Source organism: Micromonospora sp. WMMA2032 (assembly GCF_002688545.1).
GTDB lineage: Bacteria > Actinomycetota > Actinomycetes > Mycobacteriales > Micromonosporaceae > Micromonospora > Micromonospora sediminicola.
In genome coordinates, this window is the sequence record NZ_CP024052.1 from 5771069 (window position 1) to 5826064 (window position 54996).

The window sequence follows — 54996 nt, forward strand, 5'->3', positions numbered from 1 at the left end:
GTGGCGCTGGCGAGCGCGCTGAGCAGGGTGATCCGGGGGATCACCCCGGTCAGCCGGCCCCGGTCGTCCAGGACGGCCACCGGGTGCTGGCTCTCCGCGCAGTCGGCGAACAGGTCGGCCACGGCGGTGTCCTCGGTGACGGTGCGGACGCGCTCGCCCGAGACGTACCCGTCGAGGTTGGTCCGGTTCTCCCGCAGCGCGCGCAGCACCTCGTCCTCGGTGACCGTGCCGAGGAACCGCTTCCCCGGCCCGGTCACGTAGACCACCGAGGTCTGGCTCTCCCGCAGTGCCCGGGCGGCGACCCGGGGGCCGGCGTTGACGTCGAGGACGTGGTGCGGCTTCTCCATCACGGAGGCGGCGGTCAGGATCCGGGTCCGGTCCACGTCGGCCACGAACTGCGCCACGTAGTCGTTCGCCGGATCGGTGAGGATCTCCTCGGCGGTGCCGATCTGGACGATGCGGCCGTCGCGCATCATCGCGATCCGGTCACCGAGGCGCATCGCCTCGTTGAGGTCGTGGGTGATGAAGACGATCGTCTTGCCCAGCTCGGCCTGCAACTCCAGGAGCTGGTCCTGGATCTCGCGCCGGATGAGCGGGTCGAGCGCCGAGAACGCCTCGTCCATGAGCAGGATGTCGGTGTCGGCGGCCAGCGCCCGGGCCAGGCCGACTCGCTGGCGCATGCCGCCGGAGAGGTCGTGCGGGAGCTTGTCCGCCCACTCGGTCAGCCCGACCATGCGCAACGCGTCCATCGCGCGTTCCCGCCGCTGCGCCTTGGGCAGGCCGGCGACCTCCAGCGCGTAGCCGGCGTTCTCCAGCACGGTGCGGTGCGGCATGAGCGCGAAGTGCTGGAAGACCATGCTGACCTTGTCCCGGCGCAGCTTGCGCAGCGCGGCCGGCTTGAGCGAGGTCACCTCGACCCCGTCGATCCGGACGCTGCCCGCGGTGGGGCGGAGCAACCCGTTCAGCATCCGGATGAGGGTCGACTTCCCGGAGCCGGAGAGGCCCATCACGACGAAGATCTCGCCGGGGCGTACCTCGAAGGTCGCGTCGATGACGGCGGCCGTGGCCGGCAGGCCGGCCAGCGCCTCGGTGCGCGGTGCGCCGCCCGCCAGGCGTTCCACCGCTTCGTCGGCTCGGTTCCCGAATATTTTGTAGAGCGACTTCACTGCGAGCGCGGACACGATCCCCTCTCCGACGCCGGCCACCGCGGATCGCGCCGGTGGAGGCTGTCTTCGCGTCTCGTCCGTCATATCAACATCGGTCACGTTGTCTGGGCCGTGAGGGCCGGCCGAGAAACCTACCGACGTCATCGCCGCAAATCCAGTCGGGACTGCGGGGAATGTGGAACTGCACACAAAAAACGGCGGTCGAATTCGGTCGTCCGGGCCTTCGGGTGAGCCCGCCCGCACGCTCGGGAGGTGCGTTTTCCCTGATCAGGATGCTTTCTGTCCGAGCTGGCCCGGCGGCGTGAACGTCGGTGAGCGGCACTCTCGAATATGAAGGCGCCGATAGCAAATCGTCGCGTGATTGTCATATTCGGATCCGGTCGAGCAACCGGCGGGTGGTGCGGGAAAGGGGACGCGCCGGACCGCGTGTCGAATTCCGTCGAAACGATTGACGGGAATGTGGCGAGGTGAGGACCACGTCGTGCCACTCCGGTCGACGGGCGCTGGACGGGTCAGGACATACTCGCCGGATGTCCGATCAGGTCCGGCCCCGGCGGGTGGCGGCGGTGGTGTCGCCGATGTTGACCGCGCTGCGCGAAGGCACCCGCGACCACCACGTCGTGGTGGAGCGCCGACTGGCCCTGCCCGACCGGATCCGTGGCCGGGCGGACCTCGGCGGCACGCTCGCCGCGCTGCTCGCCGCCTGGGCGCCGCTGGAACGGGACCTCGCCGCCGCCGACTGGACCGGGTTGCCGGTCGGTGCCCGGCTCGGTGAGGCCGCCGCGCTGCTCCGGGCGGACCTGGCCGCGCTCGGCGTTGGGGGCGGAGTCGCGGCCGACCGGACGTCCGGCGTCCGCCTGGACACCACGCCCCGGGCGGTCGGCGGCCGGTACGTGCTGCTCGGCAGTGCCCTGGGCGGCAGCGTGATCGCCCCCGTGGTGGAGCGCCGGCTCGGCCTGGCCGAGGGGGAGGGGACACGCTTCTTCCGGCGCAGCGGTCGTGCCCCGGGTGCCGACTGGCGGGACTTCCGTCAGGCGCTGGCCGGGCGCGACTGGTCGTCCGCGGAGCGGCACGACGCCGTCGAGGCCGCGCGGCAGACCTTCGAGTTCGTCGGTCGTACCGCGGCCGTCCGGCCCTCGGGCTGACGGCGGCCCGTTCGGCGGCGGTCGTGCCGGTGGTGCCCCGGCCGAACCGGCTCGTCAGGCCGGGCCCAGCTCCCGGGCGACGGTCCGCAGGGCCCGGGTCAGCTCCTTCGCCGAGGGCGCGGCGTCCGGGTCGACCAGCCACTGGGCCGCCACGCCGCCGAGCAGCGCCTGGTGGAACGCGCCGAGCTTGAGCGCGGTCGCCTCGTCCGTGTCCGGGTCGAGGCGGTGGAACACCTCGGCCAGCCCGAGTCGCGCCCGGCGGTTGGCGGCGGCGAACGCCGCGCGCAGGTCGGGGGAGCGGTCCATCCGGGCGATCAGCTCGAACTGCACCGCCCACAGGGGACGCAGCCGGGCGAACGACTCGATGATCCGTTCCCAGGCCAGCTCGAACCGCTGCTCGGGGTCGGCGTCCGGCCCGGCGTCCCGGGCCAGCGCGCGGTCCAGTTCCTCGCCCCACTCCGCCATCGCGCCGACGAGCGCCTCGTCGAGCAGGGCCCGCGTGGTGCGGAAGTGGTAGCCGATGGCGGCCAGGCTGGTGCCGGCCGCGGTGGCCACGTCCCGGGCGGTCGTGGCCGCGTAGCCCTTCTCGATCAGGCAGCGCTTCGCCCCGTCGAGCAGGTCCTCCCGATTACCCATGCCGGACAGCGTACCGAGGTGTTGCAATTCTGTCTTGCACAAACGTCTGACACGCTTGTACCGTCGGCGGCATGACCGATGTGCTGATCTCCGGCGGCGGTGTCGCCGGCTGCGCCCTCGCCTGGTGGTTGCGTCACCACGGCTTCCGACCCACAGTCGTGGAACGGGCCGCCGCGCCCCGCGACGGCGGCTACAAGGTGGACGTCCGGGGCGCCGCCCTGACCGTGCTGGACCGGATGGGCCTGACCGGTTCGGTCCGGGCGCACGACACCGGCATGCGCCTGGCCCGATTCCTCGACCGGCGCGGCCGGCAACTCGCCACCATGGACGCGGCCCTCTTCGGCGGCCGCACGGGAGGCGACGTGGAGATCATGCGCGGCGACCTGACCCGGATCCTGCGGGCGGCGACCGGAGACGTGGAACACTGCTTCGACGAGTCGATCACCGCGCTGCGCCCCACCGCCGACGGCGTGGACGTGACGTTCGCGCGGGGCGCGCGCCGCCGCTTCGACCTGGTGATCGGCGCCGACGGACTGCACTCGACGGTACGACGCCTCGCGTTCGGCCCGGAGTCGGCGTACCTGCGCCCTCTCGGGCACCACATCGCCATCTGCACCGTGCCCGCCGGGTTCGGCGAGGAGCGGGTCGAGCTGCTGCACCCGGCCCCCGGGCGGACCGTCGGCGTCTACCGGACCGCCGGCGCGCCCGACGCCCGGGCGCTCTTCCTCTTCCGCTCGCCGGCCGACGCCCCCGACCACGGCGACGCCGCCAGGCAGCGGGCGTTGCTGGGGCGGGCGTTCGCCGGCTCGGGATGGCGGGTGCCCGAGCTGCTCGCCGCGCTGCCGGACGCGCCGGACCTCTACCTCGACGCGATGAGCCAGGTCCGGATGGAACGCTGGTCGTCCGGCCGCGTCGGCCTGGTCGGCGACGCCGCCCACGCCGCCTCGCCGGCCTCCGGCCAGGGCACCAGCCTGGGACTGGTGGGCGCGTACGTGCTGGCCGCCGCGCTGGCCGAGGCGGGCGGGCAACCGGCGGCCGGATTCGCCGCGTACGAGCGTCGGATGCGGCCGTTCGCCGCGGCGAACCAGGCCCTGGCCGAGCGCAACCTGAAGGGGATGGTGCTCGGCTCGGCCACGCAGATCCGGTTCCAGACGTCGATGCTGCGCCTCCTGCCGCGCCTGCCGGGACGGGAGCGGATGGTCAGCCGGGTGGCCGAGCCGATCCGGCGGGCCTCGGACGCGATCACGCTGCCGGACCCGCCGGCCCGCGCGGTCTGAGGCTCAGGGGCGGTCCAGGCGTTCGGCGTACGCGTCGCGCAGCTCCGCCCAGCCGAAGTCCTTCGCCTCCGCGCCCCGGATCGGGCCGACCGGATCACCGTCGAGCAGATGACCGGCGACGTCGAGGCAGAGATGCCAGCCGGCGGCCACCATCGGGGCGAGGTCGGGCCGGTCGATCCGCTGCCGGACGGTGAGCGTGGTGCCGGCGCCGGCCGGGGCCAGCTCCCAGCGGAGCAGGGCGTCACCCCAGGTGTACTCCAGCAGGCGTGGCCGGTCGGCGCGCAGCACGCGGGCCGGGGCCGGGTGGGCCCGGTCGCCGTCGACGGTGCGCAGCGTGGTCTCGCCAGGGCTGCCGAGGTCGTGGTCGGACCGGAACGGCGCCCACTGCGCCAGCTGTTCCGGGTCGGTGAGGGCGGCCCACACCTTCTCCGGCGGGTGCCGGAGGTCCCGGACGAGCACCAGGTCCCACCGGTCGCCCCCGGGGACCAGCTCGACGTCGGCGAGCGGGCCGGGGCGGAACCTGTCGCGCTGCATGGTCACTCCTGACTGTCGAGGTGGCGCTCCAGGGCGTCGAGGTGCGTGTCCCACATCCGCCGGTAGGGCCCGAGCCAGTCGTCCACCGCCCGCAGCGGTCCGGTGTCGACCCGGTAGATCCGCCGCTGCGCGGCGGTGCGGCAGGTGACCAGGCCGGCCTCGCGCAGCACCCGCAGGTGCTTGGAGACGGCCGGCTGGCTCATCCCCAGCGCGTCCACCAGGTCGCCGACGCTGCTCTCCGCCCGGCGCAGCCGGTCGAGGATGCGGCGGCGGGAAGGTTCGGCCAGTACGGCGAAGGCGTCCACGGACACGCTGGCAATATGCCTCACTGGTTATATGACTGTCAAGGAATGCAGGCGGGCGCTGCCGCGTCGCCGTCGGGTCCATATGCTCGGGGCATGGAACTGCGGATCTTCACCGAACCCCAGCAGGGGGCCAGCTACGACCAGTTGCTCGCCGTGGCGCGCCGCGCGGAGGAGACGGGGTTCGCCGCGTTCTTCCGCTCCGACCACTACCTGAAGATGGGCTCGGTGAGCGGGGACCCCGGTCCGACCGACGCCTGGACCACACTCGCCGGCCTGGCCCGGGACACCACCCGGATCCGGCTCGGCACGCTGATGAGCGCCGCCACCTTCCGCCTGCCCGGCCCGCTGGCCATCACCGTGGCGCAGGTCGACCAGATGAGCGGCGGCCGGGTCGAGCTGGGCATCGGCACCGGCTGGTACGCCGAGGAGCACAGCGCGTACGGCATCCCGTTCCCGGCACTGGGGGAGCGGTTCGACCGGCTGGAGGAGCAGCTCGCGATCATCACCGGGCTCTGGTCCACCCCGCCCGGGTCGACGTTCGACTTCCCCGGCACCTACTACCCGGTCAGCGACTCGCCGGCGCTGCCCAAGCCGGTGCAGCGGCCCCGCCCGCCGATCCTGCTCGGCGGCATGGGCCCGAAGCGTACGCCCCGCCTGGCGGCCCGCTACGCCGACGAGTTCAACCTGCCGTTCGCCTCCGTCGACGACACGAAGGCACAGTTCCAGCGGGTACGCGACGCCTGTGCCGCGATCGACCGGGACCCGTCCACCATGACCTGGTCCAACGCGCTGGTGCTGTGTTGTGGGCGCGACGACGCCGAGGTGGCCCGACGCGCCGAGGCGATCGGCCGGGATCCCGACGAGCTGCGCGCGAACGGCGCCGCCGGCACACCTGCCGAGGTGGTCGACACGCTCGGTCGGTACGCCGAGACCGGCAGCGATCGCGTCTACCTCCAGGTGCTCGACCTGGCCGATCTGGACCACCTGGAGCTGGTCGCCGCCGAGGTGATGCCGCAGCTCTGAGCCCCGGCTCGGCCTGGCTCGGTTCGGCCTGGCCTGGCCTGGCTCGGTTCCGCCTGGCCTGGCTCGGTTCCGCCTGGCTCGGTCCGGCTTGGTCCGGCTCGGCTCGGTCCGGCTTGGTCCGGTCCGGCTCGGCTCGGCTCGGTCCGACTCGGCCCCGAGCTTCCTCAGCCGGCCCAGCACGGTCGGGAGGAGATTTCTCGCCAAGCGCGATATGACTCAGAGTCATAATTATGACTCTGAGTCATATGGGTTCGAGGTGACACTGCTTCTGACGGAGCGTTGCGGAGGGTGACCGTGCGCTCGGAACAGCGGCTTGTTGTCGGGCGAGCGATTCGCTGAGCCTCCGTGGCCAGGTGAGAGTCGAGCTGGCTGACAGCCGGCGTTGAAACCGGGGCGGCGCGGGACGGCCCTGCGACCGGGGCGGGTGCCTGATGGGACCGACGGACGCCGGCCCGCCGGACGCGCCTGAGGGCGGGGCGGAACCGGGATGCCGGACGACCCGCGCCGGAACCGATGGCCGGGGACCGGGCCCGGGCCGGAACCGATGGCCGGGACCGAGGGCGGGCCGGGCTGGGGCCGGGCTGGGGTTAGGACCGGGCAGGGCAGGGACCGGGCATGGCCGGGGCAGGGACCAGGCCATGGCCGGGGCAGGGCGGATCGGGGCGGGTCCGGAGCACGCCGGGACGGCCTGGCGTCGCACCTTGGGCGGGCCGTGGTCGGCCGGGCCGGGTCAGCCGGCCGTCGCCCGCCGCACCGTGTCGAGCCGGCCGTCCCGGTCGCTGTCCAGGTACGTGACGTCCGGGACGCCGTCGCCGTCCAGGTCGACCTGCACGACGTCGGCCACGCCGTCGCCGTCGAGGTCGGTCACCACCTCGACGGATCCGTCCAGGTGCCGGGTCACGATCGACCGGCCCTGCCCGGAGCGCGGCGGCGGGCCTGGCCGGGGCACCGGGTCCGGCTCGGGCTCCGGCGTCGGCGTCGGGGCCGGCGCGGTCGCGTCAGGCGCCGCGCCGATGAGGTCGGGGTCCACCCCGGTCGGATCGATCTCCTCCTCCGACGGGTACACGTCGCCGCGGAGGCTCGGGTCGCGGTAGCTGCTCATCCGTCCAGGATTCCCGCTCGGCCCCCGGAGCAACCCTGTCCGCGCCGGATGGCGCATGATGCAGCCCATGACCGACACCAACTGGGCCGGGAACGTGCGCTGGTCGGCGCGGGACCGGCACCGGCCGACCTCGGTGGACGAGGTGCGCCGGCTGGTCGCCGGGGCGGACCGGGTCCGGGCCGTCGGCACCGGCCACTCGTTCAACCGGCTCGGCGACACCGCCGGCACGCAGATCACGCTCGCCGGCCTGCCGCCGACCGTCGCGCTCGACCCCGACCGGCGCACCGTCACGGTCGCCGCCGGCGTGCGCTACGGCGACCTGGCCACCGCGCTCCACAACCAGGGGTACGCGCTGCGCAACCTCGCCTCGCTCCCGCACATCTCGGTGGCCGGCTCGGTCGCCACCGCCACCCACGGATCCGGCCCGGCGAACGGCAACCTGGCCACCGCCGTGGCGGCGCTGGAGCTGGTCACCGCCGACGGTGACCTGCTCACCGTCGACCGTACCGACCCGAGGTTCGCCGGGCTGGTGGTCAACCTGGGCGCGCTGGGCGTGGTCACCCGGCTCACCCTCGACGTGGTGCCCACGTTCGCGGTGCGGCAGTACGTGCGGCTGGGCCTGCCCCGCGCCGCGCTGGACGAGGCGCTCGACGCCGCGTACAGCGTCAGCGTCTTCACCGGGTGGCGGTCGGACCGCTTCGACCAGGTGTGGATCAAGCAGGACGCCGATCAGGCGCCGCCCCCGGCCGACTGGCTGGACACGGTGGCCGCCGACACGCCCCGGCACCCGGTGCCCGGCATGTCGCCGGAGCACTGCACCGCCCAGCTCGGCGAGGCCGGGCCGTGGCACGAGCGCCTGCCGCACTTCCGGCTCGGCTTCACCCCGAGCAGCGGCGACGAGCTGCAGTCCGAGTGGCACGTGGCCCGCGCCGACGCGGCGGCGGCGCTCGCCGCGCTCGACCCGGTCGCCGGGCGGATCGCCGCCGTGCTCCAGGTCTGCGAGCTGCGGACGGTGGCCGCCGACGAGCTGTGGCTGAGCCCGAACTTCCGGCGGGACACGCTGGCGGTGCACTTCACCTGGGTCGGTGACCCGGTGGCGGTGGCACCGGTGCTGGCCGAGGTGGAGCAGCGGCTCGCCCCGTTCGCGCCGCGCCCGCACTGGGGCAAGCTCTTCGAGCGTGATCCGGCGCCCGCGTACCCCCGGCACGGCGACTTCCGGGCCCTGCTGCGCGAGTTCGACCCGGACGGGAAGTTCCGCACCCCGGAGATGGACGTCTACTTCCCCCGCGACTGATCTCAGCGCCCGGCGGGCATCTGCTGGCGCAGGCTGCCGCGCTGCACGGCGCGGCTGATGTCGCTGGGCGAGACGATCCCGACCAGCCGGTCGTCGACCACCACCAACGCCCGGCCGTCGGTGCACTCGTTGAGCCGGGGGAGCAGGTCGTTGAGCTGCTCGTCGGGGCGGGCGAGCACCAGCTCGTCGGCCCGGCAGGACACCTCGGCCAGCGTGGTGGAGGCGCGGCGGTCCGCCGCGATGCCGCGTACCCGGTCGAGCGTGACCAGGCCGACCGGCCGGCCGTCGGCGGTCAGTGGCAACGTCGAGTGCCGGTACGCGAAGAGGTAGTGGTCGACGAAGTCGGCCACGGTCAGGTCGCCGGACGCGGTCTGCGGCTGCGGCGTCATCACGTCGCCGACCCGGATGCCGCGCAGCGCGTCGCCCATCCGGGCGGCGCGCTCCTCCTGGCCGGCGGCGCCGATCAGGAACCAACCGATCAGCGCCAGCCAGAGCCCGCCGAACCCGGCGCCGACCAGGAACCGCCACAGCCCGAGGCCGATCAGCAGGATGCCCAGCACCCAGCCGGCGCGCGCGGCCACCACCGAGGCCCGGGTCCGGTCGCCGGTGGCCTTCCACACCGCCGCGCGCAGCAGCCGCCCGCCGTCCAGCGGCGCGGCCGGCAGCACGTTGAAGACCGCCAGCAGCACGTTGATGCCGGCCAGCCAGGACAGCGCACCGAGCAGCAACCCGCCCCCGCCGGCCGCCGCGACCGCCACCGCGATCGTGCCGAACACCACGCCGATGATCAGGCTGACCAGGGGTCCGACGCCGGCGATCCGCAGCTCGGCGCCCGGGTCCTTCGCCTCGCCCTTCAACTCGGCGACGCCGCCGAAGAGCCAGAGCGTGATCCCCTCGACCTCGATGCCGTTGCGCTTGGCCACCACCGCGTGCGACACCTCGTGGGCGAGCAGGCCGACGAAGAAGACCACCGCGGCGGCCAGGCCGGCGGCGACGTAGGCGAGCGTCGAATTTCCCGGGTACGAGCGCGGGAACAGGCTCGCCGACAGCGACCAGGCGATCAGCACGAAGATGACCAGGACGCTCCAGTTGACGCCGACGGGTACGCCCGCGATCCGGCCGAGCCGGAAACTCGCCCTCATGTCCCTGTCATACCCGGCGCGGGCACCCCCACACCAGGGCCGAACGGCACCGCGCCGTGGCCCACCGATCAGTCAGCGGTTCCGGCCGGCGCCACCCAGGTCGTCGGCTGACCGGTGATCGCCGTGATCAGGTCGAAGTCGCCGTCGTAGTGCAGCACCGTCGCACCATGTCGTTCGGCGGTGGCAGCGATCAGCAGATCGGCCATCGAGAGCGCCCGGTGGCTGCCCTTGTGCAGCGCCTTCACCTGTACGTCGATCGCTCTGTCCCAGATGTCGTCAGGCATCGGAAGCCAGTCGAATCCGCGCAGCAACCATCGGACCCGTTGCGCCTCCTTGGCCGAGCGGGCGCTGTGCACGACCTCGATCTCGATCGCGCCGCAGACAGCCAGCAGACCCCGATCGGACAACTCGTCGAGCACCGGCGCCACAGCGGGCTTCGGCCATCTGGCCAGCGCGGACTTGTCGAGAAGATAGTGCTCGCGCGTCATGCCGCTTCGTGCTTCGTCGCCTGCTGCGGGTCGGTGAGGTCCGGCAGGCCGCCGCTCTTGAGCCAGTCGGCGAACTCCCGCCGCTTCTCGCGGTTGACCACCGCCTGCAGTGCGGCGTTGACGGTGGCCTTCTTGGTGCCGGTGCCGAGGATCTCGGCAGCCTCGGCCAGGAGATCGTCATCGACGTCGAGGATGGTTCGGGACACCGTGTGCTTCCTCCTCCGGCAGGCGAACGGTGCCATGATATCAATTTCTCTCGGCGGAGATATATCCTGCTGCTTTCCGATTCGTCGCGGGTCAGTGCCGGGGCGCCTCGCTGACCACGGTCGGGGAGAACTCGTTCGCCGCCTCCACCGCCCACTCCAGCGCGAAGTCCGCCTCCTCCTCCCAGCCCGGTTCGCCGCCGACGAAGTGTGACCGGCCGGGGAACTCCCGGTAGCTGGTGATCGCGGTGGAGCTGCGGTAGAGGTTGGCCAGGCTGACGGCCAGCGACGGCGGGATGACGTGGTCCTCGCCGCCGGCGGTGATCAGCAGCGGGGCGCGGTCGCCGCGCGTGCGGTCGATCTCGGTGGCCGAGTGCGGGTCCAGGTTGGCGAACGAGCCCTCGAACAGCACGTGCCCGGCGCCGGGGACGGCGTACCGCTCCCAGGCGGCGTCGGACTGGTCCTGGCTGATCGTGTTGCCGAAGGCGTACCGGAAGTCCTCGGCGGTGAACGGCACCGCGCGGTGCCGGTTGGCCGGGTTGTGCAGGATCGAGAAGCCGGAGCGCAGCGTGCTCAGCGGTAGCTTGAGCACGCCCTTGACCGGCGCGGGGTGCACGCCGACGACGGCCGCGCCGAGGCGGCGGTCGAGCAGCAGTTGGGCGATCAGGCCGCCGAACGAGTGCCCCATGACGATCGGCGGGCGGGGCAGCTCGCGGATGATCGCCGCGTAGTGGTCGACGATCGTGGCGATCCGCTGCCCGGCGATCGGGGTGGGGTCGGCGCGCAGCTCGGCCGGCTCCCGGTCCATGCCGGGCCAGGCCGGGGTGAGCACTCGGAAGCCGCGCGCCGCATAGCGCTCGGCCCAGTGCTCCCAGCTGCGTGAGGTCATCCAGAGCCCGTGGATGAGCACGATCGTGTCGACCCGTCCCGTCGGTACACCCATGCCGCGGGTTACCCGGCCCGGTGGCCCTCACTCCCGGCCGGCGCCGTCGCGGCCAGCCCGTCGATCAGCAGGTCCAGGCCGAAGCCGAAGCGCTCGTCCCCACCGCCGGCCATCAGCTCGTCCAGGTGGCCCAGGATGCGCGGGTACGTCGGCGCGGGCAGGCCCTGGTAGTACGCCCGGAGCTGCCGGTGCATGTTCGCCCACCACGTGGGCGGGTCCTGCCCGGCGGCGCGGGCCTTCTCCGCGTACAGCGCGCCCTCGTAGGCGTCGCCGGCGATGTAGAGGAAGAGCCGGTCCAGGAACCAGGCCGCCCGCTGGGGCGGCACGCCGCCGGCCAGCAGGATCTCCAGCATCCCCTCGGTGACACGCAGTGCGTTCGGGCCGGTGGGGATGGTGGCGAGCGAGGCGAGGGCCAGGTTGGTGTGGGTGGCGTACACCCGGTACGCCTGCCACGCGACCTCGCGGATCTGCTCGGCCCACCGCGCCGGGTCCGGCGCCGGGACCACGATGTCGGCGCTGGCCCGGTCGACCAGCAGTTCGAGCAGCTCCTCCTTGCCGGAGACGTGGGCGTAGAGCGACGCCGGCCCGGTGCCCAGCTCCTGGGCGACCCGCCGCATGCTCAGCGCGCCCAGCCCCTCGCGGTTGATCAGGGCGAGCGCGGTGTCCACCACCGCCTGCTGGCTGAGCGGGCGGCGGGGGGCCGGCCGGCTGCGGGCGCGGGTACGCCACGGCGGGGCGGGCTGGTCGCTCACGGACACCTCCGGCGGTCGGGACTCGAACATCGTACTTGCCGCGAACGCCGTTCGTTGCTAGAACGGTGTTCGACAGCGAACACTGTTCGACTCGATCGGGGGAGCCATGACCACCGAAACCGTGACGCCGGAGCGGGCGGGCGCGCCCACCACCGGCCACCGCTGGCGCTGGATCGCGCTCGCGGTGATCCTCAGTGCCGAGGTGATGGACCTGCTCGACGTGCTGGTCACCAACCTCGCCGGCCCGGCGATCCGGGCAGACCTCGGCGGCTCGCCCGCCGTCATCCAGTGGCTCGGCGCCGGCTACACCCTGGCCATGGCCGTCGGCCTGGTCACCGGCGGCCGGCTCGGCGACCTGTACGGCCGGCGCCGGATGTTCCTGGTCGGGGTGCTCGGCTTCACCGCCGCCTCGGCCCTGTGCGCGCTGGCCGCCGGCCCCGGCACGCTGATCGCCGCCCGCGTCGTGCAGGGCCTCTTCGGCGCCCTGCTCCTCCCGCAGGGGCTCGGCCTGATCAAGGAAATGTTCTCCGCCGACGAGCTGGCCGCCGCCTTCGGCGCCTTCGGCCCGGTGATGGGCCTCTCCGCGGTCGGCGGTCCGATCCTGGCCGGGTGGTTGGTCGACGCCGACCTGGCCGGCACCGGCTGGCGGGCCATCTTCCTGATCAACGTGCCGCTCGGCCTGCTCGCCGCGCTCGGCGCGCTCTGCTTCCTGCCCGAGTCCCGGGCCACCCGGGCCACCCGCCTCGACCTGCCCGGCGTCCTGCTCGTCTCGCTCGGCGCGGTGCTGCTGGTCCATCCACTGGTGCAGGGACGGGAACTGGGCTGGCCCTGGTGGACGCTGGCCATGCCGGTCGGCGCGGTCCTGGTCCTCGCGCTCTTCGCCCGCTACGAGCTGGCCCGCCAGCGCGCCGGCCGCGACCCGCTGGTCGTGCCGACGCTGTTCCGTCGCCGCGCGTTCACCGGCGGGCTGGTCGCGGGCCTGGCGTTCTTCACCGCGCTGACCGGCTTCTCGCTGGTGTTCAGCCTCTATCTCCAGCTCGGCCTGGGCTGGTCACCGCTGCGCACCGGCCTGGCCTCGGTCCCGCAGGCGCTCGGCATGGTGCTCGCGTTCGTGCTGGCCGGCGCCGGCCTGGCGCGGCGTCTCGGCCGGCGGCTGATCCACCTCGGCCTGGGGGTGGTGGTGGCCGGCGTGGCCGGGATGCTGCTCACCCTGCGTCTGGTCGGCGACGACGTCACCCCGTGGCGGCTGACGCCCGCGCTGCTCGCGGTCGGCTTCGGGATGGGGCTGGTGATGGCGCCCTTCTTCGACATCGTGCTCTCCGGGGTGGACGAGGAGGAGACCGGCTCGGCCTCCGGCACGCTCACCGCCGTCCAGCAGCTCGGCGGCGCGCTCGGCGTGGCCCTGCTCGGCACCGTCTTCTTCGACGTCGCGACGGCGGGGGTCGGCCACGCCGTGCGGGTCACCCTCGTCGCGGAGCTGGGCCTGCTGCTGGTGACGATCGCCGGCGCGTTCCTGCTGCCCCGCCGCGCCCGCGAGGGCGTCGCACACTGACCAGGCGCGCCCGGGTGGCGGCCCTGCCGCCCGGGCCGCCCTGACAAATGTCACGGGCGGAAGGTGACGGCTGCTCCCGGGTCCGGTGCGTCGCGGGCCGGAGCATCGTGGACATGACCGACACCGCACCGGCCGTCGAACTGGCCGGACTCACCAAGACCTTCGGCCCGGTGACCGCCGTCGACGGGCTCAGCCTGCGGATCACCCCCGGTGAGGTGGTGGCCTTCCTCGGCCCCAACGGCGCCGGCAAGACCACCACGGTGGACATGCTGCTCGGGCTGGCCCGCCCGGACGCGGGCGCCGTCCGGCTCTTCGGCGGCACCCCGGCCGACGCCGTCCGGCTCGGCCGGGTCGCCGCCGTGATGCAGACCGGCGGCCTGCTCAAGGACCTCACCGTCACCGAGACGGTACGGATGACCGCGCACTTCTACGGCCACACCCGACCGGTCACCGAGGTGCTGGAGCGGGCCGGCATCGCCGAGATCGCCGACCGGCCGGTGGGTCGGTGCTCGGGCGGCCAGCAGCAGCGACTGCGGTTCGCGCTGGCGCTGCTGCCGGATCCGGACCTGATGGTGCTGGACGAGCCGACCACCGGCATGGACGTCGAGGGGCGGCGCGACTTCTGGCAGGCGATCCGGGCCGACGCCCGCTCCGGCCGTACCGTCCTGTTCGCCACCCACTACCTGGACGAGGCGGACGCGTACGCGGACCGGATCGTGCTGGTCCGCCAGGGGCGGGTGGTGGCCGACGGGACCACCGCGGAGATCAAGAACCTGGCCGCCGGCCGGGTGGTGCGGGCCACGCTGCCCGGCGCCGACCAGGCCGCGCTCGCCGCGCTGCCCGGCGTGCGCTCGGTCGAGGTACGCGGCGACGCGATCCTGGTGCACAGCGAGGACTCCGACGTGGTCGCCCGGCACCTGCTGACCCGGACCGACGCCCGGAACCTGGAGATCACCTCCCGCAACCTCGAGGACGCGTTCCTCGCCCTCACCGCCGCCTGACACCGACCTTCCCGGGAGCATCGCCATGACCGCCACCTCCTCGCCCACCACCACCGAGCCCCGCCGGGCCGACCGCCGGCCCCCCGCGCTCGGTGGCTTCTGCACCCCGGTGCTCGCCATCGAGATCCGCCGGGTGCTGCGCAACCGTCGCACGCTGATGTTCATCCTGGTCATGCCGGCGGTGTTCTTCCTCCTGTTCGGACTGCCCTCGCGCGGCGAGAAGCTGGACAACGGCCTGCCGGTCACCGGTTGGATCATGATCAGCCTGGCCGTGTACGCGGCCATGGTCGCCACCACCAGCGCCGGCGCCGCCGTGGCCACCGAGCGCGCGCTGGGCTGGAGCCGGCAGCTGCGGCTGACCCCGTTGCGTCCCGCCGCGTACGTGGCGACCAAGGTGGCCACCGCGATGGTGCTCGGGCTGCTCGGCGTGCTCGTCGAGTTCGCCGTCGGCGCCGCCTCCGGAGTCCGGCTGCCGGCGCACGTCTGGTTGGAGTCCGGCCTCACCGCCTGGATCGGCTCGCTGGTCTTCGCCGCGTTCGGCCTCTTCGTCGGCTACCTCGCCCCGGCCGAGAACGTCATGCAGTTCATGGGCCCGGCGCTGGCCATCCTGGCCATGCTGGGCGGCCTGTTCGTTCCCCTCGATCTGCTGCCCGACGTGATGCGGCAGATCGCCACGTTCACCCCGGTGTACGGGGTCGGTCAGCTCGCCCGCGCGCCGCTGACCGGCACCGGGGTGGACTGGGCGGCGGTCGCCAACGTGGCCGCCTGGACCGCGTTCTTCGGCCTCGGCGCGGCCCGGCTGTTCCGCCGGGACACCACCCGGGTCTGAGCGGGGTCTAGCGTGGTCGGCGTGACGTCGACGCCCGACCGGGTCCGGCCGGTGAACCGCCACTGGCGGTTCACCGGCTGGCTGCTCGCGGCGGTCTGGCTCTTCTTCCTCAACATCCCGTTCGTCACCGCCCTGCACCAGCCGGAGCTGTGGCGGCGGGTGCTCGGGCTCGCCTCGGTCATCGCCTTCGGCGTCGCGTACGTGCTGATCTTCGAGTGGGGTCGGGCCTGCCGGCAGCAGCACCGCCCGGTCCCGCCGGGACGGGCCCGGCTGCTGATCGCGCTGCTGCTCGCGCTCGGCCTGGTCGGCATCCCGGGCACCGGCGGCGACTGGCTGGCCACGCTGGTCTTCGTGGCCGCCGCCGCGGTGTTCCTGCTGCCGCCGGTGGAGTCGCTGGTCGTGGTGGCGCTGGCCGCCGCGACCCCGCCGGTGACCTCGCGCCTCGTGCCGGGCTGGGAGGCGGAGAGCACCGTCGTCTTCGCGGTGCTGCTCGCCTCGTTCGCCATGTTCGGCGTGAGCCGGCTGGCCCAGCGCAACGCCGAACTCCAGGCCGCGCAGCAGGAGATCCGCCGGCTCGCGGTGGCCGAGGAACGCGCGCGGACGGCCCGCGACCTGCACGACATCCTCGGGCACTCGCTGACCGTGGTGGCGGTCAAGGCCGAGCTGGCCGGCCGGCTGCTGGAGCTGGACCCGGCCCGGGCGGCGACCGAGATCGCCGACGTGGAGCGGCTGGCCCGGGAGGCGCTGGCCGACGTGCGGGGCACCGTCGGGGCGTACCGCGGGGTGGACCTGGCGTCCGAACTGGCCGGAGCCCGGTCGGCGCTGGCCGCCGCGGGCATCGTCGCGGAGCTGCCGGAGACGGTGCCGGAGCTGCCGACGGACCGGGACGAGCTGTTCGGCTGGACGGTCCGCGAGGGGGTGACGAACGCGGTGCGGCACAGCGGCGCGCGGCGCTGTGTGATCCGGGTGGACCCGGCGGCGGTGGAGGTCCGCGACGACGGTCGGGGACCGGCCGGAGAATCGGCGGGCGCCGGGCACGGCCTGGTCGGGCTGCGGGAGCGGGCGGCCCGGTTGGACGCGACCGTGACGGTGGCCCGAGCGCCCGGCGGGCGCGGTTTCCTGCTCCGGGTCGCGGTGCCGGACACGAACGGGAGGGACCGCGGGTGACCGAGCCGATCCGACTGCTGCTCGCCGACGACCAGGCGCTGGTGCGCGGCGCGCTGGCCGCGCTGCTGTCGCTGGAGCCGGACCTGACCGTGGTGGCCGAGGTGAGCCGGGGCGACGAGGTGGTGCCGGAGGCGCTGCGTACCCGCCCCGACGTGGCGTTGCTCGACGTGGAGATGCCCGGCCTGGACGGGGTGGCCGCCGCGGCCGCGCTGCGCGGCGCGCTGCCCGCCTGCCGGGTGCTGGTGGTGACCACGTTCGGTCGGCCCGGCTACCTGCGCCGGGCGATGGAGGCGGGCGCGAACGGCTTCGTGGTCAAGGACACCCCGGCCCGGCAGCTCGCCGACGCGGTGCGCCGGGTGCACGCCGGCCTGCGGGTGGTCGACCCGACGCTGGCCGCCGAGACGCTGGCCACCGGGTCGAGTCCGCTCACCGAGCGGGAGACCGAGGTGCTGCGCACGGCCCGGGGCGGCGGCACGGTGGCCGAGCTGGCCGCGACGCTGCACCTGTCCGAGGGGACGGTCCGCAACCACCTCTCGTCCGCCATCGGCAAGACCGGCGCCCGCAACCGCGCCGACGCCGTCCGGGTCGCCGAGGCCAACGGCTGGCTGCTCGGGTAGAAGGAAGGGCCCCCTATTAACGCCTCCGGTAGAGGAAGGGCCCCTTCTTAACAGGGAGTGTTAAGAAGGGGCCCTTCCTTGCACGGCCGGGCGGTCAGGGGAGGCGGTCGACGACCACGAGGCCGGTGCCGGGTTCCAGTTCGGCGAGGAGTTGGCGCTGGGCGCTGCGGGTCAGCCGGATGCAGCCGTTGGTGACGTTCTCGCCGAGCGTGTCGTCGTTGTACCAGCTGTGCAGTCCGATGTGGGCGCCGCGCAACCCGGTCGGCACCGCGTCCGGGTCGTCGGGGATCGCGCCGAGGGCGAAGATGTCGACGCCGCCGTAGACGTCCTGCGGGGGTGGGGTGCGACCCAGCACGAACGTGCGACCGAGCGGGGTGAGCTGGCCGGACATGCCGAGGCTGACCGGCCAGGAGCGCACCGCACGCCCGTCCCGGTTCCAGGTGAGCCGGTGCGTGCGGCGCTCCACCACGATCTGGTCGCGCAGCGCCACGGTGGTCCAGCCGCCGGACGGCAGCCAGCCGACGGTGCGGTTGGCCGAGGGGAGCAGCACCGCGGTCCAGCCGGCCCGGCGTTCGACGATCGGCACGGTCAGCCGGACCCCGCTGATGGTCGGGGCGAGGAAGGCCAGCGGCCGTCCGCCGGGCGCGTCGTAGGCGGCCACGTTCCGGTCCGGGCGCAGCCCTTCGCCGAGCGGGCTGGTGTCGGCCGGGGCCGGATCGGCCGGGAAGCCGCGGGGCGCCGGGTCGTAGGTGATCACCGGGAGGTCGGTCGGTGCGGGCGCGGCGGGCGGGACGGACTCCAGCGGCGACGGGCTCGGTGAGGCCGTCGGGGACGTCGGCGGCGCGGCGACGGTCGGCGCGGGCGGCGGAGCGCCGGCGGTGAGCGCGCGGCCCACCAGCAGCGCGACGACCAGCAGCAGCGGTACGCCGAGCGCGGCGAGCAGCCAGCCGGGAGGCCGGCGCGCGGAGAACCGGTCGAACAGCACGAAACTGACTGTAACCGAACGGAAGCCCCCGTACCGCGAAGTGCGGCACGGGGGCTTCCGGGTGAGGTCAGCTCAGTTTCGCGCCGACGTGGATGGCGATCGCGTCGTGCGCGTTGACGGTGGCCGCGAACCAGCCCGCCGAGTCCACGGTGATCACCGGTCCGCTGCACGAGCCGTTGCTGAACGTGCCGTGGATGACGTCGCAGTAGCGTCCGGCCGGCAGGCCGGTGTAGTACGACCGGCCGCTGATCGCGGAGTCCTCGTCGTTGACGGTCAGGTAGCCCTTGCCGGCCCGGCTGAACGCGATGTGCTGGTAGCCGTTGTCGTACCAGTTGGTGACGCCGGCGCCTTCGGTGGCGTTGCGGAAGCCGACCATGTTGGCGATGACCGGCCAGCGGTGCTCGCACTCCCAGCCCGAGTAGCAGGTGGTGTTGGTGACCTTGTTGCTGCCGTCCGACGGGGGACCCTGGTCCCGACCGGAGTACGTGAAGCTCGACATCACCGCCGGGGTGCCGTACGGCCAGGCCAGCATGAAGGCGTTGGCCAGGGCGTACTCGCCGCGGTCGCGGTAGGTGAGCACGCCGCCCTCGCGCTGGGTGTCGTGGTTGTCGGTGAAGACCACCGCCTTCGCGCTCGACAGGTAGCCCCAGGACTCGCCGAAGTTGCGCAGGTACGCCAGCCGCTCGTTGTTGAACATCCGGGCCAGGTCCTTGCCGTACCGGAACTCGTGCACGTCGCCGTTGCCGGTGTACTCGGTCGGCTGGACCGGCTCACCCGCGCCGTAGATGACCTCCTGCACCAGGTACGCCGGCCGGGACAGCTTGGCCTTGATCGCCGCGATGTCGGCGGCCGGCATGTGCTTGCTGCCGTCCAGCCGGAACCCGTCGACGCCGAGCGAGAGCAGGTCGTTGAGGTACGTGGCCAGCCGGGTGCGGACGTAGTCCGACTCGGTCTTGAGGTCGGCGAGGTTGACCAGCTCGCAGTTCTGCACCTCGTACCGGTCGTTGTAGTTGGCGATGTCGTTGTTGCCGTTGCGGCCGCAGTAGTGGAAGTCCTGCGACGAGTAGACGCCCGGGTAGTTGTAGTGGCCGTACGACGTCCCGGCCCAGCCGGTGCCGCCGTTCTCCTGCCCGGACATGTGGTTGACCACGGCGTCGACGATCACCTTGACGCCGGCGTTGTGGCAGGTGTTCACCATGGACTGGAACTGGGCCCGGGTGCCCTTGCGGGACTCGATCCGGTAGCTGACCGGCTGGTAGGACACCCACCACGGGCTGCTGTTGACGTGTTCCTGCGGCGGGGACACCTGGACGTAGCCGTAGCCCTTGGGGCCGAGCGTGCTGGTGCACTCGCTGGCCACCGACGTCCAGTTCCACTCGAAGAGCTGGACGATGACCTTCTTGCTTCCGGGGGTCGCGGCGGCGGCCGGGGGAGCCGCCACTGTGGTCGGGACGAGCAGGCTCGCGGCCAGGCCCAGGACGAGGGCCGCGGCGCGGCATCGGCGTCGATGCATCAGGACTCCTGCGGGGTGCGGGGGTGCGGGGGAGTGGAGCCTGGGGAGGGCGTCAGTGCCGGCTTCTTGCAACCGGCGCTGAAATTTTCCGCAAGGTTACGAGTGTGTTGCAAGGACTGTCAATGCATGGGCATCCGTCGTTGCGTTGGGTGCTACACGCGCGCCCGGTCGGGACGGTTCGAGGAATCGGCCGAGAAATTCCTTACCGGAGGTGATCCGTCCGGGGCGTCGCTCCGTACCTGAGGTGGGAGCAGGGTCGGCCGGTGGGGGCGCCGCCGCGAGACGATCGAGGAGCAGATGGCCCGGGCACAGCAGAACGAGAAGGCGATGACCGTCCGGACCACCACCACCAGCCGTGGTGTCCGGACCATGTCGAAGTCCGCGATGGTGGCGCTGACCGCCTCCGCGCTCGGCCTCACGTGGGCGGGTGTCGAGCTCGCCGGCGCCGGCGGCCTCATGTACTCGTACGGATTCTTCTTCACCGAGTTCTTCGCCGGGGTGGTCGCCCTGGTCTCACTGAGCCTCACCGTGATGCTGGGGCTGCTCGCCACCGACCGGCTGGTGCTGCTCATTCGGCACCGGGTGCTGCTCCAGTCGGCGCACCGCGCCACCGGCGTGCTCGGCGTGGCCGGGCTGCTGTTCCACGTCATCACCAAGATCGCGATCGGGCGGGCCGGGCCCACCGACGCGGTGGTGCCGTTCGTCGGCGGCAGCGGCCTCTACGTCGGGCTCGGCACCGTCGCCGCGCTGCTGATGGTCAGCGTGCTCTGGACCGGCCTGATCCGGGTCCGGTTCGCCGGCGTCGGTCCGAAGTGGTTCTGGCGGGCGCTGCACTCGATGGCGTACGTGTCCTGGCCGTTCGCGCTGCTGCACGGGCTCAACGCGGGCCGGACGGCGGCCGGTTGGGTGGTGCTCAGCTACCTCGCCTGCGTGCTGCTCGTGGTGATGGCACTGCTGGTGCGCGTCTCCGTCCACCTCGGCAAGCGCAGCCGCGAGCAGCACCAGGCCGCCGCGCTGAACAAGGCGATGGCGGGCAAGGGCGAGGAGCGCACCGGCGTGTTCGCCGCGCTCGGCCGCAAGAAGGCCGCCGACAAGGACGAGAGCGGCGCCGGCCGGGGCCGCTGGGCCGAGGCGACCGCCACCTGGACCGCGCCGGCCGGCACCGCCCGCCGGCGGGACCCCGAGCGGTTCGCCGTACCGGTGGTGCCGGAACCCGGATCGCTGCGCGAGCCGGTGCGCGCGGCCGCCGCCCGGCGGCGCGGCGGGGAGACGGACGCGCCGGAACGCCGCGTCCGGACGCAGGAGGTCCCGGCCGCGCGGCGCACCTCGCGGCGCGGGGACGACGAGCGCGAGCCGGTACGCCGCGGCCGGGACTCCGAGCGGGTGCCCGCCGTCCGGCGGAACACCGAGGAGTTGGAGCCGGTCGGCCGGCGGGACGGGGAGCGGTCCCGTCGCCGCCGCCGGGACGACGAGGAGCGGGTGAGCCGCCGGTCCCGGGCCGACGAGGACATGGTCGCGCAGTACTCGGCCCCGCCGGAGAGCGGCGGCCGGCACTCCGCCCCGCCGGACACCGGCGGACGCCACTCGGCCCCGCCGGACAGCGGCCGGTACGCCACCCCCGCCGAGGTGGCCCGCTACTCGGCCCCGCCGCGTCCGACGGACGAGGCGGAGGAGCCGTGGGACAGCCCGCGCCGCTGGGAGAGCCGCCCGGTCTCCGGCGAGCCGATCTCGGCCGGACCGATCTCCGGCACCCCGGTCACCGCTGAGCCGCGCAGCGGTTCCGGACGGCGCTACCGGGACGAGGAGGACGTGCCGGAGGAGCCGGACTACTGGCGCCCGCCGGCCCGCTACGCCGCCGACGACGAGTTCGTCGACGACACCCCCACGCTTGTCGACCTGGCCTCCCGCCGGGCCCTGCGGGCCACCAAGGAGAGCCGTTCCGGCCGGCGCAAGCGGGCCGACGCGGACGCGGTCGACGGCGCGTACTGGGCCGGGCTGCGGGGTGAGGCCCGATGATGCGGACGACCGTCCCCCCGGTCGCCTGCGTCGGTGAACCCCGCCTGACCGCCGGCTTCGCCGAGTTCGGCCGGCTCGACCTGCTCGCCCACGAGGAGGTGCACGGCCCGATCGGTCCGATGGAGCCGGCGGCGCTGCTGCGGCTCGCCGAGGCGATCGACCTCAAGGGCAAGGGCGGCGCGGGCTTCCCGTTCGCCCGCAAGCTGCGCGCGGTGCTGGAGTCCTGCGAGCGGCAGAACCTGTCCGCCGTGGTGGTGGTCAACGCCAGCGAGGGCGAGCCGGCCAGCTGGAAGGACAAGGTGCTGCTCACCCGGGCGCCGCACCTCGTCCTGGACGGCGCCGCGCTGGCCGCGTTCGCGCTGGACGCCGACGAGATCGTGATCGGGGTGGCCGACGACGACGTGGGCCGGCCCTCGCTGACCGAGGCGTTGCAGGAGCGGCGGATGCCGGTGCCGACCACCATCGTCACCGTGCCGCACCGGTTCATCTCCGGTGAGGGCGGCGCGCTGGTCAACGGCATCAACGGCCTGCCGCACATCCCGCCCGGCACCAAGAAGCGCTCCAGCGACTCCGGCGTCGGCGGGCTGCCCACCCTGCTCTCCAACGCCGAGACGTACGCCCAGCTCGCGGTCGCCGCCCGGATCGGCCCGTACGAGTACGCCGCGCTCGGCACCGACGACGAGCCGGGCACCGTGCTGCTCACCGTCACCGGATCGGCGAAGCGGCCGGCCGTGGTGGAGTGCGCGGCCGGCACCCCGCTGCGCGAGATCCTCGACCTGTGCGAGGTGCCGCCCGGGCCGGGCATCCTGATGGGCGGCTACCACGGCAAGTGGATCACCGCCGAGGCGGCGGAGCGGGCCGAGGTCTCCCGCAAGGGACTGGCCGCGGTGGGCGGCACGCTCGGCGCCGGCATCATCGTGCCGCTCGGCATCGACACCTGCCCGTTGGGTGAGGCCGCCCAGGTGGTCCGCTACCTGGCCGGTGAGTCCGCCGGGCAGTGCGGCCCGTGCAAGATGGGGCTGCCCGACCTGGCCCGCTCCGTCGACCTCGCCGTCTCCGGCAGCGCCCCGGTCGAGCTCGTCCGGGCCGCCGCCGGCGACGTGAAGGGGCGCGGCGCGTGCAGCCATCCGGACGGCACCGCCCGGTTCGCGCTCTCCGCCATGGAGGTGTTCGCCGACGACCTGCGGCTGCACGCCACTGGGGAGGGCTGCGGCAAACGGGTCAAGGGCACGATGGGCCTGCCCGGCGCGCCCGACGGCAACCCGCAGAAGCTCACCCTGGACTGGTCCCGCTGCGACGGGCACGGACTCTGCGCGCACGTGGTGCCGGACTTCATCCGGCTCGACGGCAACGGCTTCCCCGCCTTCCCCGCCACCCCGGTGCCGACCTGGCTGCGCGAGGGCGCGCTCAAGGCGGTCAAGGTCTGTCCCGAACTCGCGCTCCGGCTGGTCAAGGCGGAGTGACGACCACGTCAGGAGCGTCGATGGCATCACCCACCGTTCGTCGTCTCGGGGCCGCCGCCGTGCTGGCCGCCACGCTCACCGCCACGGCGGCCTGCGCGGTCGGTCCCGAGCGGACCGCGTCGGTCGGTGCGGTGGCCGCCCCGTCCGCCGCCGCGCCGACGACCGCCGCGAGCGCGTCGGCCGGCCCGTCGTCGACCGCCCCGTCGCCGACCGCGCCGGCCCGGGTGCCGAGGACGCTGGCGTTCGACGCGAAGACCCTCGACGGTACGGCGTTCTCCGCCGCCGCCCTGGCCGGGCGGCCGGTGGTGCTCTGGTTCTGGGCCCCCTGGTGCGCCACCTGCGCCAGCCAGGCGTGGACCGTCGCCGAGATCGCCCCGACCTACCGGGACACGGTGCCGATCGTCGGCGTCGCCGGGCTCGGCCAACAGAAGGCGATGAAGGAGTTCGTCACCGAGTTCGACCTGGCCGGCACCCCGCAGCTCGACGACCGCGCCGGCGCGGTGTGGCGCCGCTTCAAGGTGGTCGAGCAGAGCACGTTCGTCATCCTCGACCGGGACGGCAAGGTGGTCCACCAGGGCTTCCTCGACGGCGAGTCGCTCACCCGGCAGGTCGAGACGCTGGCCCGGGGATGACCGGCGCGCTGCTGCTCGCGCTGACCGCCGGCATGCTCGGCGCGGTCAACCCGTGCGGCTTCGCGATGCTGCCCGCGTACCTGTCGTTGCTGGTGGCCGGTCCCGGCGACGGCCGCGGCGCGGTCGGCCGCGCGCTCACCGCGACGGCCGGGCTGACCCTCGGGTACGTGCTGGTCTTCGGCGCGTTCGGGCTGGCCGTGGCGCCGGCGGCGGACTGGCTGCGGCCCCGGTTGCCCTGGCTGACCGTGACCCTCGGCGTGCTCCTGGCGCTGGCCGGCTGCTGGCTGCTCGCCGGCCGGCGGTTGCCCGCGCCCCGTCCGTTCACCACCGCGCCCCGGCTCACCCGCACCTGGCCGTCCATGGCACTGTTCGGCGCGGCGTACGCGCTCACGTCGCTGACCTGCGCCATCGCGCCGTTCCTGGCGATCGTGGTGACCAGCCTGCGGGCCGGGTCGCCGCTGCGCGGGCTGGCGCTGTTCGGCGCGTACGCCCTCGGGATGGCCCTGGTGGTCGGTGTGGCCGCGCTGGCCGTGGCGTTGCTGCGCGGGCGGGTGGTGGCCGGGCTGCGCGGCGCCGGCGCGTGGGCGCCGCGCCTGAGCGGCCTGGTGCTGCTGGTCGCCGGCGGTTACGTCGCCTGGTACGGCTGGTACGAGGTGCGCCTCGCCCTGGGCCGCCGCGACGCCTTCACCGACCCGGTGATCCGCACCGCCGCCCGGGCGCAGCAGGCACTGGTGGGCGCCGTCGACACTCTGGGCCCCGCCGTCCTCACGGCCCTCCTGACCCTGCTGCTCCTCCTCACCACCCTCACCCGCCGCCCCCGCCCCCGCGATCTTGCAGTTGGTGCCCGGGCGGAAGGGGTGAAGCGGACTTCTCACGGGCCGGAAGTGCAAGATCGCGGGGGAGAGGTGGGGGCGGGGGAGCGGGGGCGGGTCAGCGCGGGGTGAGGCGGTCGGTGCCGAGCTTGTCGCGCAGCACCTCGGGGACCACGACCGAGCCGTCGGGCTGCTGGCACTGCTCCAGGATGGCCGGGAACAGCCGGCTGGTGGCCAGCGCCGAACCGTTGAGCGTGTGCACGAACCGGGTCTGCTTCGCGCCCGGCTCGCGGTAGCGGATGGCCGCCCGGCGGGCCTGGTAGTCACCGGCCCAGGAGACCGAAGACACCTCCTTGTACTTGCCGGTGCTCGGCATCCACACCTCGACGTCGAGCGTCTTCTTCATCGAGGCGCTCGCGTCACCGGCGGCGAGCAGGCTGGTCTGGAAGTGCAGACCGAGCTTGTCGACCAGGCCCTCGACGTGCCCGACCATCGCCTCCAGCGCCTCGCCCGCCTGCTCCGGCAGCGTGAACTGGAAGATCTCCACCTTGTTGAACTGGTGGCCGCGCACCGTGCCGCGCTCGTCCGAGTGCGAGCCGGCCGCCTCGCGGCGGTAGCACGGGGTGTAGGCGAACGCCTTGACCGGCAGCCGGCCCGTCTCCAGGATCTCGTCCTGGTAGGCGCCGAGGATCGCCGTCTCCGACGTGGGCAGCAGGAACTGCCCGCGCGGGGCCGACTGCCGGTCCAGGTGGTAGACGTCGTCGTAGAACTTCGGGAACTGCCCGGCGGCGAAGCCGGCGGTGTCCAGCAGCAGGTGCGGCGGGAGCAGGAACTCGTAGCCGGCCTGGATGTTCTGCTCGATCAGCCAGTTGACCAGCGCCCACTCCAGCCGGGCGCCCATGCCGGTGTACATCCAGAAGCCCGAGCCGCCGAGCTTCACGCCCCGCTCGTGGTCGACCAGGCCGAGCGCGCGGCTCAGCTCCACGTGGTCGCGCACCTTCTCGATGGCCGGCGGCTCACCGAACGTCCGCACCACCCGGTTGGCCTCCTTGCCCCCGGCGACCACGTCGTCGGCGGGCAGGTTGGGCAGCTCGCTCATCGCCGAGCGGAGCCGGGACTGCACCTCGTCGAGCTGGGACTCCAGCTCCGCGAGCTGCTTGCGCTCGGCCTCCGGGGCGACCGGCTGCGGCGTGGTGCCGGACCGCTTCGCCTCCGCGTACGCGCGCGCCTCGGCCTTGCGGCGCTGCCGCTCGGCGTCGATCTCCGTGATCAGCGCGCGTCGTTCCTGGTCGAGCCGCTGGATGTCGTCCAGCGCCCGGGTGACCTCGGCGGGATCCAGACGCTTCGCCAGCGCGGTCGCCACCGCCTCGCGATCCTTCCGGATCAACTCCATGTCGAGCATGCTGCTCGTACGCCTCCGTCCAGGCAGTCAGGTGGGACCCCCAGATGCTACCGTCGCGGCCCCGCCGGCCCGGGCCCGCCCGGTCTACAGGCGCACGGGCATGAGGACGGAGAACGCGTGCGCGTCGTCGGCCCGGCGCACCGCCAGCGGGGTGATCGGCCCGTCCAGCTCCAGCACGAGCTGCCCGCCGCCGGCGTCCAGCGCGTCGAGCAGGTACTCCCGGTTCACCCCGACCCGCAACCCGTCCGCGACCGGCGCGGCCTCCGGGTCGACCAGGCGCAGCTCGCCCCGGCCGTCCAGGCCCAGGGCCACCACCTCGTGCGCGACCCCGTCGTGCGCCCGGTGACAGACCGGGACGTCGGCCGCGGTGAGCGCCGCGCGCAGCGCCGCGCCGTCCACCGGGATCCGGTACGCGGGCGCGTCGCCGACCCGCGCGCGCAGCAGCCGGCGGACGTCCGGGAAGTCGTACGGCAGCGGGACGGCGGTCACCGGCCGGTCCCCGACCGAGACGGTCACCCGGTCCGCGGCGACCTCGGCCGCCACGGTCGGCCCGGCGTCGGTGTCCAGCGCGGCGCGCAGTTCGTCGACGGCGGCCACCGGCAGCAGCGCGGTCACCGGCGGACCGTCGACCGTGGCGTCGACCCGGGCCACGGCCATCCGGAACCGGTCGGTGGCGGACAGGTGCACGCCGTCCGGCTCGACCGCCAGCAGCACGCCGGACAGGGCCGGCAGCTCCGGATCGGCGCCGACGGCGAAGCGTACGGCGTCCACCGCCTCGGACAGGGCGGCGCGGGACAGCACGAGTCGGGTGGTCACGGTGGTCTCCTCCGGGTCGATCAGTCGACGGATCCGGGAGAGCTCGCGTCGCGCGTCGGTGAGGCCGTCCTCCAGCCGCCGCAGGTGCGCGTCGAGCAGGCGGTGCACCTCGGCCGGCCGGTGCCGGTGCCGCAGCGCCTCGGCGATCCCGGCCAGCGGCATGCCGACCCGCCGCAGCCCGGCCACCAGGCGCGCCGGCGCCACCTGGTCGCCGGTGTACCAGCGGTAGCCGGTCACCGGGTCCACCCGGGCCGGCGTCAGCACCCCGGAACGGTCGTAGAACCGCAGGGCGCTGATCGTCAACCCGCTGGCCCGGGCCAGCTCACCGATGCTGCGAAGTTCGCTCTCCACGGCCGTCATCCTGTGACCTCGACCAGGTCGAGGGTCAACGTCCCTCGGGCAGGGTGCGGAACGTGATCCCGGCCCGGACCAGCCGGTCCAGCAACGCGTCGCCCATCGCGGCCACCGGGGTGACCTGGCCGGCGGTCTCCGGCAGGTCGTCGAACGCCAGGCAGAGCGCCGACTCGGCGAGCATCTTGGCGGTCTCGTCGTAGCCGGGGTCGCCGCCGGCCACCTCGGTCACCACCCGCCGGCCGCCGCCGGCGCCCACGAACCGCACCCGGAACCAGGACTTCGCCCGCTGCTCGGCGCTCGGCCCCTGGCCGGAGGCGAGCCGACCGAGCAGCCAGCGTCGGGTCGGCGGCACCTTGACCAGCCCGAGCACACCGGCCAGGCCGGCACCGGCCACCAGCACGGTGGGCAGCCGCTTCACCGCCGCGAAGTGCCGGTAGCGGAAGTCCGGGCCGTACTCCGGGCGGGCCGCCGCGGACCGGCGGACGACCTGCGGGTCGATGGTGGGCAGCGGGACCGCCCACTGGTCGAACTCGCGGACCCGGCCCACCTTGCCGGGCACCGCCCGCACCCGCCGCCCCTCCGGTCGCGGCTCCACCGCCCGGCGGGCCCGGGCCGCCCGGCTCGCCTCGCCGGTGCGGGCGAACGCGGTCAGCGCCGAGTGGTACGTGCCGGCGGAGAAGCGGCCACCGGCCCGCACGTAGCCGTCCACCGTGACCGGGCCGTCGGTGGGAAGCTGCTTGACCGTGTACCAGACGCCCAGGTCGTGCGGGATCGAGTCGAAGCCGCAGGCGTGCACCAGGCGCGCGCCGGTGCGCACCGCCTCGGCGTGGTGCCGCACGTACATGAGGTCGACGAACTCCGGCTCGCCGGTGATGTCGAGGTAGTCGGTGCCGGCGCCGGCGCAGGCGGCCACCAGCGGGGCGCCGTGGTGCACGTACGGGCCGACGGTGCTGGCGACCACCCGGGCGCTCTCCGCCACCGCCCGCAGCGACGCCGGGTCGGTCACGTCCGCGGTGAGCAGGGGCAGGTCCGCCAGGCCGGGGTCGATCGCGGCCAGCCGGTCGCGGACGGCGGCGAGCTTGGCCGGGTTGCGCCCGGCGAGCGCCCAGCGCAGCCGGTCCGGCGCGTGCCGGGCCAGGTACTCCGCGGTCAGGCCGCCGGTGAAGCCGGTGGCGCCGAACAGGACGAGGTCGTACGGACGGTCTGCGCGCATCCGCCGAGTGTGCCATCCGCGCCCGCCCGGATCACGGGGTGAAGACCACCCGGACGCAGCCGTCGGCCCGGTCCCGGAACAACGCGTACCCGTCGGCGCCCCGCTCCAGCGGCAGCCGGTGGGTGGCCAGGTGCTCGGTCACCAGCTCGTCCCGGGCCATCCGGTCCAGCAGCTCGGGGATGGCGCCGGGCCCGGCGCGTCGGCCGCCGCGCACCACCAGACCCTTCTCCGCCACCGCGCCGACCGGGAACCGGTCGACGAACCCGGCCCCGCCGTCGAGCACCACCACCGTGCCGCCCTTGCGGCAGGCGTGCACCGCCTCGCGCAGCGCCACCCCGCCGTCCGGCTCGCCGGTCGGCCACCGCGTCGGCCCGGCCGGCGGACCCGCCGCGTCCACGCACACGTCCGGTCCCCGGCCGCCGCTGCGTTCCCGCAGCTCGGCGAGGACGTCCACGTACCGGTGGTTGAGCGCCTCGACGCCCGGATTCCGGGTCACCATCCGCAGCCGGTCGTCGTGCTCGTCGACCACGACCACCCGGGCCGCGCCGCGCGCCACTGCCGCCCCGGCGGTGAGCTGGCCCACCGCGCCCGCGCCCCAGACGGCGACCACGTCGCCGGGGCCGATGCCGCCCAGCTCCGCCCCGTGCCAGGCGGACGGGGCGGCGTCCGCGGCGAACACCGCCCGGTCGTCGTCCACGCCCGCGGGTACGGCGAACGCGCCCACGTCGGCGTACGGCACCCGGACGAACTCGGCGTGACCACCGGCGAAACCGCCGAGCCGGGCCGGCCGGCCGTAGCAGCCGGCGGTGGGCGGACCCCACTCCGGCTCGGCCGCCCCGCCGGACGTCCCGTTGTCGCAGCAGGCCAGCAGACCCTGCCGACAGAACCAGCACGCCCCGCAGGCCACCGACGCGCCGACCACCACCCGGTCCGCGACCCGGTGTCGCCGCACGTCCGGCCCGACCTCGACCACGTCGCCGACGAACTCGTGGCCGAGCACCTCGCCGGCGGCCGCCTCCGGTATCCGCCCGGCCAGCAGCGGCAGGTCGCCGCCGCAGGTCACGCTGCGACGTACCCGGACGATCATGTCGTGGGCGTTGCGCAGCTCGGGGTCGGGGACCCGGCGCACCGCGAGCGCGTCCGCGCCCTCCCAGCAGAGCGCCCTCACCCGGCGGCCCCGGGCCGGTCCAGCGGCGAGCGGTCCGCCCGCAGCACCTCCCCGGTCTCCAGGAGCTGCTTCGTCTCCCGCAGCACCTGGCGCAGGAACCGGCCCGGGTCATCGCCGACCAGGTGCGCGGCGAACCCGGGCAGCGTCGGCTCCCCGCCCAGCGGGCGTACCGCCAGTTCGGTGCCGCGTCCACCCGGGGCCGGACGCGCGTGGACCTCCACCGCGCCGTCGAGCCGACGCAACGGCTCGGGCCACCGCCCGGGTGGCAGCACCTGGTCGGGCCGACCGGTCACGGTCACCACCTGCCAGCGCCCGGGCCGAGGGTCCGTGCCGGGCCGGCGTGCGCGCCGACGCGCCAGGACGTTCGCGCCACCGGCCGCCAGCGCGAGCGCGCCGCCGGCCCACCGTCCGGTCCGCGCCACCTGCCCTCCCGAGGTCGTGGGTCGCCGGGCGGCCGGAGCTGGATGGCCGGCCGCCCGCGTACCCCCAGGGTGGGGGTGGTCCGGGTGAGGCGGGTTCGCCCCGAAGGGGTGAACCGGTCCGGTCCGGGTAACCGCCCCCCGTGCCGACGGGGGAGGGGACGCATGCCGGAGGAGGCCGACCAGGTCCGGTTCGCCACCGCGCCGACCGACGCCACGACGGAGGTCTTCGGTACGCCGGAACCGCTCACCACCGACGCCGCCGCGCCGCTGCTGGCGTCCCGGCTGACCCCACCCGTGCCGCCCGAGCCGGTGGTGCTCCGCCCACGCCTGCTGGACCGGCTGGAGCGGGGCGCGGGCGGGCCGGTCACGCTGGTCCTGGCCCCGGCCGGCTGGGGCAAGACGACGGTGCTGTCCGGTTGGGCGCGCGGGGAGCGGGACGGCCCGGCGCCGGTCTGGGTGACCGTGGCGGAGGGCGACACCACCGGGCGGCTCTGGGCGTACCTGGCCGCCGCGCTGCGCGCGGCCGTCGCCGAGGAGCCGGACGAGGGGCCGCCGCCGGTGCCGGACGCGCCGCCCCGGCCGGAGCAGCTCGAGACGCTCGCCGCCGCGCTCGCCACGCGGGAGCGGCCGGTGCTGCTGGTCCTGGACGACCTGCACCGGGTGACCGACCCGGCGGCGCTGGCCGGGCTGGAGTTCCTGCTCCGCCACGGCGACGGGCGGCTGCGGCTGGTGGCCGGCGCCCGGCACGAGCCGCCGCTGGCCCTGCACCGCTGGCGGCTGGCCGGTGACCTCACCACGATCGGTCCGGACGAGCTGGCGTTCCGCACCGACGAGGTCGCCGATCTGCTGGTCGCGCACGGGGTGCCGGTGCCGCCCGAGGCGGTGCCCCGGCTCGCCGAGCGGACCGCCGGCTGGCCGGCGGGGCTGCGTTTCGCCGCGCTGTCGCTGGGCGCCGGGGCCGACCCCGCCCGCGCGGTGGAGCGCTTCGGCGGCGACCAGCCGGACGTCGCCGCGTACCTGCGCGACGAGGTGCTCACGCCGCTGGACCCGGCCGCCCGCGACGTCCTGCGCCGCTGCGCGGTGACGGTCGCGGTCCGCGCCGACCTCGCCGCCGCGCTGACCGGCCGGGCCGACGCCGGGCACCTGCTCGCCGAGGCGGCCCGGGAGGGCGGTTTCGTCCAGCGCGACGGCGGCGAGCCGCCCTGGTACCGGCCGCACCCGCTGCTGGCCGACCTGCTCCGCGACGAACTGGACCGGCTCCCCGCCGAGGAGGTGCGCGAGCTGCACCGGCGGGCGGCCGGCTGGTGCGCGGCCCACGGCCGACCGGCCGAGGCGCTGCGCCACGCGCTGGCCGCCGCCGAGTGGGACGACGCCACCACGCTGCTGCTGACGCGCTGGCCCGAGCTGGCCCCGGACGAGCCGGCCCCGGCCCCCGCCGCCCCGGCCCCGCCCGAGCCGCCGGCCGAGGCGGTGCGGCGGGATCCCGAGCTGGCGCTGGCCGCGGCGGCCGAGCGGGCGTACGCCGGGGACCCGGCCGCCGCGGACGGGCAGTTGCGGCGGGCGGTCGCGCACGCGGTCGACCTGCCGGAACCCCGTCGGGACCGGTTCCGGCGGCTGGCCGCCGCGGTGGAGCTGGGCCTGGCCCGGCTCGCCGGCGACCACGAGGAGGTACGCCGGGCCGCCGACCGCCTGCGCACCACCGTCGGAACCCCGGTCGGCAGGCCCGAGGCCGGCGCGCCCGGGGTCGGGGTGCCCGCCGCCGACCCGCACGCCGGGAACGGCGAGGAGGACGACGTACGGGCTGTCGCCGATGCCGCGCTGGGACTGGTGGCGCTGGCCGAGGGGGCGTTGACGACGGCGGGCGCGCGGCTCGGGACGGCGCTCGTGGCGGCGCGGCGGGCCGGCCGGCCCCGGATCGAGCTGCTCTGCGCCAGCCGCTCGGCGCTGCTGGAGGCGGCCCGGGGCGCGTTGCGGGCCGCCGAGGAGCACGCCCGGGATGCGCTGGCGATGCCGCCCTGCCAGGGCTGGTCGTCCCGACGGGACTGCGGCCACGCGTACCTGGCGTTGGCGCTGGTCTGCTGGCAGCGGGACCGGCCGGCGGAGGCCGCCGCGCACCTGGCGTTGGCCGGGCCGGCGGGCGCGGAGCCCGGTGCGGCGGCGCTGGCCGCGCTCTGCCGGGCCGGGTTGCTGGCCGACGGCGGGGAGCCGGCGGCGGCGCTGCGTACCCTCGCCGCCGCCCGGGCCGGGGCGCCCGGGCCGGAGCTGGGCGCGTGGCTGGCCGCCGCCGAGGCCCAGCTCCGCGCGGCGGTCGGTGACCTGGAGGGCGCCCGCGCGCTGCTGGACGTGGTCGGCGACGGCGGATCACCCGATCCCGCGCTGGCGCTGGCGTCCGCCCGGCTGCGGCTGCGGGCCGGCGACGCCCGCGGGGCCGAGCGGGCGTTGCCCGACTGGACCGCGCCCGAGGCGGCGGACTGGCCGCTGCCCGTGCGGCTGGGCGCCGGGCTGCTGGAGGCGGCGTCGGCCGGGTCGGCCGGCGACGGGCGGCGGGCCGGACGGCTGCTGGAGGAGGTGCTGGCGCTGGCCGAGCCGGAGGGCTGCCGGCGCGTGTTCACCCGGGCCGAGCCGGACGTCCGCGACCTGCTCGCCACGCACCTGGATTCCGGGACGGCCTACTGGGCGACGGTGAGCGACCTGGTCCGCGACGTGGACGCGCACCGGCCCGAGGCGACGCCGGACGCCTCGGCGCGGGCCCTGGACGAGCCGCTCACCGAGCGGGAGCTGACCATCCTGCGCTACCTGCAGAGCATCCTGTCCAACGTGGAGATCGCCGCCGAGCTGTCGCTGTCGGTCAACACCGTCAAGACGCACGTCCGCAACATCTACCGCAAGCTCGACGCGACCCGCCGGCGGGAGGCCGTCCGACGGGCGCGCGAGCTGCGGTTGATCTGACCGGTCAGGCGTTCGCGGCGGCGTCCACCACGGCCAGCAGCTCGGCCAGCTCGTAGCCGCCGTCGTGTCGGACGTCGTTGACGAACAGCGTCGGGGTGCCGTTCACCCCGCTGCGGATCCCGCCCACGAAGTCCTGCCGGACCCGGTCCGCGTGGGCCTGCCGACCCACCTCCGCGCCGACCTCCTCGGGCGGCAGCCCGAGCTGCTCGACGCCGAGCGACAGGTGCACCGGGTCGAGCTGGTCCTGGTGCTCGAAGAGCCAGTCGTGCATCTCCCAGAACCGGCCCCGCTCGCCGGCCGCCTCGGCGGCCTCCGCCGCGCTCTCCGCGTACGGGTGGACGTTGGTGATCGGGAAGTGGCGGTACGCCAACCGCACCACGTCGGCCCGCTGGCGCAGCACCTCGGCCAGGTTCGGGTACGCGGCGCCGCAGAACCGGCACTGGAAGTCGCCGTACTCGACGATGGTGACCGGCGCGTCGGCCGGCCCACGGACGTGGTCGCGCTCGGACACCGGGATCCGCAGTCGGGCGGTGGTGACCTGCAACGGCGTCGTCATCGGGTGCTCACCCGCCGATCCGTGCCCAGCTGCTCCAGGGCGTCGAGGATGCCGTCCACGCCCGGGTTCACCTCGGGCGGGGAGAGGTGGCTCCAGGCCACCCGGCCGTCGGGGTCGATCACCACGAGCGCCCGGTCCGACTGCCCGCGTGGCGCGTACGCGCCGTAGCGGCGGGACACCTCGCCCTTGGGTTCGAAGTCGGCCAGCAGCGGGAAGCGGATGCCCCGGCTCTCCGCGAACGCCCGGTGCGAGTCGACGCTGTCCACCGAGATGCCCAGCAGCACCGCGTCGTACCGCTCCAGCTCGGGCAGGGCGGCCTGGTAGAGGGCCATCTGGTCGCCGCAGACCGGGGTCCAGTCGGCGGGATAGAAGGCCAGCACCACCGGACGGCCACGGAACTGCCCGGGGCCCACCTCCCGCCCGTCCGGCGACGCCGGCAGGGTGAACCCGGGCGCTACCTGCCCGGGTGTGATCAGCCCGTTCGGATCACTCATGCCTCCCACCCTGGCCCGTGCCCGGGTGAGCCGGGCTCACCCGGGCCGGGTGGTTCGGGGCTCAGCGCCGGACGGACAGGTGGTTGTGCACCTCCCGGATGCCGGGGGCGTTCCAGACCACCCGCTCGATCTCGTCGCGTTCGGGCCCGGAGTGGACCTGGCCCTCCAGCAGGACGGTGTCGCCGTGGACCCGGACGCCGACCTGCTCGGCCTCGGTCGCGCCGTTGCGGGCCAGCGCGTCCACGATCTGCTCGGCCAGGTCCCGCCCGTCCGCGCGGACCGCCGGCCGGACGGTGATCCCGTTGCTCAGCCCGCGTACGCCGGTGAGCCGGGCGACGGACCGTTCGGCGGCGCGTCGCTGGTACTCCCACTCGACCTCGCCGTGCAGGGTGACCCAGCCGTCGGCCACCGTGACGTGCAGCGCCTCGACCGGCACGAAGGCGTCCCACTCCAGGGCGCGGGCGGCGGCGACGGCGATCTGCGGATCCTCCCGGCCGGCGGCGGTGTCGATCCGGACGGCGAGGTCGTTGGCGACCGCGCGGACCCGGGCCACCCGGTGCGCGGCCCGCTCGGCGGCCCACTTCTTGGCGTAACTGTCGACCCGCCCGGTCAACGTCACCACGCCGTCGGTGACGGTCACCCCGATCTCGTCGGGGCCCACCCGGGGTTCCCAGGTCAGCTCGTCGAGCACGGCGGACTGGATGTCCCGGTCCGTACGCGTGGTCGTCTCGGTGGCCATCCGGCTCTCCTCCCCGTCGGTCGGCGACGCGGGCACGTACTCCCGCACCACCGATCCTGGGCGCGGACCGGGTGACCCGCCCTCACCCGATCCGGGCGAGGAACGCCCCGCCGGGTGGTGGAGACGCCGGTGGCCGCCCCCGGGGGTCGGGGGGCGGCCACCGGCCGGCTCGTACGGCCCCGGTCAGCCGTCCAGGCCGGCGGGGGAGTTGGGCCGGTCGACGTCGACGAACTCGATCTCGTCGGCGACCCGGTCCCGGCTGCCGGCGGCGCGGGCGGCGGTGCCGGCGGCCCAGCCGACGGCGGCGCCGGCCAGGGCCGCGGCGATCAGCAGCGTCCAGGGCAGCGCGGGCCGGCGGCCGGCGAGCGCGTCGAAGGCGAGGCTGGCCCGCCGGCGCGCCTCGTCGGCGGCGGTGCCGACCAGGTCGGTGGCGTCGTCGGCCAGGCCGGAGGAGTTGCGACGGGCCGCCCGGGTGGCGTCCCGCACGCTGTCACCGGCGGAGCCGACGGCGGAGAGCAGGTGCTGCCACGCCTGGTCCGCGACCCGCTCGGGCTTGCTGCGGCGGTCCATCAGGCTGGATCCGAACATCGTTCTACCTCCTCGGGTGCCGAAGCCCGGCGGCCACTTCGGACTCCGGTGTTCATCCGGCGCGTCACGGTTCACTCCCCGTGGGCTGTGCCCCGTCGGCGTGCGCGCCAAACCCGTCCCGACCGCGGCCCGGGCCGCCGTCGGGGCGAACCGGACGAACCGTGGAGAACGTGTCGGGGACCGGGTGTCCGCGCGAGGTGCGCGGGCCCGCTACCCTGGGTCGGCGGATCGGCCGGTCCGGCCCGGTCGTTCGGCCGGTCGTGGTCCGCGTCGAAGGGGAAATTGGAACCCGGAGGTCCGGATTGGGTTCGCCCAGGTGTGCCCACTCCGCGAATTGCTCATCCCGGGGGGTGGCGACGGGGGCCGTCGGAGGAATACTCTCGGTCGCGGCCCGCGTACTGATGAGGCGCCCGTACGGGCGAGTGGAGGTGCTCGCGTGAGCCTGTCGATCGTGAAGTCGGTGCGTCCGGGTGGTGTCGTCCAGATCGCGCCCCGTGGGGAGATCGACGTCGACACCGCGTACGAGGTGCGGGAAGCGATCGCCGAGGTGCTCGCGAAGGCCCGTCCCGCCCGGATCGAGCTCAACATGCGGCTTGTGACGTTCATCGACTCCGTCGGCATCAGCGCCATGGTCGCCGGCTTCCAGACGTGCGAGGTCAGCGGCGTCAAGCTCGTGGTCACCGAGCCGAGCCGGTTCGTGCACCGGCAGCTCTGGGTGACCGGTCTGCTCGGCCTCTTCGGCGCGCCCGAGCCCTGGTTCGCCGACGACGCCCCCGAGGTGCTGCCCGGCGCCTGAGCGCCGCCCTCGACCCCCCTCCGGCCTGGGGACCTTCGACCCGTTGCCAGCCCGGCTCCGGTACGGGACGATCGTCGCGACCCACGACGGCGAGGGGGATCGGTTGCAGAGCAGCGACAGCTTCAGCTACACCGTGCAGGCCCGGTGCACCCGGGCGGACGCGGTGGCCCTGCTCGGCGACCTGAGCCGGCAGGGCGAGCTGCATCCGCTGATCGTGCGGGTCCGGCAGGTGCCGTCGCGGCCCGGAGCGCTGGCCAGCTATGCGATCACCGACCGGCTGGAGCTGGGCCCGCTGCACTTCCCGGTGACCTACCAGGCGGACGTGCTGGTCGCCACCGAGGACGAGGTGGTCACCGTGGCCCGGCAGCAGCCGGCGACGACGGTCCGCAACCACACCCGGCTGCGCGACGAGCCCGACGGCGTGGTGCGGATCGACGTGGAGATCACTCTCACCGCGCCGGCCCCGCTGTTCGGCTACGCGTTCCGCCAGGCCCGCGCCGCCCACCTGGGCCTCGCGGCCCGTCTGGGCGCGACCCTGGAGGGCCGGCCGGCCTGACTCAGCCGGCCCGCCCCGCCGGGACCGGCCGGCGGGCGGGCGGGCGCAGCCGCCCCCACGGCTTCCAGGTGGACAGCACGGTGGCCACGAGCAGCAGCGTGGTGGAGACGGCGGGCGGCACCACCAGGTCGATCCGCAGGTGCGCGTCGGCCGCGCCGGCCAGCGCGCCGAGGTGCCGGACCCGGGGCGTCAGCAGGAGCAGCACCAGCCCGAGCATCACGGTGGTGAGCACGAACTTCACCAGCACCCACCGCCACCGCAGCAGCCCCCACGGGGTGAGCAGCGCGCTGGTCACCCCGATCAGCCAGACCGCGACGCTCAGCGGCGCGAACAGCCAGGTGACCAGCAACGCCGCCGCGGGGTAGACGACCTCCGGGTCGGCGCCGCGCAGCCCGGCCACGCCGAGCGCGAGCAGCCCCAGGTCGGCGCCGAGCCAGCCGAGCGAGGTGACCAGGTGCGCGGTGAGCAGCGCCTTGCGTCCGGCGGGGGAGAGTCGTCTCATGCCACCGATCGTCGGCCGTCGCGCGGCCCGCGTCGTGGGCCGCGCGACGACACCCGGGGTACGTCGGGGAGCGTAGTGCTCAGTAGACCGACAGGTGCACGTGGTTGGTGTGGTCGCTGGACGGGTCGCCGTTGCCGCCGCTGTACGACTTCCAGCCGCTGCTGGGCAGCCAGATCTGCTTGAACCAGATCACGTAGAGCACGGCGAGCGGGTCGGCGTTGCGCACGAAGTACGCGGCCAGGTTGTTGCCGTACGTCTTGTCGCCGCCGCTGGCCACCCCGCCGAAGCCGTCCTTCTGGGCGGCGAAGTCGCAGGCGCGTCCCTTCGGGTGCTCGCCGGACCCGCTGGGCCGGTGGCAGGAGACGTACCGGGTGAAGCCGGCCGCCTTGGCCTGTTGCAGCGCGTGCAGGGTGCGCGGGGTGATGCAGCCGTCGGCCGGCGTCGGGTCGTTGACGCTGCACGACTCCGCCGGCCAGGAGCCGTCGGAGTTGCGCTTGGCCGGCGTCGCGTTCGCCGTCGAGGTGCCCCGGACGCCGCCGCTGCCGGCGGACGGCCGGTCGTTCGCCACCTCCAGCGCTCGCTCGGCTTGCTGCTTGCGCTTGGCCATCACCGTGACCTGCTTGCGCTGCTCCCGGATCTCGCCGTCGAGCGCGGCGCGGGTCCGGGTCGCCTCGTCCCGGGTGGTGATGAGGTCGCGCAGCGTCCGGTCCTCGTGCGCGGCGACCTGCTCCAGCGCGGCCGCCCGGTCCATGAAGCCCTCCGGGCTGCTGCTGCCGAGCAGGGCCGCGGCGGTGCCCATCCGGCCGGTGCGGTAGGCCACCTCGGCGATCTCGCCGACCTTGGCGTCGCGTACGGCCAGTTCGGCGCCGACCGCGTCGAGTCGCTCGGTGAGCTGCTTCTGCCGGGCCACCGACCGGCTCAGCGCGGCCTTGGCCTCCAGCCAGCCCTTGCTGGCCGCGTCGAGCTGGGCGCGCAGTTCCGGCGTGCCGCCCTCGTCGTCACCGCCGGGGGCGGCGCGCAGGCCGGTCGGGGAGGCCGACCACGTCGCCGCGGCGGGGGAGGCCGGCACGGTCACGACGCCGAGGGTCAGCATCGCGACGAGCAGGGCCGCCATCCGGGCGGCCGTCCGTCGTACAGGTGCCACTGGGGGCATTCACATGTCCTTCCGTCAACCGCCGACCGGGTTAGCTGACGGGTTCGGGACGGAAGATCCCTACCGCTGACGCGGATGCACCCCACGTACGTGGTTCCCCGGCTCGCCCTGCGGGCGATTAGGCGACGGCCGCTCCACCGGCGCCGGGGTGGCGCCCCGCGGTGTGGCCGCGACCGAGCCTACCGGCGTTGCCCGGGGTCGGCTCCGTGGCCCGGAGCGGTGATCCCGGCAAAGCCGGCATTACGCCACAATAGCGGCCGAGATTTAAGTTTGCCCTAATTACCACTCGGTCGGGCCGCACGCTCCGGCCGACGCTCCGGGTTCGATCTGCAACGTGGCGTGATCGATCGAGAAGTCCTCGTGCAGGGCGGCCCGGGCGGCGGCCAGCACGGTGGCGACCTCGGCGCCGGGATCGGTGGTCAGGTGCGCCGAGGCCACCTCCATGCCCGAGGTCAGCGTCCAGACGTGCAGGTCGTGCACCTCCGCAACGCCCGGCACGGCGGCCAGTCGGTCGTGCACCGCGGTCACCTGGAGGTGTTCCGGCGCGGCCTGCACCAGGATGCGCACCGCCGCCCGGCCGAGCCGCCAGGTGCGGGGCAGGATGAACAGACCGATCGCCACGGCCACCAGCGGATCGGCCCACCACCAGTCGGTGACCGCGATGACCAGCGCGGCGCCGATCACCCCGAGCGAGCCGAGCAGGTCGCCGAGCACCTCCAGGTACGCGCCGCGCAGGTTGATGCTCTCCTGCGCCCCGGAGCGCAGCAGCGCGAAGGCGCCGACGTTGGCGAGCAGGCCGAGCACCGCCACCACGAGCATCGGGCCGGCCAGCACCTCCGGCGGGTCGCCGAACCGGCGTACCGCCTCGACCAGGACGTAGACCGCGACCGCGCCGAGCAGCACCGCGTTCGCCAGCGCCGCGAGGACCTCCAGCCGGTAGAGGCCGAACGTGCGCTGCGGATCGGTGGTGGCGCGCCGGGTGGCGGTGATCGCGGCCAGCGCCATGCCGATGCCGAGCACGTCGGTGAACATGTGCCCGGCGTCGGAGAGCAGCGCGAGCGAACCGGTCGCGAAGGCGGCCACCGCCTCGACCAGCATGAGGGCGGTGAGCAGCGCGAACGCCGCCCAGAGCCGGCCCCGGTGGCGGTGCGCCGCGTTGGTCACCGCACCGCTGTGGTCATGACCTGCGCCCACGCACACACCCTTCCCTCCCGCACCCCGGCCAGGCCCAATGTATGTTCACATCGCTATGTGTGCAAGTGAGGGTGGATCACCCGGTCGGGTCGAGCGTGGTGAGGCGCTGGGTGGCCCGGGACAACGCGACGTAGAGCGTGCGCACCCCCGAGCCGGGGTCGGCCCGGATCTCGCTCGGCGCGACCAGCACCACGCCGTCGTACTCCATGCCCTTGGCCTGCAGGCTGGTCACGACCTGGAGCCGGCCGGCGCCGAGGCCGTCCAGCCAGCCGGCCACCTCGTCCCGGCGCGGCACCGGCGTGATCACGCCGACGGTGCCCTCCACCTCGCCCAGCAGGACCCGGGCCGCCTCGACGGTGCTCGCCGGCAGCTCGGCGGCGGGCACCGTACGCTCGACCGGCGGCACGCCGGTGGAACGCACCGCGTCGGGCAGCGTCAGGTCCGGATACAGCCGGCGGATCTCCGCCGCCGCCACCGCGAAGATCTCCGCCGAGTTGCGGTAGTTGGTGGTCAGCTCGTAGCGGTGCCGCTTACGCCGGCCCAGCGCCTGGTCGCGGGCCCGGTCCAGCTCCTGCGGGTCGCCGGTCCAGGCGGTCTGCGCCGGGTCGCCGACCACCGTCCAGGACGCCAGCCGGCCCCGGCGCCCGATCATCCGCCACTGCATCGGCGAGACGTCCTGCGACTCGTCCACCACCACGTGGGCGTAGTCGCGGTAGTCCACCGGACGCTCCCGGGCCGCCGCCCGGGCGGCGCGCTGCCGGTCGGCGTGCGTGCTCAGCTCGCGGACGCCGCCGGCCAGCTGGTAGGGGTCCCGCTTCGGCTTCGCCCGCCGCACCGGAGTGCCGAGCAACGCGTCCAGCTCGTCCAGCAGCGCGACGTCGGCGACGGTCGGCCCGTCGGCGTCCAGCGACCGGTACGCCTCGGTGAGCGACCGGATCTCGGCCGAGGAGAGGATCCCGCCGGCGTAGCGGCGCAGCCGGTCCGGGCGGGCGAGCCACCCCAGCACGTGGCGCGGGTGCAACCGGGGCCACCAGGCCTTGAGGAACTCCCGGAACTCCGGCCGCTCGATGATCTCGTCCTCGAACGCGGGCTGCTCCGGCAACCGGCCCACCCGCAGCGTGCGGGCCTGCGCGTAGAGCGCGGCGAGCACCGCGTCGAACGCCGACCGGCGCACCTCGTTGCGGCGCGCGCCCCGGGTCAGCGTCCGGTCCCGGATGCCGTCCAGCGCCGGCCGCTCCAGCCGCAGCAGCTCACCGCGGTAGAGCAGGCGCAACTCCGCCGGGGAGTCCGGCACCGCGTCCCGCACCGCCCGCTCCAGCACCCGGCGCATCCGCAGCGACCCCTTCACCGCGGCCACCTCCGGCGGATCGGTCCGGGTCGCCGACATCCCCGGGAAGAGCGAGCCCAGCGAGTGCAGCGTGGCCGTCTCCTCGCCGAGCGAGGGCAGCACCGAGGCGATGTACTCGACGAAGACGCCGGACGGCCCGACCACCAGGATGCCGCCGCCGGCGTAGCGGGCCCGGTCGGAGTAGAGCAGGTACGCGGCCCGGTGCAGCGCCACCGCCGTCTTGCCGGTGCCCGGGCCGCCGGAGACGATCGTGACGCCGCCGGCGGGGGAGCGGATCGCCTCGTCCTGCTCCCGCTGGATGGTGGCGACGATGTCCCGCATGCCCCGGCCGGTGGCCCGGGACAGCGTGGCCAGCAGCGCGCCGTCGCCGACCACCGCCATGTCCGCCGGGGCCGCCTCCGGATCGAGCAGGTCGTCCTCGATCCGGGTGACCTTCTCCGCGGCCGACTGGATCGTGCGCCGGCGGACGACGCCGCGCGGCTCGGCGGGCGTGGCCTGGTAGAACGCCGCCGCGGCCGGCGCCCGCCAGTCCACCACCAGCGTCTCCGCGTCCTCGGCGCGCACGCCCAGCCGGCCCACGTGCAGCACCTGCCCGGTGCGCAGGTCCAGCCGGCCGAAGACCAGCCCCTCGTGCTCGGCGTCCAGCACGTGCCGCCGCTGGGCGGCGTGGAAGACCATCGCGTCCCGCTCGACCAGGGCGCCGAAGGTGCCCACCCGGGCCAGCCGGTACCCCTCCCGCTCGGCGTCGGCCGCGGACCGGCGCAGTTCGGCCAGCCGGGCGTACACCCGGTCGAGATGCCGCTGCTCGGCGGCGATCTCCCGGTCCAGCGTGGTCTGGTCGGTCAACGCGGTGCTCCTGGGGTCGGACGGCACGACGGGCTGAATGAGGGTACGGGCCGCCGGCAACGCGGACGTCGGGGCCATGCCGCCGGCCGGGGCCGCGTCCACGGCGGTTGCCCGTTATCCGGTCGTTCCCACCCGTTTTCCGGGCCGTCGCACCGCGGCCCGGCGTGGCACCGCGACGGTGGCCGTCAGGGTGTGACGGCGGCGACGGCGGCGGGGTCGCCCCCACCCGCGCCCGGCGCCGCGAGGACCCGGTCCAGCACCCCGGCGACGGCCGCGTTGACAGCGTCCGGCCGTTCCATCATCAACATGTGACCGGCGCCGGGGCAGACGGTCAGCTCGGCGGTCGGCAGCGCCGCCGCGATGGACTCGGCGCAGGGCGGCGGGGTGAGCCGGTCCCGGTCGCCGACCAGCGCCGCCGCCGGCAGCCCGCCCAGCGCGGTCAGCGTCTCCAGCCGGTGCTGGGCGCCGATCGAGGCGCGGAACCCGCCGATCGACCGCAGCGTGGCGTGCGCCACCGCCGAGGTGACCAGCCGGATGTCCGCCGGGTCGCAGCGGTCGCCGAAGAGCATCCAGCGGATGCTCGGGCGCAGCGCCCGCAGCAGCGCGTGCGGGGGCCGCCAGCCGCCGCAGCGGGCCAGCACCCCGGCGCCGGTGGTCTCGGCGAGGCGGATCAACCGGGCGATGCGGGGCGAGAGCCCGTAGACCGTGTGCGTGTGCCCCTCGGCGGTGGTCGAGACGAAGACCAGGCCGGCGGTGCGTGCGGCGAACCGGTCGGGGTGGCGATGGGCGTACTCCATCACGGTCATCCCACCCATCGAGTGCCCGACCAGCACGACCGGCCCGGACGGGACGATCTCGTCGACCACCGCCGCCAGGTCGTCGCCGAGCTGCGCCAGCGTGGCGTCGCGCAACGCCAGGCAGCTCGACCGGCCGTGGCCGCGCGCGTCGTAGGTCACCAGGCGCACCCGGTCGGCGAAGCGCTCACGCAGCTCGGCGACCTGGTGGTGCCAGCTGCGCCCGTCCAGCGTCCAGCCGTGCAGCAGGACGACGGTGACCTCGGCGTCGACCGGTCCGCTGACCGTGACGTGCAGGCGCACGTCGTCGGAGAGCCGCAGTTCCCGATGCTCCGGCATCGTCCACCTCCCCCGGGCCGACCGGCGCACGCACCGGAGTGACCCGGCGGTAACACCGGCGTTACCCGCCATGACACCACGGCAACCGGGGTGGGGAGAAGATTCGACGTCCGGCCCCGCCCGGTCGGATCGGTGACCAGGCTGGAGACATGCCCGCCACCCCCGCCGCCCGCAGCCCCCGGGCCGCCCTGGCCGAACTGCTCACCGGCAACCGCCGGTTCGTCAGCGGCCAGCCGCTGCACGGGCACGACGTGACGGCGGCCGCGGCGGTGGCCTCCGGCGACCAGCAGCCGTACGCGGTGCTGCTGGGCTGCATCGACTCCCGGGTGCCGCTGGAGGCGATCTTCGACCAGACGTTCGGGTCGATCTGTGTGATCCGCACCGGCGCGCACGTCCTGGACCGGGCGGTGTGCGGCTCGATCGAGTACGTGGTGGGCCAGCTCGGCGTACGGCTGGTGATGGTGCTCGGCCACGAGCGCTGCGGCGCGGTGGGCTCGGCGGTCGACGCGCTGCGCACCGGGCGGCGGCCCGCCGGCGCGCTGGCGTACGTGGTGGACCGGATCGCGCCGGCGGTGGTCGAGGTCGGCGTGGACGACCCGGCCGCCCATCCGCTGGCGATCCGCCGCCACGTCCGGCGCACGGTGGCCGCGCTGCGCGCCGACGACCTGCTCGCCGGGCCGGTGGCGGCGGGGGAGCTGGCCGTGGTGGGCGCGCTCTACGACCTGGCCACCGGCGAGGTCACCCTGCTGCCGGAGGAGGAGACGCGGAACCGCCCGCCGGGGTGATCCCCGACGGGCGGTCCGGTGGTGCGGGTGAGGGCGCTCAGCCCTCGAAGACGCCGGCCTCGACGAGACGCTTCTCGGTGGCGTCCCAGCCGTGGCCCGGGTGGGCCGCGGCAAGGCCGTTGATCTCGGCGCGGATCTTGGCGGCGTGGCCGGCGGCGGCCAGCACGCGGATCTCCTCGACGAAGGCGTCGGAGTCGGTGCGCAGGTGCGCGGTCTTGCCGTTGGTCAGGTTGCGCACGTAGGCGTGCTTGCCGCCGTTGAGCGGGATCAGGTACTTGAACTCGCCCAGCACGCTGAGGGCGCCACCCTGGCCAGCCTGGCCGGCCCGGACTGACGCGCGCGCGGTCTTAGAGGTGTTGCTCGCCACGGAGGTACTCCTTGCAGACGTACGGTGGGGACGGGATCCGTCCGGGGGCTGTGCGAGTGACGCCCGGGGTGAGCGCCGGCCCGCGAAGACGTGCGGCGGCACAGAACCGCCCAGAGAACTGTACACGAACCCGACGCCTGGCTGGTCGTCGCGCCGTCAGGGTGCACAACCGGGTCAGCCGCCCGGGTATTTCCCGCCGCCCGGCCACGGCGAATTTTCCGATTCGCTGGCGCACCACCTGTCACAGCGGTCATCATGTGTGCCAGGGACCACTCGGGTGACGAGGTCGTAGGGGAAGACGCACCTCGGCTCACCGGGAGGTCACCGTGCCAACGCGTGGCGTCGTATACGTCCACTCGACCCCGCTCGCCGTGTGCTCGCACGTCGAGTGGGCGATCGCGCGCGTCCTCGCCGCGCCGGTCAACCTGCACTGGACGGCGCAGCCCGTCGATCCGGGCGCCCGACGCGCCGAGTGCGGCTGGACCGGCAGCCCGGGGACGGGCGCCGAGCTGGCCGCTGCCCTCCGGCAGTGGCCCATGATCCGTTTCGAGGTGACCGAGGAGCCCGGTCCCGGCGTCGACGGCGAGCGCTTCATGTACGTCCCGGGCCGGGGCCTGTTCCGGGCCACCGTCGGGGCGGCCGGCGACATCCAGCTCGGCGAGGACCGGCTGCGCGCCCTGATGGCCGCCGCCCGCGCGCCGGAGGCGCTCGCGCACGCGCTCGACAAGGCGCTCGGCACCGCCTGGGACGCCGAGCTGGAGCCCTACCGGTACGCCGGCGACGGCGCGCCGGTGACGCTGCTCACCCGGGTGGGGTGACGCCGGCCGAGTTGCCCCGATACGGTGGGGCGCGTGTCGATTTCCCCGCGACGCTCCGCCGTCGCGCTCGCCGCACTGACCGCGCTGGTCGTCTCCGGCTGCTCGGACGGGCCGGACCGCCCCCGCCCGGCGCCGTCGACAGCGGCGCCGTCGTCGGCCGCGCCGACCACCACCGTCGACGACCCGGCCGCCCGGGCCGCCGCCCTGGTCGCCACGCTCTCCGACGAGGACCTGGTCGGGCAGGTGCTGATGCCCTACGCCTACGGCAGCTCGGCGACCGACGTGTCCGCCGGGTCGGCCGCCGGCAACCGGGCCCTGGCCGGCGTCGACACCCCCGCCGAGATGGTCGCGAAGTACCGCCTCGGCGGCGTGATCCTGGTCGGCTTCAGCGCCGACGACCCGACCTCGGGCAACCAGGCCACCACCAACGTCGACAACCCGAAGCAGGTCCGCGCGCTGACCGACGGGCTGCGCGCCGCCGCCGGGAAGCTGCCCGCCGGCGCCGCGCCCTTCCTGGTCGGCACCGACCAGGAGTACGGCGTGGTCACCCGGATCACCGACGGCGTGACCCAGCTGCCCAGCCCGCTCGCCGCCGGCGCGGCCGGCAACCCGGCGCTGACCGAGGCGGCCTGGCGGGCCGCCGGCGCGGAGCTGGCCGCGATGGGGATCAACATGGACTTCGCCCCGGTCGCCGACGTGCTGGCCACCCGCAGCACGGTGATCGGCTCGCGTTCCTTCGGCGCCGACCCGGCGACCGCGTCGCCGCAGGTGGCCGGCGCGGTACGCGGGCTGCAGGCCGAGGGTGTCGCGGCAGCCGTCAAGCACTTCCCCGGGCACGGCCTCAGCGCCGCCGACTCGCACACCGAGCTGCCGGTGGTCGGCCAGTCCCGGGCGGTGCTCGACCGGACCGCGTTCCCGCCCTTCCGCGCCGGAATCGACGCCGGCGCGATGGCGGTCATGTCCGCCCACCTGAACGTCAAGGCCGTCGACCCGGGCACCCCGGCCACCTTCTCCCGCAAGCTGCTCACCGACGTGCTCCGCGGTCAGCTCGGCTTCCGCGGCGTGGTGATCACCGACGGGATGAACATGGCGCCGGCGAAGAAGTGGTCGCCGGGCGAGGCCGCGGTGCGGGCGCTCAACGCCGGCAACGACCTGATCCTGATGACCCCGAACGTGGGCCAGGCGTACGACGGGCTGCGCGCCGCGCTGACGGACGGCTCGCTGCCCCGCACCCGCCTGGTCGAGGCGGTCACCCGGGTGCTGACCATGAAGTTCCGGCTGGCCGGCCACGCCCAGCCGGCGCTCGGGACGCTGGACGACGCCGGCCACCGCAAGGCCGCCGCCGACCTGGCCGCCGCCGCGGTGACCGTGCTGCGCGGCCGGTGCGGCGGCGCGGTGCCCGGGCCGGTCAGCGTCACCTCCTCCGGCGGCCGGGACCGCACCCGGGCCGTGCTGACCGAGGCGCTCACCGCCGCCGGGGTGAAGGTGGTGCCGTCCGGCGGCACCGTGGTGCACCTGGTCGGCTACGGCGACGGGGCGAAGGACCTGCGGGCCGGCGCCGACGTGACGGTGGCGATGGACACCCCGTACGTGCTGTCCGGGGCGAAGTCGCCGACGGTGCTGGCCACCTACTCGTCGACCCGGGCCTCGATGACCGCGCTGGCCGCGGTGCTCGCCGGCAAGGCCCGCCCGACCGGCCGGTCCCCGGTCCCGGTCCCCGGCCTCCCCGCCACCACCTGCGGCGCCTGAGGTGTAAGGAGGGGCCCCCTGTTAACGCCTCCGGTAGAGGAGGGGGCCCCGCTTAACACCCCCGGCGGCGGAAACCGGATGCGGCACCGACCGCCCGGCTGGCAGGGTGAGCGCCCATGGGAGAGCCCGCACACGGTTTCCGCTACGTCGAGCGCGCCGACGGCACGGTGGTGATCACGCACCACGGGCGGGTCGCCGGCACGCTACGGGGCGGTCGGGCCGCGCAGTTCCTGGCCGAGGTCGAGGACGACCCGCAGCTGGTGATGGCCCGGTGGACCGGCAACTACCGGCGCGGCAACGAGCGGACCGCGCGGCAGCATCCGCGCAACCGCGCCTGATGTGGGGAAGGGCCCCTAGAAGGGGCCCTTCCCCACATCAGGGCGGCTCAGGGGCGGGTGAAGACCAGCGCCACGTTGTGACCGCCGAAGCCGAACGCGTTGTTCAGCGCGGCCGGGATCTCCAGGTGACGCGCCTTGTGCGCGGCCACGTCCAGGCTCAGGCCCTCGTCCGGGTCGTCCAGGTTGATCGTCGGCGGGATCACGCCGTCCCGGATGGCCAGGATGGTGGCGATCGACTCCAGCGCCCCCGCCGCGCCGAGCAGGTGCCCGGTCATCGACTTGGTGGCGGTGAGCACCGGGTGGTCGCCGAGCGACTGCCGCAGCGCGCCGATCTCCAGCATGTCGCCCACCGGGGTCGAGGTGGCGTGCGCGTTGACGTGCACGATGTCGGTCCGGGCCACGTCCGCGTCGGCGACCGCCCGGGCGATGGCCCGGATCGCGCCCTCGCCCTCGGCGTGCGGCTGCACGATGTCGTACGCGTCCGAGGTGATCCCGGCGCCGGCCAGGCGCGCGTACACCCGGGCGCCGCGGGCGGCGGCGTGTTCGGCCCGCTCCAGGACCACCACGCCCGCGCCCTCACCGAGCACGAAGCCGTCCCGGCCCTTGTCCCACGGCCGGGAGGCCCGCTCCGGCTCCTCGTTGCGGGTCGACATGGCCCGCATCGAGCTGAAGCCGGCGATCGGCAGCGGGTGGATGACCGCCTCGGTGCCGCCGGCCACCACCACGTCGGCCCGGCCGGCGCGGATGATGTCCAGGCCGAGCGCGATCGCCTCCGCGCCGGTCGCGCACGCGCTGGCGACCGAGTGCACCCCGGCCTTGGCGCCCATCTCCAGCCCGACCCAGGCGGCCGGACCGTTGGGCATCAGCATCGGGATGGTGTGCGGGGAGACCCGCCGCGGGCCGGACGCCTCCAGGACGTCGTCCTGGGCGAGCAGGGTGGTGGCGCCGCCGATGCCGGAGCCGACGCTGACCGCCAGCCGCTCCGGGTCGGGCCCGGCGTCGGCCAGCCCGGCGTCCGCCCAGGCCTGCCGCGCGGCGATGATGGCGATCGCCTCCGAGCGGTCCAGCCGGCGCAGCTTCACCCGGTCCAGCACCTCGGCCGGGTCGACCGCCAGCTGGGCGGCGATCCGGACGGGCAGTTGCGCGGCCCACTCCTGGGTGAGCGCACTCACCCCGGAGCGGCCGGCGAGCATGGCGTCCCAGGTCGACGCGACGTCCCCGCCGAGCGGGGTCGTCGCGCCGAGCCCGGTGACGACGACGTCGGGGCGACTCATGATCAGGACTGCGCCTCGATGTAGCTGACCGCGTCCCCGACGGTCTTCAGGTTCTGCACCTCGTTGTCCGGGATCTTGACGCCGAACTTCTCCTCGGCGGCCACCACGACCTCCACCATGGAGAGCGAGTCGACGTCGAGGTCGTCGGTGAAGGACTTCCCCTCGGCCACGTCGTCCGGGTTCACCCCGGCAACCTCTTCGAGGATCTCGGCGAGGCCGGCGGTGATCTCGTCACGGGTCATTGCGGTTGGTTCCTCTCATCGGGGGGTTCTCGGTGCCCGGCGTCGCCGGTCACCGCACCTGGAGCGCGTGCGCGCCCGAGGGGGTCTTCAGGGGCAGCGGACGACCTGACCGGCGTAGGTCAGGCCGCCGCCGAAGCCGAACAGCAGCACCGGGGCGCCCGAGGGCACCTCGCGCCGCTCGACCATCTTCGACAGGGCCAGCGGGATGCTCGCCGCCGAGGTGTTGCCGGACTCGACGATGTCCTTGGCGATGATCGCGTCCGGGATGTTCAGCCGCTTGGCGATGCCGTCGATGATCCGGGCGTTCGCCTGGTGCGGCACGAACGCGGCCAGCTCGGACGGGTCCACCCCGGCCCGCTCACAGGCCTGCAGCGCGAGCGGGGCCAGCGCGGTGGTGGCCCAGCGGAACACCGACTGTCCCTCCTGGGCGATGTACGGCCGCCAGCCCTCGATCCGGACCGCGTCGCTCTTCTCCGGCGCGGAACCCCAGACCACCGGCCCGATCCCGGCCGGCTCGTCGTCGGCGGTCGCGGTGACCACCGCCGCGCCGGCGCCGTCGCCGAAGATGATGCAGGTCGAGCGGTCGGTCCAGTCGGTGAAGTCGGAGAGCTTCTCCGCGCCGACGACGATCGCGTTGCGCGCCGCGCCGGCCCGGATCGCGTGGTCCACCGTGCCCAGCGCGTACGCGAAGCCGGAGCAGGCGGTGTTGACGTCGTACGCACCCGGCGCGCTGATGCCCAGCTTGGCTGCGACCCGGCAGGCCACGTTCGGGCTGCGGTCCACGGACGTGCAGGTCGCCACCACGACCAGGTCGATGTCGGCGGCGGTGAGGCCGGAGTTGGCCAGCGCCTTGCCGGCCGCGGCGGTGGCCATGTCGGCCACCGTCTCGTCGCCGGCGATCCGCCGGGTGACGATGCCCACCCGATCCCGGATCCACTCGTCGTTGGTGTCGACCATCTGCGCGAGTTCGTCGTTGGTGACCACGCGGGAGGGCTGGTAGTGCCCCATCGCGGCGATCCGGCTGCCGGCCATCTAGTGCGATCCTCCGATGCGGACGAGGGGCTGGCCCGGGGCGACCGGGTCCTCGTGGTGCGCGAGCCACTCGGTGAGCGGCCCGCTGTCGTGCGCGGTCACCTCGACCGGCCCCTGCCGGCCGGTGACGTGGCCGACGACCTGGCCGGCGCGCAGCTCGGCGCCCTCGGCCAGCTCGGCGACCGGCCGGAAGACTCCGGCGGCGGGGGAGACCACCACCCGGAGGCGGGGCGCCGGGGGTCGGGCGGCGACGCCGCCGTGCCGGGCGATCAGGGCGCGCGCGGCGGGCAGGTCGTCGGGGGTGTTCAGGGTGACGATCTCCGGCGCGCCCTCGCCCTTGAGCTCCCGCTTCACCAGGCCGGCCAGGGTGCCGGCCGGCGGCAGCTCGACCACTCCGGTGACGCCGAGGTCGGCCAGGGAGCGCATGCACAGGTCCCAGCGGACCGGGGCGGTCACCTGCCGGACCAGGCGGAGCACCGTCTCCCGGCCGTGCCCGACCGGGGCGCCGTCCAGGTTCGACAGGAGGATCCGGGTCGGGTCGGCCACGGCCACGCCGGCGGCCACCCCGGCCAGGGCGGCCTCGGCCGGGGCCATGTACGGCGTGTGGAACGCGCCGGCCACCTGGAGCCGGATGATCCGGGCCCGGGCCGGCGGCTCGGCGGCCAGCTTCTCCAGCCCGCCGACCGCGCCGGCGGCGACGATCTGACCGGCGCCGTTGCGGTTGGCCGGGTGCAGCCCGTGCGCCTGGAGCGCGGCGAGCACCTCGTCCGGGTCGCCGCCGAGCACGGCGGCCATCCCGGTCGGTTCGAGCGCGCAGGCGGCGGCCATCTCCCGGCCGCGTACGCCGGCGAGGGTCACGGCCGCCTCGGCGGGCAGCACCCCGGCCAGGGCGGCGGCGCCCAGCTCACCCACGCTGTGCCCGGCGACCAGCCCGACGTCGTGCATCGGCAGGTGCTCGGCGGCGAGCAGCGCGGCGGCCACCAGCAGCGGCTGGGTGCGGGCGGTGTCCTTGATCTCGTCCGCGTCCGCCCGGGTGCCCAGGTGGACGAGGTCGACGCCGGCCAGCGCCGACCACCAGCGCAGGCGCGCCTCGACGTCGGCGAGGTCGAGCCAGGGGGTCAGGAAGCCGGGCTTCTGCGAGCCCTGTCCGGGGGAGAGTACGGCGAGCACGTGTACGACTCTGACGGATACTCGCGGGTCGCGCTGTAACGCACGGCACGAAACCGCACTAGAAGCTTTAGAGGAAACCTACAAAGATCGGTGGCGATCATCGCCGCTCTGGGTGGTTTTCCGGCCCCCTGGGCTCCCTGTCTGGCTCGGGACGGGTGCGACTGCCGGTACCACCGGGTCCAGCCTACCGACCGTCAGCGCGACCTGGAGTGCGAAAGCGTCCCGCGGGGCGAGCGGCGAGAAGCCGGTCACTTCGGCGATCCGCTTGAGCCGGTAGCGCACCGTGTTGGGGTGCACGAACAGCGCCCGGGCGGCGCTCTCCAGCGTGCCGCCCGCGGCGAAGAACGCGTCCAGCGTCTCCAGCAGTTCGCCGCCGGAGCGGGCCAGCGTCGCGTACACGTCGTGCCGCAACCGGCGGCGGGCCTCGGCGTCGCCGGCCAGGGCCCGCTCGGGCAGCAGTTCGGCGGCGGCGACCGGGCACGGCGCGGTCGGCCAGGCCGGCGCGGCCCGGAACCCGGCCAGCGCGGCCCGGGCGGACTCGGTCGCCTCGTCCAGGCTGGGCACGGCCGGACCGACCACCACCGGCCCGTCACCGAACGCGGTCCGCAGCTTCTCGGTCGCCGCCAGCGGGTCGGCCGCCCCGCCGAGCACGATGACCAGGCGGTCGCCGTGCACCCCGCCGATCACCTCGACGCCGATGCGCCTCGCCTGCCGATAGACGGTGTGCAGCACGGCCGCCACCTCACCGCCGGGCGAGCGGCCCACCGCCACCGCCACCGGCGGCGCGTCCGACCAGCCCAGCGCGGCGGCCCGGCTGGCCAGCACGTCCGGCGAGTCGCCGCGCAGCAGCGCGTCGACCAGCAACGCCTGGAGCCGGGCGTCCCAGGAGCCCCGGCTCTCGGCGGCGCGGGCGTAGACCCGGGCGGCGGCGAACGCGATCTCCCGCGAGAAGCGCAGCACCGCCTCCCGCAGCGACTGCTCCTCGCCCGGCACGGCCAGTTCCGACACCTGCTCCTCGACCACCTCGATGGTCACCTTGATCAGCGCCACGGTTTGTTGGAGGGTGATCGAGCGGGCGAGCGCCTGCGGCGCGGCGGCGAAGACCTCGTCCGAGACCTCCTGGGTGCGGTCGGTCGCGCCGCCGCCCTGGCGCAGCCACTGCACCAGTGACCGCACGCCGGCCTGGGCGACCAGCATGACCCAGGAGCGCTGGTCGGCCGGCAGCTCCCGGAACCAGGGCAGCGTCTCGTCCATCCGGGCCACGCTGGCGGTGGCCAGGCCACCCGCCGCCCGCTCGATGCGGCGCAGCGTCGCCGACGTCTCGGTCCCGCCCGATTCGCTCACCGTCCCAGCCTGACACGCCGTGACCAGCGGTTCCACTCCGAGGGGACGGGGCCGCCCCGCCCGGACGATCTCCACCGGTACGCGCTGACGATCTCGTCCGGCCGGGCCAGTACGGTGTCAGGGCGCGTCGGGGCGTTCCGCCCGGCGGGCGACGGCGAGATGGAGGAGACCGGGATGGCGCACGGGGAGGCCGAGCACGGCTGCGCCCAGGGCGAGCCCTGCCGGCCGGGTCACGAGCAGCCGGCGGCGGCCAGGCACCCGCGCCGGACGGGCCTGACCCACACGGGTGAGCCCGCGGTCGGCCGGGGGCCCGAGCACGCCGACGACGAGCCGGTGATGCCGCGTCAGCGCGCCGCCGAGCCGTCGCCGCACGCCGCCGATCCGACACCGGTGCCCAGCTGCCGCAGCGACCGGGCCGGCTGGGCCGGGGCCCACCGGCACGGCGCGGTGCGCCCGGGCAACCGCACGACGCGCCGGGAGCGGCCGCCGCGCCGCTGGTGCTGACCACGCGACCCCCGTCCGGCGGTTAGCGTGGGTGGGGTGAAGGCGATCGCGATCGACGCGTACGGGCCGGCCGACCTGCTGACTCCGCGCGAGCTGCCCACCCCGCCGGTGGGGCCGGACACGGTCCTGGTCCGGGTGCGGGCGGCCGGGGTGAACCCGGTCGACTGGAAGGTCCGCGAGGGGCACCTGGCCGGTGCCTTCCCGAGCCACTTCCCACTGGTGCCGGGGTGGGACGCGGCCGGGGTGGTGGAGGCGGTCGGTCCGGCGGTGGCCGGGTTCGCCGTCGGCGACGAGGTGATCGGCTACGTCCGCCGCGACGACGTGCAGCACGGCACGTACGCCGAACTGGTCCCGGCCCCCGAGCGGTGCCTGGCCGACAAGCCGGTGCGGGCCTCCTGGCCGGAGGCGGCCGGGCTGCCGCTGGCGGGGCTCACCGCGTACCAGGCGTTGCAGCTGGCCCGCACGGGCGCCGGTGACACCGTGCTGGTGCACGGCGCGTCCGGTGGGGTGGGGCACCTCGCGGTGCAGGTGGCCCGGGCGCTCGGCGCGGACCGGGTGATCGGCACGGCGAGCGAGGCCAACCACGACTTCGTCCGGTCGCTGGGCGCGGAGCCGGTCGCCTACGGCGACGGTCTGCGGGACCGGGTCCGGGCGGTGGCGCCGGACGGGGTGGATGTGGTGCTGGACCTGTTCGGCGGCGACGCGCTGGACGTCTCCGCGGAGCTGATCACCCGGCCGGCCCGGATGATGTCCACCGCCGATCCCGAGCACGTGACCCGGCTCGGCGGCACCTACGTCTTCGTGAAACCATCCGCGGCGGACCTGGCGGTGCTGGCCGGGTTGGTCGACGCGGGCCGGCTGACCGTGCACGTGGCCCGTACGCTCCCGCTGGCCGAGGCGGCCGAGGCGCACCGCCTCGTCGAGGCGGGGCACGTCCGGGGCAAGGTCGTGCTGACGGTCTGAGTCGACGCTCAGCGGGTGCGGCGACGCACCAGCAGCGCGATGCCGGCCAGCCCGGCCGTGATGACGACCACCACGCCGACGTTGAGCAGCAGCAGCCGCTGCAACTCGCCGAGGGCGGTGTCGAGGTCCTCAACCGGGTCGAGCGCGTCCTCCGGCAGCACGCGCTCGCCGCCGCCGATGCCGCCGGAGAGCGTGTCGAACCGGGGCGCCAGCGGCACCCCGACCGAGCGCAGCGTCTCGGACATGTTGAGGCGCCCGAAGAACCAGCCGGCCCGGGGGCGGCTCAGGTCGGGCTGCTTGGCCGGCCGGTAGACCCGGGGACCGCCCTTGGCCAGCGGGAAGAGGTCGAAGGTGTTCTTCGGGGTGCCGGCGACGAGCACCACCACCGTGTACTTCGGACCGAGGTCCTTGGCGGCGGGACCGCGCAGCTGACCGGTCGCGCCTAGCCACTTGACCTGGTCGACGATCAGGTTCACGTCGGCCGGGCGGGTGTCGGCCCGCAGCCGCAGCGGCTGGTCGAGCCGGTCGCCGGTGATGTCCACCCCGCCCGGGGCGAGCTTCGGCTTGGGCGCGGCCTGGGCCGGCGCCGGGCCGGCCAGGGCCAGCGAGCACACCAGTGCCACCGCCGCCCCGGTCAGGACGGTCAACACCCGTCTCACCTTCCGGACCATCGCCGCCTCCTCGCCCCGTTCGATGGCTGGCTTCCGCTGCGGGTCACACTGGACCTGTCCACCTCAAAGACTCCGCAGAACGTCGCCTGGTTGCAGCTGGTGGAAGAGTATTTGGAACTATCTGCGAGCTGAGACCGACCAATAGCCGGCCGATGATCAGCGGCCGGATCTTACCCGGATGGAGGGGTTCATGGGGGGCACGGTTGCCCGTGTGGCGCGTACCTGGCTGGTGGTCCTCGGGGTGGCGGCGGGAGCGTCGCTGCTGCTGCCGGCCGCCCCGGCCGCCGCGCACAACTCCCTGACCGGCAGCGATCCGCAGAACGGGGCCCGGTTGGCCGCCGCGCCGAAGCGGATCGAGTTGCGGTTCCTGGCCACACCGAAGGAAGCCACGACGAAGGTCACCGTCACCGGGCCGGACAACGTGGCCGCCGCGGGCGGCGCGCCGACGTTCGCCGGCAAGCGGGTGAGCGTGCCGTTCCAGCCAGGCGCCGCGGGGCTCTACATCGTGACCTACCAGCTCGCCTCCGACGACGGACACCCGGTCAAGGGGGAGATCCGGTTCACCCTGACCACGGGCACGCCGGCCGAGCCGCCGTCGGCGAGCGCCGCGCCCGGCAGCGCCACGCCGACCACCGCGCCGGCATCCACCGCCGCCGGCTCGCCGTCCGCCGGCTCGCCGTCCGCGGCGAGCCCGTCCCCGGCCGCCGCCGGGGACGACGACGGGGGTACGGGCTGGCTCTGGACCGTCGCCCCGGTGGTGGTGCTGGGGCTGCTCCTGGTCGGAGCGCTCGTGCTGCGCCGTCGCGCCACCCGTCGCTGACCCGGGCGAGCACGCCGAACACGGCGCGTGACGGCCGCGAAAGAAGGACGAACGTGCGAGCGATATACCGCTGAGTCATAAATATGACCCAGC

General features: G+C 74.9%; 56 protein-coding genes and 1 riboswitch (1 of these 57 running past the window's edge). Of the genes, 23 read left to right on the top strand and 33 right to left on the bottom strand.

The genetic code is table 11. The features are described from left to right. Positions 1-1181: the 5' portion of a glycine betaine/L-proline ABC transporter ATP-binding protein gene (locus tag CO540_RS26870; protein WP_253866216.1), read on the bottom strand. It extends 115 nt beyond the left edge of the window; the window shows 1181 of its 1296 coding nt (coding positions 1-1181); its start codon is at positions 1179-1181; the stop codon falls past the left edge of the window. Positions 1182-1696: 515 nt separating this feature from the next. Here CO540_RS26870 and CO540_RS26875 point away from each other — a divergent pair. Then, a complete protein-coding gene (locus tag CO540_RS26875) occupies positions 1697-2311 on the top strand; it encodes a biliverdin-producing heme oxygenase (RefSeq protein ID WP_099164095.1) in 615 nt (204 codons plus the stop codon). Between the two features lie 54 nt (positions 2312-2365). Here the strand turns inward: CO540_RS26875 and CO540_RS26880 are convergent, their stop codons facing one another. After that, positions 2366-2947 (bottom strand): TetR/AcrR family transcriptional regulator, encoded by a 582-nt coding sequence (locus CO540_RS26880; protein WP_099164096.1) that lies wholly within the window; start codon positions 2945-2947, stop codon positions 2366-2368. Between the two features lie 71 nt (positions 2948-3018). Between CO540_RS26880 and CO540_RS26885 the strand changes: the two genes are divergently transcribed. Continuing rightward, positions 3019-4224: an FAD-dependent monooxygenase gene (locus tag CO540_RS26885; RefSeq protein ID WP_099164097.1), complete on the top strand. Its 1206-nt coding sequence runs from the start codon at positions 3019-3021 to the stop codon at positions 4222-4224. A 3-nt stretch (positions 4225-4227) separates the two neighbouring features. On the opposite strand, the gene CO540_RS26890 is transcribed toward CO540_RS26885, so the two are convergent. Then, positions 4228-4758, bottom strand: a complete 531-nt coding sequence (locus CO540_RS26890; RefSeq protein ID WP_099164098.1) for an SRPBCC family protein — start codon at positions 4756-4758, stop codon at positions 4228-4230. A 2-nt stretch (positions 4759-4760) separates the two neighbouring features. Next, entirely contained in the window at positions 4761-5069 is a 309-nt protein-coding gene (locus CO540_RS26895) for a helix-turn-helix transcriptional regulator (protein WP_172967944.1), read from the bottom strand. An 87-nt stretch (positions 5070-5156) separates the two neighbouring features. Here CO540_RS26895 and CO540_RS26900 point away from each other — a divergent pair, with 87 nt between their 5' ends. Beyond that, a complete protein-coding gene (locus CO540_RS26900) occupies positions 5157-6086 on the top strand; it encodes an LLM class F420-dependent oxidoreductase (protein WP_099164099.1) in 930 nt (309 codons plus the stop codon). Positions 6087-6816: 730 nt separating this feature from the next. Here the strand turns inward: CO540_RS26900 and CO540_RS26905 are convergent. Next, the gene (locus CO540_RS26905) at positions 6817-7188 is read right to left on the bottom strand and encodes a hypothetical protein (protein ID WP_099164100.1); all 372 of its coding nucleotides are present in this window, start codon (positions 7186-7188) and stop codon (positions 6817-6819) included. A 67-nt stretch (positions 7189-7255) separates the two neighbouring features. Here CO540_RS26905 and CO540_RS26910 point away from each other — a divergent pair, with 67 nt between their 5' ends. After that, on the top strand, positions 7256-8482 hold the full coding sequence (locus tag CO540_RS26910; protein ID WP_099164101.1) for an FAD-binding protein: 1227 nt from the start codon (positions 7256-7258) through the stop codon (positions 8480-8482). A gap of 2 nt (positions 8483-8484) precedes the next feature. Here the strand turns inward: CO540_RS26910 and CO540_RS26915 are convergent, their stop codons facing one another. The 5 genes from CO540_RS26915 to CO540_RS26935 form a co-directional block, all read right to left on the bottom strand. Continuing rightward, positions 8485-9624 carry a site-2 protease family protein gene (locus tag CO540_RS26915; RefSeq protein ID WP_099164102.1) on the bottom strand — a complete coding sequence of 380 codons (1140 nt, stop codon included), beginning with the start codon at positions 9622-9624 and terminating at the stop codon, positions 8485-8487. Between the two features lie 68 nt (positions 9625-9692). Continuing rightward, positions 9693-10112 carry a PIN domain nuclease gene (locus CO540_RS26920; RefSeq protein ID WP_099164103.1) on the bottom strand — a complete coding sequence of 140 codons (420 nt, stop codon included), beginning with the start codon at positions 10110-10112 and terminating at the stop codon, positions 9693-9695. Continuing rightward, positions 10109-10318, bottom strand: a complete 210-nt coding sequence (locus tag CO540_RS26925) for a type II toxin-antitoxin system VapB family antitoxin (protein WP_099164104.1) — start codon at positions 10316-10318, stop codon at positions 10109-10111. The genes CO540_RS26920 and CO540_RS26925 overlap by 4 nt, the downstream gene beginning before the upstream one ends. 91 nt (positions 10319-10409) lie before the next feature. Next, positions 10410-11258, bottom strand: coding sequence for an alpha/beta hydrolase (locus tag CO540_RS26930; protein WP_099164105.1), 849 nt, complete (start codon positions 11256-11258; stop codon positions 10410-10412). 8 nt (positions 11259-11266) lie between these two features. After that, positions 11267-12010 carry a TetR/AcrR family transcriptional regulator gene (locus tag CO540_RS26935; RefSeq protein ID WP_099164963.1) on the bottom strand — a complete coding sequence of 248 codons (744 nt, stop codon included), beginning with the start codon at positions 12008-12010 and terminating at the stop codon, positions 11267-11269. A gap of 106 nt (positions 12011-12116) precedes the next feature. On the opposite strand from CO540_RS26935, the gene CO540_RS26940 reads away from it, so the two are divergent. From CO540_RS26940 to CO540_RS26960, 5 genes are all read left to right on the top strand, one after another. Further along, positions 12117-13562, top strand: coding sequence for an MFS transporter (locus CO540_RS26940; protein ID WP_099164106.1), 1446 nt, complete (start codon positions 12117-12119; stop codon positions 13560-13562). A gap of 113 nt (positions 13563-13675) precedes the next feature. Then, on the top strand, positions 13676-14563 hold the full coding sequence (locus CO540_RS26945) for an ABC transporter ATP-binding protein (protein WP_099164964.1): 888 nt from the start codon (positions 13676-13678) through the stop codon (positions 14561-14563). 25 nt (positions 14564-14588) lie between these two features. After that, positions 14589-15392 carry an ABC transporter permease gene (locus tag CO540_RS26950; protein WP_099164107.1) on the top strand — a complete coding sequence of 268 codons (804 nt, stop codon included), beginning with the start codon at positions 14589-14591 and terminating at the stop codon, positions 15390-15392. Positions 15393-15413: 21 nt separating this feature from the next. Next, positions 15414-16559, top strand: a complete 1146-nt coding sequence (locus CO540_RS26955; RefSeq protein WP_157779182.1) for a sensor histidine kinase — start codon at positions 15414-15416, stop codon at positions 16557-16559. Then, positions 16556-17176 (top strand): response regulator, encoded by a 621-nt coding sequence (locus CO540_RS26960; RefSeq protein WP_091572455.1) that lies wholly within the window; start codon positions 16556-16558, stop codon positions 17174-17176. The genes CO540_RS26955 and CO540_RS26960 overlap by 4 nt, the downstream gene beginning before the upstream one ends. Positions 17177-17270: 94 nt before the next feature. Here CO540_RS26960 and CO540_RS26965 read toward each other — a convergent pair whose 3' ends face one another. Beyond that, a complete protein-coding gene (locus tag CO540_RS26965) occupies positions 17271-18161 on the bottom strand; it encodes a L,D-transpeptidase (protein ID WP_099164109.1) in 891 nt (296 codons plus the stop codon). Between the two features lie 67 nt (positions 18162-18228). Then, positions 18229-19674, bottom strand: a complete 1446-nt coding sequence (locus tag CO540_RS26970) for an alpha-amylase family protein (RefSeq protein ID WP_099164110.1) — start codon at positions 19672-19674, stop codon at positions 18229-18231. A 297-nt stretch (positions 19675-19971) separates the two neighbouring features. Between CO540_RS26970 and CO540_RS26975 the strand changes: the two genes are divergently transcribed. The 4 genes from CO540_RS26975 to CO540_RS26990 are packed head-to-tail and all read left to right on the top strand — an operon-like array spanning position 19972 to position 24729. Continuing rightward, positions 19972-21690: a ferric reductase-like transmembrane domain-containing protein gene (locus tag CO540_RS26975; RefSeq protein WP_099164111.1), complete on the top strand. Its 1719-nt coding sequence runs from the start codon at positions 19972-19974 to the stop codon at positions 21688-21690. Further along, entirely contained in the window at positions 21687-23153 is a 1467-nt protein-coding gene (locus CO540_RS26980) for an NADH-quinone oxidoreductase subunit NuoF family protein (RefSeq protein WP_099164112.1), read from the top strand. Before CO540_RS26975 ends, CO540_RS26980 begins: the two co-directional genes overlap by 4 nt. Before the next feature lie 20 nt (positions 23154-23173). Next, a complete protein-coding gene (locus CO540_RS26985; protein WP_099164113.1) occupies positions 23174-23785 on the top strand; it encodes a redoxin domain-containing protein in 612 nt (203 codons plus the stop codon). Further along, a complete protein-coding gene (locus CO540_RS26990) occupies positions 23782-24729 on the top strand; it encodes a cytochrome c biogenesis CcdA family protein (RefSeq protein WP_099164114.1) in 948 nt (315 codons plus the stop codon). Before CO540_RS26985 ends, CO540_RS26990 begins: the two co-directional genes overlap by 4 nt. Here CO540_RS26990 and serS read toward each other — a convergent pair. The 5 genes from serS to CO540_RS27015 all read right to left on the bottom strand — a co-directional run bounded on the left by serS (position 24716) and on the right by CO540_RS27015 (position 29972). Further along, positions 24716-25999, bottom strand: a complete 1284-nt coding sequence (serS, locus tag CO540_RS26995) for a serine--tRNA ligase (RefSeq protein ID WP_099164115.1) — start codon at positions 25997-25999, stop codon at positions 24716-24718. The two genes, CO540_RS26990 and serS, sit on opposite strands and share 14 nt — an antisense overlap. An 84-nt stretch (positions 26000-26083) precedes the next feature. Next, entirely contained in the window at positions 26084-27175 is a 1092-nt protein-coding gene (locus CO540_RS27000; protein WP_099164116.1) for a MerR family transcriptional regulator, read from the bottom strand. 25 nt (positions 27176-27200) lie between these two features. After that, a complete protein-coding gene (locus tag CO540_RS27005) occupies positions 27201-28382 on the bottom strand; it encodes a trans-acting enoyl reductase family protein (protein ID WP_099164117.1) in 1182 nt (393 codons plus the stop codon). Between the two features lie 31 nt (positions 28383-28413). After that, positions 28414-29550 (bottom strand): alcohol dehydrogenase catalytic domain-containing protein, encoded by a 1137-nt coding sequence (locus tag CO540_RS27010; RefSeq protein ID WP_099164118.1) that lies wholly within the window; start codon positions 29548-29550, stop codon positions 28414-28416. Continuing rightward, positions 29547-29972: a hypothetical protein gene (locus CO540_RS27015; RefSeq protein WP_091572498.1), complete on the bottom strand. Its 426-nt coding sequence runs from the start codon at positions 29970-29972 to the stop codon at positions 29547-29549. The genes CO540_RS27010 and CO540_RS27015 overlap by 4 nt, the downstream gene beginning before the upstream one ends. A 162-nt stretch (positions 29973-30134) precedes the next feature. On the opposite strand from CO540_RS27015, the gene CO540_RS27020 reads away from it, so the two are divergent. After that, a complete protein-coding gene (locus tag CO540_RS27020) occupies positions 30135-32921 on the top strand; it encodes a LuxR C-terminal-related transcriptional regulator (RefSeq protein ID WP_099164119.1) in 2787 nt (928 codons plus the stop codon). 4 nt (positions 32922-32925) lie between these two features. On the opposite strand, the gene CO540_RS27025 is transcribed toward CO540_RS27020, so the two are convergent. From CO540_RS27025 to CO540_RS27040, 4 genes are all read right to left on the bottom strand, one after another. Then, positions 32926-33477 (bottom strand): DsbA family protein, encoded by a 552-nt coding sequence (locus tag CO540_RS27025; RefSeq protein ID WP_098746821.1) that lies wholly within the window; start codon positions 33475-33477, stop codon positions 32926-32928. Further along, positions 33474-33971, bottom strand: a complete 498-nt coding sequence (locus tag CO540_RS27030; RefSeq protein WP_099164120.1) for a redoxin domain-containing protein — start codon at positions 33969-33971, stop codon at positions 33474-33476. The genes CO540_RS27025 and CO540_RS27030 overlap by 4 nt, the downstream gene beginning before the upstream one ends. Positions 33972-34032: 61 nt before the next feature. Then, positions 34033-34710 (bottom strand): BON domain-containing protein, encoded by a 678-nt coding sequence (locus tag CO540_RS27035; RefSeq protein WP_099164965.1) that lies wholly within the window; start codon positions 34708-34710, stop codon positions 34033-34035. Between the two features lie 183 nt (positions 34711-34893). Beyond that, positions 34894-35298 (bottom strand): hypothetical protein, encoded by a 405-nt coding sequence (locus tag CO540_RS27040; protein WP_091572514.1) that lies wholly within the window; start codon positions 35296-35298, stop codon positions 34894-34896. A 436-nt stretch (positions 35299-35734) separates the two neighbouring features. On the opposite strand from CO540_RS27040, the gene CO540_RS27045 reads away from it, so the two are divergent. Together CO540_RS27045 and CO540_RS27050 are read left to right on the top strand one after the other, a co-directional pair. Then, the gene (locus CO540_RS27045) at positions 35735-36094 is read left to right on the top strand and encodes an STAS domain-containing protein (RefSeq protein WP_091572519.1); all 360 of its coding nucleotides are present in this window, start codon (positions 35735-35737) and stop codon (positions 36092-36094) included. A 43-nt stretch (positions 36095-36137) separates the two neighbouring features. Continuing rightward, positions 36138-36650, top strand: coding sequence for an SRPBCC family protein (locus CO540_RS27050; RefSeq protein ID WP_245666168.1), 513 nt, complete (start codon positions 36138-36140; stop codon positions 36648-36650). A gap of 1 nt (position 36651) precedes the next feature. Here the strand turns inward: CO540_RS27050 and CO540_RS27055 are convergent, their stop codons facing one another. From CO540_RS27055 to CO540_RS27075, 5 genes are all read right to left on the bottom strand, one after another. Next, entirely contained in the window at positions 36652-37152 is a 501-nt protein-coding gene (locus CO540_RS27055; protein ID WP_099164121.1) for a DUF2269 domain-containing protein, read from the bottom strand. A 79-nt stretch (positions 37153-37231) separates the two neighbouring features. Beyond that, a complete protein-coding gene (locus tag CO540_RS27060) occupies positions 37232-38305 on the bottom strand; it encodes a hypothetical protein (protein ID WP_099164122.1) in 1074 nt (357 codons plus the stop codon). A 4-nt stretch (positions 38306-38309) separates the two neighbouring features. After that, positions 38310-38440, bottom strand: a riboswitch (cyclic di-AMP (ydaO/yuaA leader). A gap of 144 nt (positions 38441-38584) precedes the next feature. Next, entirely contained in the window at positions 38585-39499 is a 915-nt protein-coding gene (locus tag CO540_RS27065) for a cation diffusion facilitator family transporter (RefSeq protein ID WP_099164123.1), read from the bottom strand. A 76-nt stretch (positions 39500-39575) separates the two neighbouring features. Further along, on the bottom strand, positions 39576-41693 hold the full coding sequence (locus CO540_RS27070) for an AAA family ATPase (protein ID WP_099164966.1): 2118 nt from the start codon (positions 41691-41693) through the stop codon (positions 39576-39578). Between the two features lie 185 nt (positions 41694-41878). After that, entirely contained in the window at positions 41879-42826 is a 948-nt protein-coding gene (locus CO540_RS27075) for an alpha/beta fold hydrolase (RefSeq protein WP_099164124.1), read from the bottom strand. A gap of 149 nt (positions 42827-42975) precedes the next feature. On the opposite strand from CO540_RS27075, the gene CO540_RS27080 reads away from it, so the two are divergent. Beyond that, positions 42976-43611: a carbonic anhydrase gene (locus tag CO540_RS27080; RefSeq protein WP_099164125.1), complete on the top strand. Its 636-nt coding sequence runs from the start codon at positions 42976-42978 to the stop codon at positions 43609-43611. Between the two features lie 37 nt (positions 43612-43648). Here CO540_RS27080 and CO540_RS27085 read toward each other — a convergent pair whose 3' ends face one another. After that, a complete protein-coding gene (locus CO540_RS27085; protein WP_099164126.1) occupies positions 43649-43978 on the bottom strand; it encodes a hypothetical protein in 330 nt (109 codons plus the stop codon). 326 nt (positions 43979-44304) lie between these two features. Between CO540_RS27085 and CO540_RS27090 the strand changes: the two genes are divergently transcribed. The 3 genes from CO540_RS27090 (at position 44305) to CO540_RS27100 (ending at position 46883) form a co-directional block, all read left to right on the top strand. Further along, on the top strand, positions 44305-44796 hold the full coding sequence (locus CO540_RS27090) for a DUF3145 domain-containing protein (protein WP_091572550.1): 492 nt from the start codon (positions 44305-44307) through the stop codon (positions 44794-44796). Positions 44797-44820: 24 nt separating this feature from the next. Further along, the gene (locus CO540_RS27095) at positions 44821-46545 is read left to right on the top strand and encodes a glycoside hydrolase family 3 protein (protein ID WP_172967945.1); all 1725 of its coding nucleotides are present in this window, start codon (positions 44821-44823) and stop codon (positions 46543-46545) included. A 116-nt stretch (positions 46546-46661) separates the two neighbouring features. After that, positions 46662-46883 (top strand): hypothetical protein, encoded by a 222-nt coding sequence (locus CO540_RS27100; RefSeq protein ID WP_098746816.1) that lies wholly within the window; start codon positions 46662-46664, stop codon positions 46881-46883. Between the two features lie 47 nt (positions 46884-46930). Here CO540_RS27100 and fabF read toward each other — a convergent pair whose 3' ends face one another. From fabF to CO540_RS27125, 5 genes are all read right to left on the bottom strand, one after another. Continuing rightward, the gene (fabF, locus tag CO540_RS27105) at positions 46931-48157 is read right to left on the bottom strand and encodes a beta-ketoacyl-ACP synthase II (RefSeq protein WP_099164128.1); all 1227 of its coding nucleotides are present in this window, start codon (positions 48155-48157) and stop codon (positions 46931-46933) included. Positions 48158-48159: 2 nt separating this feature from the next. Continuing rightward, positions 48160-48399 (bottom strand): acyl carrier protein, encoded by a 240-nt coding sequence (locus tag CO540_RS27110; RefSeq protein WP_007072348.1) that lies wholly within the window; start codon positions 48397-48399, stop codon positions 48160-48162. 87 nt (positions 48400-48486) lie between these two features. Continuing rightward, the gene (locus tag CO540_RS27115) at positions 48487-49431 is read right to left on the bottom strand and encodes a beta-ketoacyl-ACP synthase III (protein ID WP_091572567.1); all 945 of its coding nucleotides are present in this window, start codon (positions 49429-49431) and stop codon (positions 48487-48489) included. Then, positions 49432-50601 carry an acyltransferase domain-containing protein gene (locus CO540_RS27120; RefSeq protein ID WP_099164129.1) on the bottom strand — a complete coding sequence of 390 codons (1170 nt, stop codon included), beginning with the start codon at positions 50599-50601 and terminating at the stop codon, positions 49432-49434. Positions 50602-50679: 78 nt separating this feature from the next. Further along, on the bottom strand, positions 50680-52020 hold the full coding sequence (locus CO540_RS27125) for a PucR family transcriptional regulator (protein ID WP_371682249.1): 1341 nt from the start codon (positions 52018-52020) through the stop codon (positions 50680-50682). A 99-nt stretch (positions 52021-52119) separates the two neighbouring features. Between CO540_RS27125 and CO540_RS27130 the strand changes: the two genes are divergently transcribed. Further along, complete coding sequence (locus tag CO540_RS27130; RefSeq protein ID WP_099164967.1) at positions 52120-52449, top strand: hypothetical protein; 330 nt, start codon at positions 52120-52122, stop codon at positions 52447-52449. A 36-nt stretch (positions 52450-52485) separates the two neighbouring features. Then, complete coding sequence (locus tag CO540_RS27135; RefSeq protein WP_099164131.1) at positions 52486-53412, top strand: NADP-dependent oxidoreductase; 927 nt, start codon at positions 52486-52488, stop codon at positions 53410-53412. A gap of 8 nt (positions 53413-53420) precedes the next feature. Here CO540_RS27135 and CO540_RS27140 read toward each other — a convergent pair whose 3' ends face one another. Then, positions 53421-54083: a hypothetical protein gene (locus CO540_RS27140; protein ID WP_099164132.1), complete on the bottom strand. Its 663-nt coding sequence runs from the start codon at positions 54081-54083 to the stop codon at positions 53421-53423. A 190-nt stretch (positions 54084-54273) separates the two neighbouring features. On the opposite strand from CO540_RS27140, the gene CO540_RS27145 reads away from it, so the two are divergent. After that, positions 54274-54903 carry a copper resistance CopC family protein gene (locus tag CO540_RS27145; RefSeq protein WP_099164968.1) on the top strand — a complete coding sequence of 210 codons (630 nt, stop codon included), beginning with the start codon at positions 54274-54276 and terminating at the stop codon, positions 54901-54903. The last annotated feature ends 93 nt before the right edge of the window (positions 54904-54996 follow it).

What these genes read in the sequence shown, in the direction of transcription:
- CO540_RS26945 (WP_099164964.1), top strand. Translation starts at nt 13,676, where the DNA reads ATGACCGACACCGCACCGGCCGTCGAACTGGCCGGACTCACCAAGACC.
- CO540_RS27100 (WP_098746816.1), top strand. Translation starts at nt 46,662, where the DNA reads ATGGGAGAGCCCGCACACGGTTTCCGCTACGTCGAGCGCGCCGACGGC.
- CO540_RS26970 (WP_099164110.1), bottom strand. Translation starts at nt 19,674, where the DNA reads ATGCATCGACGCCGATGCCGCGCCGCGGCCCTCGTCCTGGGCCTGGCC.
- CO540_RS26915 (WP_099164102.1), bottom strand. Translation starts at nt 9,624, where the DNA reads ATGAGGGCGAGTTTCCGGCTCGGCCGGATCGCGGGCGTACCCGTCGGC.
- CO540_RS27055 (WP_099164121.1), bottom strand. Translation starts at nt 37,152, where the DNA reads ATGAGACGACTCTCCCCCGCCGGACGCAAGGCGCTGCTCACCGCGCAC.
- CO540_RS26975 (WP_099164111.1), top strand. Translation starts at nt 19,972, where the DNA reads ATGGCCCGGGCACAGCAGAACGAGAAGGCGATGACCGTCCGGACCACC.
- CO540_RS27110 (WP_007072348.1), bottom strand. Translation starts at nt 48,399, where the DNA reads ATGACCCGTGACGAGATCACCGCCGGCCTCGCCGAGATCCTCGAAGAG.
- CO540_RS26920 (WP_099164103.1), bottom strand. Translation starts at nt 10,112, where the DNA reads ATGACGCGCGAGCACTATCTTCTCGACAAGTCCGCGCTGGCCAGATGG.
- CO540_RS27075 (WP_099164124.1), bottom strand. Translation starts at nt 42,826, where the DNA reads ATGCCGGAGCATCGGGAACTGCGGCTCTCCGACGACGTGCGCCTGCAC.
- CO540_RS27080 (WP_099164125.1), top strand. Translation starts at nt 42,976, where the DNA reads ATGCCCGCCACCCCCGCCGCCCGCAGCCCCCGGGCCGCCCTGGCCGAA.
- CO540_RS27060 (WP_099164122.1), bottom strand. Translation starts at nt 38,305, where the DNA reads ATGCCCCCAGTGGCACCTGTACGACGGACGGCCGCCCGGATGGCGGCC.
- CO540_RS26910 (WP_099164101.1), top strand. Translation starts at nt 7,256, where the DNA reads ATGACCGACACCAACTGGGCCGGGAACGTGCGCTGGTCGGCGCGGGAC.
- CO540_RS27130 (WP_099164967.1), top strand. Translation starts at nt 52,120, where the DNA reads ATGGCGCACGGGGAGGCCGAGCACGGCTGCGCCCAGGGCGAGCCCTGC.
- CO540_RS27005 (WP_099164117.1), bottom strand. Translation starts at nt 28,382, where the DNA reads ATGCGCGCAGACCGTCCGTACGACCTCGTCCTGTTCGGCGCCACCGGC.
- CO540_RS27145 (WP_099164968.1), top strand. Translation starts at nt 54,274, where the DNA reads ATGGGGGGCACGGTTGCCCGTGTGGCGCGTACCTGGCTGGTGGTCCTC.
- CO540_RS27140 (WP_099164132.1), bottom strand. Translation starts at nt 54,083, where the DNA reads ATGGTCCGGAAGGTGAGACGGGTGTTGACCGTCCTGACCGGGGCGGCG.
- CO540_RS26990 (WP_099164114.1), top strand. Translation starts at nt 23,782, where the DNA reads ATGACCGGCGCGCTGCTGCTCGCGCTGACCGCCGGCATGCTCGGCGCG.
- CO540_RS26985 (WP_099164113.1), top strand. Translation starts at nt 23,174, where the DNA reads ATGGCATCACCCACCGTTCGTCGTCTCGGGGCCGCCGCCGTGCTGGCC.
- CO540_RS27030 (WP_099164120.1), bottom strand. Translation starts at nt 33,971, where the DNA reads ATGAGTGATCCGAACGGGCTGATCACACCCGGGCAGGTAGCGCCCGGG.
- CO540_RS26980 (WP_099164112.1), top strand. Translation starts at nt 21,687, where the DNA reads ATGATGCGGACGACCGTCCCCCCGGTCGCCTGCGTCGGTGAACCCCGC.
- serS (WP_099164115.1), bottom strand. Translation starts at nt 25,999, where the DNA reads ATGCTCGACATGGAGTTGATCCGGAAGGATCGCGAGGCGGTGGCGACC.
- CO540_RS27115 (WP_091572567.1), bottom strand. Translation starts at nt 49,431, where the DNA reads ATGGCCGGCAGCCGGATCGCCGCGATGGGGCACTACCAGCCCTCCCGC.
- CO540_RS26875 (WP_099164095.1), top strand. Translation starts at nt 1,697, where the DNA reads ATGTCCGATCAGGTCCGGCCCCGGCGGGTGGCGGCGGTGGTGTCGCCG.
- CO540_RS26940 (WP_099164106.1), top strand. Translation starts at nt 12,117, where the DNA reads ATGACCACCGAAACCGTGACGCCGGAGCGGGCGGGCGCGCCCACCACC.
- CO540_RS26930 (WP_099164105.1), bottom strand. Translation starts at nt 11,258, where the DNA reads ATGGGTGTACCGACGGGACGGGTCGACACGATCGTGCTCATCCACGGG.
- CO540_RS27020 (WP_099164119.1), top strand. Translation starts at nt 30,135, where the DNA reads ATGCCGGAGGAGGCCGACCAGGTCCGGTTCGCCACCGCGCCGACCGAC.
- CO540_RS27000 (WP_099164116.1), bottom strand. Translation starts at nt 27,175, where the DNA reads ATGACGGCCGTGGAGAGCGAACTTCGCAGCATCGGTGAGCTGGCCCGG.
- CO540_RS26900 (WP_099164099.1), top strand. Translation starts at nt 5,157, where the DNA reads ATGGAACTGCGGATCTTCACCGAACCCCAGCAGGGGGCCAGCTACGAC.
- CO540_RS26885 (WP_099164097.1), top strand. Translation starts at nt 3,019, where the DNA reads ATGACCGATGTGCTGATCTCCGGCGGCGGTGTCGCCGGCTGCGCCCTC.
- CO540_RS27040 (WP_091572514.1), bottom strand. Translation starts at nt 35,298, where the DNA reads ATGTTCGGATCCAGCCTGATGGACCGCCGCAGCAAGCCCGAGCGGGTC.
- CO540_RS26950 (WP_099164107.1), top strand. Translation starts at nt 14,589, where the DNA reads ATGACCGCCACCTCCTCGCCCACCACCACCGAGCCCCGCCGGGCCGAC.
- fabF (WP_099164128.1), bottom strand. Translation starts at nt 48,157, where the DNA reads ATGAGTCGCCCCGACGTCGTCGTCACCGGGCTCGGCGCGACGACCCCG.
- CO540_RS26905 (WP_099164100.1), bottom strand. Translation starts at nt 7,188, where the DNA reads ATGAGCAGCTACCGCGACCCGAGCCTCCGCGGCGACGTGTACCCGTCG.
- CO540_RS26880 (WP_099164096.1), bottom strand. Translation starts at nt 2,947, where the DNA reads ATGGGTAATCGGGAGGACCTGCTCGACGGGGCGAAGCGCTGCCTGATC.
- CO540_RS26890 (WP_099164098.1), bottom strand. Translation starts at nt 4,758, where the DNA reads ATGCAGCGCGACAGGTTCCGCCCCGGCCCGCTCGCCGACGTCGAGCTG.
- CO540_RS27035 (WP_099164965.1), bottom strand. Translation starts at nt 34,710, where the DNA reads ATGGCCACCGAGACGACCACGCGTACGGACCGGGACATCCAGTCCGCC.
- CO540_RS27025 (WP_098746821.1), bottom strand. Translation starts at nt 33,477, where the DNA reads ATGACGACGCCGTTGCAGGTCACCACCGCCCGACTGCGGATCCCGGTG.